The sequence below is a fragment of the Cupriavidus sp. HY129 genome (assembly GCF_059492215.1).
In genome coordinates, this window is record NZ_CP083255.1 from 402437 (window position 1) to 459825 (window position 57389).

The 57389-nt window shown below is 63.3% G+C and carries 50 protein-coding genes and 4 pseudogenes (2 of these 54 running past the window's edge); 20 read left to right on the forward strand and 34 right to left on the reverse strand.

Annotation, left to right across the window (positions count from 1 at the left end; genetic code table 11):
- On the forward strand, positions 1-1048 hold the 3' portion of the coding sequence (locus tag K6G35_RS18210; RefSeq protein WP_215242932.1) for an NAD(P)/FAD-dependent oxidoreductase. 248 nt of this gene lie to the left of the window's left edge; only the last 1048 of its 1296 coding nucleotides appear in the window; its start codon lies beyond the left edge, outside the window; it ends in the stop codon at positions 1046-1048.
- Entirely contained in the window at positions 1045-1899 is an 855-nt protein-coding gene (locus tag K6G35_RS18215) for a DUF1365 domain-containing protein (RefSeq protein ID WP_235697791.1), read from the forward strand. The genes K6G35_RS18210 and K6G35_RS18215 overlap by 4 nt, the downstream gene beginning before the upstream one ends.
- A gap of 85 nt (positions 1900-1984) precedes the next feature.
- On the opposite strand, the gene K6G35_RS18220 is transcribed toward K6G35_RS18215, so the two are convergent.
- Positions 1985-2491: a chalcone isomerase family protein gene (locus K6G35_RS18220; RefSeq protein WP_215242934.1), complete on the reverse strand. Its 507-nt coding sequence runs from the start codon at positions 2489-2491 to the stop codon at positions 1985-1987.
- A 55-nt stretch (positions 2492-2546) separates the two neighbouring features.
- Positions 2547-3095 carry a lipocalin family protein gene (locus K6G35_RS18225; RefSeq protein ID WP_328707028.1) on the reverse strand — a complete coding sequence of 183 codons (549 nt, stop codon included), beginning with the start codon at positions 3093-3095 and terminating at the stop codon, positions 2547-2549.
- A gap of 69 nt (positions 3096-3164) precedes the next feature.
- On the opposite strand from K6G35_RS18225, the gene K6G35_RS18230 reads away from it, so the two are divergent.
- Complete coding sequence (locus K6G35_RS18230; RefSeq protein ID WP_215242936.1) at positions 3165-3698, forward strand: DUF2878 domain-containing protein; 534 nt, start codon at positions 3165-3167, stop codon at positions 3696-3698.
- Positions 3699-3716: 18 nt separating this feature from the next.
- Here the strand turns inward: K6G35_RS18230 and K6G35_RS18235 are convergent, their stop codons facing one another.
- From K6G35_RS18235 to K6G35_RS18245, 3 genes are read right to left on the reverse strand one after another with little or no spacing between them, the layout of a single operon-like run.
- Positions 3717-4814, reverse strand: a complete 1098-nt coding sequence (locus K6G35_RS18235) for an SAM-dependent methyltransferase (RefSeq protein WP_215242937.1) — start codon at positions 4812-4814, stop codon at positions 3717-3719.
- Positions 4811-5587, reverse strand: a complete 777-nt coding sequence (locus K6G35_RS18240; protein ID WP_413227153.1) for a DUF1295 domain-containing protein — start codon at positions 5585-5587, stop codon at positions 4811-4813. Before K6G35_RS18240 ends, K6G35_RS18235 begins: the two co-directional genes overlap by 4 nt.
- Before the next feature lie 23 nt (positions 5588-5610).
- Positions 5611-6813 (reverse strand): class I SAM-dependent methyltransferase, encoded by a 1203-nt coding sequence (locus K6G35_RS18245; protein WP_495677147.1) that lies wholly within the window; start codon positions 6811-6813, stop codon positions 5611-5613.
- Positions 6814-7364: 551 nt separating this feature from the next.
- On the opposite strand from K6G35_RS18245, the gene K6G35_RS18250 reads away from it, so the two are divergent.
- Together K6G35_RS18250 and K6G35_RS18255 are read left to right on the forward strand one after the other, a co-directional pair.
- The gene (locus K6G35_RS18250) at positions 7365-8309 is read left to right on the forward strand and encodes a DNA-binding protein (protein ID WP_215242939.1); all 945 of its coding nucleotides are present in this window, start codon (positions 7365-7367) and stop codon (positions 8307-8309) included.
- Entirely contained in the window at positions 8306-9793 is a 1488-nt protein-coding gene (locus K6G35_RS18255; RefSeq protein WP_215242940.1) for a tyrosine-type recombinase/integrase, read from the forward strand. Before K6G35_RS18250 ends, K6G35_RS18255 begins: the two co-directional genes overlap by 4 nt.
- 222 nt (positions 9794-10015) lie before the next feature.
- Here the strand turns inward: K6G35_RS18255 and K6G35_RS18260 are convergent, their stop codons facing one another.
- Together K6G35_RS18260 and K6G35_RS18265 are read right to left on the reverse strand one after the other, a co-directional pair.
- A complete protein-coding gene (locus tag K6G35_RS18260) occupies positions 10016-10306 on the reverse strand; it encodes a DUF1272 domain-containing protein (protein WP_215242941.1) in 291 nt (96 codons plus the stop codon).
- Entirely contained in the window at positions 10299-10739 is a 441-nt protein-coding gene (locus K6G35_RS18265) for a rhodanese-like domain-containing protein (RefSeq protein WP_017514958.1), read from the reverse strand. Before K6G35_RS18265 ends, K6G35_RS18260 begins: the two co-directional genes overlap by 8 nt.
- A 100-nt stretch (positions 10740-10839) precedes the next feature.
- On the opposite strand from K6G35_RS18265, the gene ftrA reads away from it, so the two are divergent.
- Complete coding sequence (gene ftrA, locus K6G35_RS18270) at positions 10840-11835, forward strand: transcriptional regulator FtrA (protein ID WP_215242942.1); 996 nt, start codon at positions 10840-10842, stop codon at positions 11833-11835.
- Positions 11836-12358: 523 nt separating this feature from the next.
- Here the strand turns inward: ftrA and K6G35_RS18275 are convergent.
- The 5 genes from K6G35_RS18275 to K6G35_RS18295 all read right to left on the reverse strand — a co-directional run bounded on the left by K6G35_RS18275 (position 12359) and on the right by K6G35_RS18295 (position 18436).
- Positions 12359-13624, reverse strand: coding sequence for an MFS transporter (locus K6G35_RS18275; RefSeq protein WP_235697792.1), 1266 nt, complete (start codon positions 13622-13624; stop codon positions 12359-12361).
- Between the two features lie 89 nt (positions 13625-13713).
- Positions 13714-14814: a porin gene (locus tag K6G35_RS18280; RefSeq protein WP_215242943.1), complete on the reverse strand. Its 1101-nt coding sequence runs from the start codon at positions 14812-14814 to the stop codon at positions 13714-13716.
- Between the two features lie 54 nt (positions 14815-14868).
- Entirely contained in the window at positions 14869-16482 is a 1614-nt protein-coding gene (gene mhpA, locus K6G35_RS18285) for a bifunctional 3-(3-hydroxy-phenyl)propionate/3-hydroxycinnamic acid hydroxylase MhpA (RefSeq protein WP_215242944.1), read from the reverse strand.
- Positions 16483-16570: 88 nt separating this feature from the next.
- Entirely contained in the window at positions 16571-17539 is a 969-nt protein-coding gene (locus K6G35_RS18290; protein WP_215242945.1) for a VOC family protein, read from the reverse strand.
- Positions 17540-17593: 54 nt separating this feature from the next.
- Entirely contained in the window at positions 17594-18436 is an 843-nt protein-coding gene (locus tag K6G35_RS18295) for a fumarylacetoacetate hydrolase family protein (protein ID WP_215242946.1), read from the reverse strand.
- Between the two features lie 144 nt (positions 18437-18580).
- Between K6G35_RS18295 and K6G35_RS18300 the strand changes: the two genes are divergently transcribed.
- Positions 18581-19288, forward strand: a complete 708-nt coding sequence (locus K6G35_RS18300) for a TetR/AcrR family transcriptional regulator (RefSeq protein WP_215242947.1) — start codon at positions 18581-18583, stop codon at positions 19286-19288.
- 46 nt (positions 19289-19334) lie between these two features.
- Here K6G35_RS18300 and K6G35_RS18305 read toward each other — a convergent pair whose 3' ends face one another.
- Positions 19335-20246 carry a LysR substrate-binding domain-containing protein gene (locus K6G35_RS18305; protein ID WP_495676836.1) on the reverse strand — a complete coding sequence of 304 codons (912 nt, stop codon included), beginning with the start codon at positions 20244-20246 and terminating at the stop codon, positions 19335-19337.
- Between the two features lie 253 nt (positions 20247-20499).
- On the opposite strand from K6G35_RS18305, the gene K6G35_RS18310 reads away from it, so the two are divergent.
- The 4 genes from K6G35_RS18310 to K6G35_RS18325 all read left to right on the forward strand — a co-directional run bounded on the left by K6G35_RS18310 (position 20500) and on the right by K6G35_RS18325 (position 26501).
- Positions 20500-22155 (forward strand): FAD-dependent monooxygenase, encoded by a 1656-nt coding sequence (locus tag K6G35_RS18310; RefSeq protein ID WP_235697793.1) that lies wholly within the window; start codon positions 20500-20502, stop codon positions 22153-22155.
- A 71-nt stretch (positions 22156-22226) separates the two neighbouring features.
- The gene (locus tag K6G35_RS18315; protein WP_215242950.1) at positions 22227-23330 is read left to right on the forward strand and encodes a porin; all 1104 of its coding nucleotides are present in this window, start codon (positions 22227-22229) and stop codon (positions 23328-23330) included.
- 142 nt (positions 23331-23472) lie between these two features.
- Positions 23473-24813, forward strand: a complete 1341-nt coding sequence (locus K6G35_RS18320; RefSeq protein ID WP_215243237.1) for an MFS transporter — start codon at positions 23473-23475, stop codon at positions 24811-24813.
- Between the two features lie 95 nt (positions 24814-24908).
- Positions 24909-26501 carry a carboxylesterase/lipase family protein gene (locus K6G35_RS18325; RefSeq protein ID WP_215242951.1) on the forward strand — a complete coding sequence of 531 codons (1593 nt, stop codon included), beginning with the start codon at positions 24909-24911 and terminating at the stop codon, positions 26499-26501.
- A gap of 220 nt (positions 26502-26721) precedes the next feature.
- Here K6G35_RS18325 and K6G35_RS18330 read toward each other — a convergent pair whose 3' ends face one another.
- The 4 genes from K6G35_RS18330 to K6G35_RS18345 all read right to left on the reverse strand — a co-directional run bounded on the left by K6G35_RS18330 (position 26722) and on the right by K6G35_RS18345 (position 29477).
- Positions 26722-27348 (reverse strand): tyrosine-type recombinase/integrase, encoded by a 627-nt coding sequence (locus K6G35_RS18330; protein WP_215242952.1) that lies wholly within the window; start codon positions 27346-27348, stop codon positions 26722-26724.
- Positions 27349-27664: 316 nt separating this feature from the next.
- The gene (locus tag K6G35_RS18335) at positions 27665-28879 is read right to left on the reverse strand and encodes an SGNH/GDSL hydrolase family protein (protein ID WP_215242953.1); all 1215 of its coding nucleotides are present in this window, start codon (positions 28877-28879) and stop codon (positions 27665-27667) included.
- 41 nt (positions 28880-28920) lie between these two features.
- Positions 28921-29178, reverse strand: a complete 258-nt coding sequence (locus K6G35_RS18340) for a hypothetical protein (RefSeq protein WP_215242954.1) — start codon at positions 29176-29178, stop codon at positions 28921-28923.
- 80 nt (positions 29179-29258) lie between these two features.
- Positions 29259-29477 carry a TetR/AcrR family transcriptional regulator gene (locus tag K6G35_RS18345; protein WP_215242955.1) on the reverse strand — a complete coding sequence of 73 codons (219 nt, stop codon included), beginning with the start codon at positions 29475-29477 and terminating at the stop codon, positions 29259-29261.
- A 2-nt stretch (positions 29478-29479) separates the two neighbouring features.
- On the opposite strand from K6G35_RS18345, the gene K6G35_RS18350 reads away from it, so the two are divergent.
- A complete protein-coding gene (locus tag K6G35_RS18350) occupies positions 29480-30334 on the forward strand; it encodes a porin (RefSeq protein WP_268911911.1) in 855 nt (284 codons plus the stop codon).
- Between the two features lie 131 nt (positions 30335-30465).
- Positions 30466-30575, forward strand: a pseudogene (locus K6G35_RS18355) (IS6 family transposase); the annotation flags it as partial.
- Positions 30576-30592: 17 nt separating this feature from the next.
- On the opposite strand, the gene K6G35_RS18360 reads toward K6G35_RS18355, so the two are convergent.
- From K6G35_RS18360 to K6G35_RS18395, 8 genes and pseudogenes are all read right to left on the reverse strand, one after another.
- On the reverse strand, positions 30593-31159 hold the full coding sequence (locus K6G35_RS18360) for an Hsp20/alpha crystallin family protein (RefSeq protein ID WP_215242956.1): 567 nt from the start codon (positions 31157-31159) through the stop codon (positions 30593-30595).
- 167 nt (positions 31160-31326) lie between these two features.
- Positions 31327-31987: pseudogene (locus K6G35_RS18365) on the reverse strand (carbonic anhydrase).
- A gap of 346 nt (positions 31988-32333) precedes the next feature.
- Positions 32334-32606: a hypothetical protein gene (locus K6G35_RS18370; protein WP_215242957.1), complete on the reverse strand. Its 273-nt coding sequence runs from the start codon at positions 32604-32606 to the stop codon at positions 32334-32336.
- Between the two features lie 158 nt (positions 32607-32764).
- Entirely contained in the window at positions 32765-34702 is a 1938-nt protein-coding gene (gene dnaK, locus K6G35_RS18375; RefSeq protein WP_215242958.1) for a molecular chaperone DnaK, read from the reverse strand.
- Positions 34703-34845: 143 nt separating this feature from the next.
- Entirely contained in the window at positions 34846-35235 is a 390-nt protein-coding gene (locus K6G35_RS18380) for a hypothetical protein (RefSeq protein ID WP_111733821.1), read from the reverse strand.
- A 120-nt stretch (positions 35236-35355) separates the two neighbouring features.
- Positions 35356-35922 carry an Hsp20/alpha crystallin family protein gene (locus tag K6G35_RS18385; protein ID WP_111733823.1) on the reverse strand — a complete coding sequence of 189 codons (567 nt, stop codon included), beginning with the start codon at positions 35920-35922 and terminating at the stop codon, positions 35356-35358.
- Between the two features lie 195 nt (positions 35923-36117).
- Positions 36118-36525, reverse strand: a complete 408-nt coding sequence (locus tag K6G35_RS18390) for an Hsp20/alpha crystallin family protein (protein ID WP_215242959.1) — start codon at positions 36523-36525, stop codon at positions 36118-36120.
- 15 nt (positions 36526-36540) lie between these two features.
- A complete protein-coding gene (locus K6G35_RS18395) occupies positions 36541-36981 on the reverse strand; it encodes an Hsp20/alpha crystallin family protein (protein ID WP_111733825.1) in 441 nt (146 codons plus the stop codon).
- Between the two features lie 300 nt (positions 36982-37281).
- Here K6G35_RS18395 and K6G35_RS18400 point away from each other — a divergent pair.
- From K6G35_RS18400 to K6G35_RS18425, 6 genes and pseudogenes are all read left to right on the forward strand, one after another.
- A pseudogene (locus tag K6G35_RS18400) lies at positions 37282-38520 on the forward strand (site-specific integrase); the annotation flags it as partial.
- 69 nt (positions 38521-38589) lie between these two features.
- A pseudogene (locus K6G35_RS18405) lies at positions 38590-39096 on the forward strand (IS5 family transposase); the annotation flags it as partial.
- Positions 39097-39546: 450 nt separating this feature from the next.
- Positions 39547-41256, forward strand: a complete 1710-nt coding sequence (locus K6G35_RS18410; protein ID WP_215242961.1) for an NADH-ubiquinone oxidoreductase-F iron-sulfur binding region domain-containing protein — start codon at positions 39547-39549, stop codon at positions 41254-41256.
- Positions 41253-44006 (forward strand): formate dehydrogenase subunit alpha, encoded by a 2754-nt coding sequence (gene fdhF / locus K6G35_RS18415; RefSeq protein ID WP_495676837.1) that lies wholly within the window; start codon positions 41253-41255, stop codon positions 44004-44006. The genes K6G35_RS18410 and fdhF overlap by 4 nt, the downstream gene beginning before the upstream one ends.
- Before the next feature lie 402 nt (positions 44007-44408).
- A complete protein-coding gene (locus tag K6G35_RS18420) occupies positions 44409-44786 on the forward strand; it encodes a BON domain-containing protein (protein ID WP_024570576.1) in 378 nt (125 codons plus the stop codon).
- 116 nt (positions 44787-44902) lie between these two features.
- A complete protein-coding gene (locus tag K6G35_RS18425; protein ID WP_215242963.1) occupies positions 44903-45166 on the forward strand; it encodes a hypothetical protein in 264 nt (87 codons plus the stop codon).
- A 265-nt stretch (positions 45167-45431) separates the two neighbouring features.
- Here the strand turns inward: K6G35_RS18425 and K6G35_RS18430 are convergent, their stop codons facing one another.
- From K6G35_RS18430 to K6G35_RS18470, 9 genes are all read right to left on the reverse strand, one after another.
- Entirely contained in the window at positions 45432-47816 is a 2385-nt protein-coding gene (locus K6G35_RS18430; RefSeq protein WP_495676838.1) for a TnsB C-terminal domain-containing protein, read from the reverse strand.
- Positions 47813-48670 carry a hypothetical protein gene (locus K6G35_RS18435; RefSeq protein ID WP_024570575.1) on the reverse strand — a complete coding sequence of 286 codons (858 nt, stop codon included), beginning with the start codon at positions 48668-48670 and terminating at the stop codon, positions 47813-47815. Before K6G35_RS18435 ends, K6G35_RS18430 begins: the two co-directional genes overlap by 4 nt.
- Entirely contained in the window at positions 48657-50252 is a 1596-nt protein-coding gene (locus K6G35_RS18440; RefSeq protein ID WP_215242965.1) for a hypothetical protein, read from the reverse strand. Before K6G35_RS18440 ends, K6G35_RS18435 begins: the two co-directional genes overlap by 14 nt.
- On the reverse strand, positions 50249-51778 hold the full coding sequence (locus tag K6G35_RS18445) for a TnsD family Tn7-like transposition protein (RefSeq protein WP_215242966.1): 1530 nt from the start codon (positions 51776-51778) through the stop codon (positions 50249-50251). Before K6G35_RS18445 ends, K6G35_RS18440 begins: the two co-directional genes overlap by 4 nt.
- A gap of 5 nt (positions 51779-51783) precedes the next feature.
- Positions 51784-53100: a hypothetical protein gene (locus K6G35_RS18450; protein ID WP_215242967.1), complete on the reverse strand. Its 1317-nt coding sequence runs from the start codon at positions 53098-53100 to the stop codon at positions 51784-51786.
- Positions 53101-53248: 148 nt separating this feature from the next.
- The gene (locus tag K6G35_RS18455; RefSeq protein ID WP_017511009.1) at positions 53249-55213 is read right to left on the reverse strand and encodes a site-specific integrase; all 1965 of its coding nucleotides are present in this window, start codon (positions 55211-55213) and stop codon (positions 53249-53251) included.
- A gap of 388 nt (positions 55214-55601) precedes the next feature.
- Positions 55602-55982 carry a hypothetical protein gene (locus tag K6G35_RS18460; protein WP_215242968.1) on the reverse strand — a complete coding sequence of 127 codons (381 nt, stop codon included), beginning with the start codon at positions 55980-55982 and terminating at the stop codon, positions 55602-55604.
- A gap of 9 nt (positions 55983-55991) precedes the next feature.
- Positions 55992-56300: a hypothetical protein gene (locus K6G35_RS18465; protein ID WP_017511007.1), complete on the reverse strand. Its 309-nt coding sequence runs from the start codon at positions 56298-56300 to the stop codon at positions 55992-55994.
- Between the two features lie 516 nt (positions 56301-56816).
- Positions 56817-57050: a helix-turn-helix domain-containing protein gene (locus tag K6G35_RS18470; RefSeq protein WP_017511006.1), complete on the reverse strand. Its 234-nt coding sequence runs from the start codon at positions 57048-57050 to the stop codon at positions 56817-56819.
- 128 nt (positions 57051-57178) lie between these two features.
- Between K6G35_RS18470 and K6G35_RS18475 the strand changes: the two genes are divergently transcribed.
- Positions 57179-57389, forward strand: the 5' portion of a protein-coding gene (locus tag K6G35_RS18475) for a hypothetical protein (protein ID WP_017511005.1). The gene runs 236 nt beyond the window's last position; 211 of the gene's 447 nt are visible here — the first part of the coding sequence; it begins with the start codon at positions 57179-57181; its stop codon lies beyond the right edge, outside the window.

The following is a 57389-nucleotide window of genomic DNA, read 5'->3' on the forward strand; positions in this document are numbered from 1 at the left end:
CGAATTAGGGGTGCAGGCGCACGCCACGGACATGTCCTTCTCGGTGTCGCTCGATCAGGGACGGCTAGAGTGGGCAGGCACCAACCTAAACACCGTCTTCGCCCAGCGAAGCAACGCCTTCTCGCCCAGCTTTCTGGGTATGCTGCGCGACATCCTGCGCTTTAACCGCGCTGCCGAGCAGCACCTGGCGTCCAGCCTGTGCAGTGGCTCCTCGGTCGAGCAACTGTTGGTCGCCGGCAACTATGGCCAGCCGTTCCGCCAGCATTATCTGCTCCCGATGGCGGCCGCCATCTGGTCTAGCGCGCCGGCAGACATCCTGCGCTTCCCGGCTGCCACCTTCCTGCGCTTCTGCCTGAACCACGCCTTGCTGCAGGTCAACGGCCGGCCCCAATGGAAGACAGTGGCCGGCGGCGGGCGCGAGTATGTGCGACGCATCTCCGCCATGCTAGATGACGTACGTCTGAAGACGACGGTTCGGGCTGTGCGGCGTCACGCGGAGCACGTCGACGTTTGCACGGATGGGGGCATGGAGCGCTTCGATGCATTGGTGCTCGCCACTCACGCCCCCATCAGCGCCGGCTTGCTCCAGGACGCCGACGCGGCTGAGCGCGAGGTGCTTAGTGCCGTGCGCTACCAGCCCAATGTCGCCGTGCTGCACACCGACGCCTCGCTGCTACCGCGTCGGCGCCGCGCCTGGTCCGCCTGGAACTATGTTGGCGGCATAGACGTGGCGGGACAGCGGCCGGTCTGCGTCAGCTACCTGCTCAACCACCTCCAGCGCTTACCCTTTCGCCAGCCAGTGGTGGTGACACTAAATCCGATCGTGCCGCCCGCACCGGGCACCGAGCTGCGCCGCTTTGTCTACCAGCATCCACTACTCGACCTGGCCGCTGTTGCAGCGCAATCCCGGTTGCCGGCGCTACAGGGGAGACGCCGCACCTGGTTCGCCGGCGCCTGGACTGGCTACGGTTTCCACGAGGACGGTCTGCGCTCGGCGCTACGCGTGGCGGCCGATTTCGATGTTCTGCCGACATGGGGCAAACCATGAGCCGTGCATCGGCCGCAGATCCGATCGATGCGCAACTGCTGCGCGCCAACGTAATGCACGAGCGCCTTCGCCCCGTGCGCCATCGTTTCGTCTACCCGGTGTTCTGCCTGCGCCTGAACCTTGACGCCCTCCCACGCCTGCGGCGCTGGTGGTTCGGTGTCGACCGCTGGCGCCTGCTGAGCCTGCGGCGGCGCGACTATGGCCCGCGCGACGGCAGCGAGCTGGCTCCGTGGATGCGCGCCCGCTTGCGAGAGGCTGGCGTGCATGCGGACGGCGAAATCTGGTTGCAGACCTTCCCGCGCGTCTTCGGATACGCCTTCAACCCAGTCAGCTTCTGGTTGTGTCACGATCGCGCTGGCGACCTGCGCGCCCTGCTCGCAGAGGTCAACAATACCTTCGGTGAGCGTTATGCCTACCTGATGGCAGCATCGGACGGCGGCCCCATTCTTCCCGCCGCCACCCTGCACTGCCGCAAGGTGCTTCACGTCTCGCCCTTTTGCCGTGTTGAAGGCCACTACGAGTTTCGCGTACGCACTACCCCCGACACCGCCTTCGTTGGCATCACCTACCACGACGCTGACGGTCCGCTGATCCGCACAGCCATTGGCGGACGGATACTCCCCTTCGCTCGAGGCGCGGTGCTGGGGGCTCTGAGCCGCCAGCCCTGGATGGCGCTTGCGGTAGTCGTGCGCATCCACTGGCAGGCGCTACGGCTATGGCTTCGTCATGTGCCCTTTTACGGGCGTTGCCCGCCGGCGCCCAGCACGACAGCAACTCAGAGTTCTCGTGACGTCGCAGTAAAGGCAGATACGTCACCACACGGCGCGTTCAATGGACCTACCTCGACCTGAGGACTACAGCCGTGGCTGGAGCAACCAACTCTAACCAATGGCTGGTCGTCATCTGAGCCACGGCTCCATTATGCGGACAGTCTCTTCAATTTCCGCCAAGCAAGCGCTCTCGCAAAACCCCCGCTCGCGTGGAGGGAGAGAGCCAGATGTCGAAGAAGGCTCGCGCAAAGGCCGGATCGTCGATCTCCGCACTGACATTGCCGTTGATGTAGAAGCGCACCCCTCGACCTGGCAGGTAGACGCCGCAGATGGCATCACCTGGATGCGTATCGATGAAGGCCTGGGCCATGGCAGTCCGCCAGCGCCCAAGCGTGGCCTCCGGCGGCGGATCGTTGAGGCGTCGGATTTCGTCGATCGCGGTGTCGATCATGCGCGTACGAGGAATGCTGCGTCGGTAGACAATGTCCAGCGCAAAGGGGGCGTCATAGCTGAATCCGGGCCGAGCGGTCCAAAGCTGAGCGTCGTACAGGCAGAATCCCAGCAGGCAGAGCTGGCCCTGGCCCTGCAAGCGCAGCGGCGGGGGGCCATCCTCACATCGTCCCCAAGCCGTACTTAGCCACATTGCAGCCAGTCCGATGACGATCCACCGCATATCCGCCCCCTTCCTTGCCTTGCGTCGCGCGCGCCAGTACCAACCCGCCTCGCGCTCAATCCTTGTCGCCAGGCGACTGAAAGCCCTGCCGGCCTAGCTGCGCCGGGAACTGCGGGACGCGGCGGAAACGCGAGGTGTCATACCCCATCTCATCCAGTCGCTGCAGCAGCGCCCGGTAAGTGTCGTTGTCCATGTCCGGCCGGCGCGAAAATACCCAGCCCAGGCTCTTGTCCGGGTAACCGAGCAGCGTCACCTGGTAGTCGGGGTCCACGTACAGAGTGAGCTGTGCAACAGTAATTGGCCAAAACAGACGCACACGCCATTCGCCACCACCGGAGCCCGGCACCGGCGTATCGAGGAAGGTCATGCGCTTGTACGGGGCATCAAAATTGCCCGGCCGATAAACATAGTGATCGTCGATACGACCGTCGTCGCGCAGCACCCACTCGGCGTACGTGGCAACGTTGCCGCGCTCGCCGAAGTACGGGATGTTGGCGATGACGTACCACTTGCCCATGTAGCGCGGCAGGTCAACCGGGACTGTCTTCAGTGGCAGTTCTGCACGCGGATTTGGATTGGGCGGCGGCGCGCTGCAGGCTGCCATGAAAGGCAACACCATCGCGGCTACGCCCAATCGTATGACCACGCCGCAGCGCGCTAACCAGGATCTTGCATGCGCACTACACTGCCGCGGGCTCTTGTCTATGCCGTAGTTGGCCAAATCGGATGGCTTGCTGCGGTGCTCGGCGCCGCACACGATCTGGCTTGGCTTGGCCCGGTCTTCACGCTCGCGGCAATGATCTTCCACCTCTGGCAGGTGCCACAGCCCAGGCGCGAGGCGCGCCTGCTTGCCGGCGTGGGGCTGGGTGGCGCACTGTGGGAGACAGCCCTTGTGCGGATGGACCTGGTCCATTACGTGTACGGCACCACCCTGCCCGGCGGCGCACCGCTGTGGCTGGTCAGTTTGTGGATACTGTTCGCGTTGCAATTGAACGTCCTCTTTGCCTGGTTACGCAGCCGGCCATGGCTGGCTGCCCTGCTCGGTGCCGTGGCCGGGCCGCTGTCTTTCCGTGCCGGTGTCGCGCTGGGCGCGGCCGTCTTTCCCAATCCCTTCCGTGCCCTGGCCGTGCTGGCCGCCGGCTGGGCACTCGCGTTGCCGCTGCTGGTACGTGCCGCCGCCCGCTGTGATGGCACCCGCTCGCCCTGAGGCGTCCGAAGTAACCGCTCAGCGCTTGACGAAGCGGTAGTGAGACACTCCCCACTCGTTGCCACCTCCATAGCCAAACAACTCCGCCACTGCCATGTAGAACATTCGCCAGCGCTGAAACCAGAGCGGCGCCTCGGTCTCCCCGTGTGCCTGTGCGAGGATCGGCATCAGCTCTCCACGCGCCGCGTCGAGACGAGCCAGCCAGTGCTCGGCGGTGCGCGCATAGTGCTCCCCGCTCAGCCACCACTGACGCTCCACGCGCAGATCGTCCTGGAAATGCAATAGCAGCGCTTCCGAAGGCATGGTGCCGCCAGTGAAGAAATATCGACTCATCCAGTCGGTTTGGTCTCGCGCCTCAAAGTGGTAGCTCAGTGTGCGGTGAGCGAAGATGTGCACGAACAGCATGGCATGCGGCTTCATCCAGCCCGCCACCTTTGCAAGAAGACTGCCATAGCTCTTCATGTGCTCGAACATCTCGATCGACACGACACGATCAAAGCGCCCGCCCGGCGGCATGTCGGCAAAGTCGAAGTTCGCAATGTCGCCGGTATGCACAGTCAAGTTGGTGAGACCAAGCTCTGACGCACGAGCCTCAATCCACTGGCGCTGCCCGCGCGAGTTCGACAACGCGACAATGGTGGCCCGCGGGTAGCGCTCGGCCATCCATAGCGATAGTGAGCCCCACCCGCAACCCAAGTCGAGGATGGTTTGCCCATCAGCGAGCTTCGCACGCTCCGCATAACAGTGGAACATCGCCTCCTCAGCCTGAGGCAGCGATTCCACACCAGTCGGAAAAAAGCAGCACGAGTACTTGAGATGAGGCCCGAGATGCGCGGCAAAGAAATCTGGCGGCATCTCATAGTGCTGCTGGTTGGCCACGTCAGTTGCTACCGCAATCGGGCTCTGTCGCAACTCGTCGAGCAGCCGTCGCGCACGCGTAGAGCGGAACTCACCGTCGTCATGGCCTTCATCCAGCAGGCGCTGGCGCATGAGCTTGCGCATACCAAGCCGGATCAGCCAGTCAGGCAACCAGCCCCGCTCTGAGGCCTCAATGAGCCGGCTCCCGCGGGATTCAGGCGTAGCACGCGGGGACAAAGTCGGAGTCAAGATGCTCATGTATTCCTCTCTTGAGACGACTGACGCGGTGGCCAGGGAATCAGTACGCTGGTGGTACGCATGTAGTCTGCATAGCCTGGGCGGGTTGCCAGCAGGTGTGCTTCCAGCAATGGAATGCCGGACACATACCAGAGCAGCCCGGCCATCAGCACAGGCGCCAGCGCTGTCAGCCACCCCCACGGCACGCCCAGCGCGAGAGGAACATAGGCGACCCAGTGCAGGCACTCGAAGAAGTAATTGGGATGGCGCGAAAAGTGCCAGAGGCCGACTCGACACACTTCGCCGCGGTTTCCCGGCTGCGACGCGAAGAGCCGCAGTTGGCTGTCAGCCACACTTTCACCGACGACAGCAATCAGCCATATCGCGATAAACGCAAGAACAGCCACTGTCCCGGGCGACTGCTCACGCAGGCACGGAAAGAGGAACGCAACAGATAGCGCCAGGGAAATGACACCCTGAAGAAGAAACAGCCCCAGCATCTTCCCCTGCGTACTGTCACCCCAGTCCTCACGCAGCTTGCGGTAGCGGGCGTCCTCCGGCTTACCGGCGTTGCGCCGCCACAGGTACAGGCCGAGCCGGGCACCCCACAAGCCGCCACCTATGCCAACCAGCAGCCTGGCCGACGGCGCGCCGTCGGCCAGCGCGGCATACAGCGGAGCGAGCGCTCCCAGCGACAGGGCCCAGAGCGGATCGACCATGCCAGCATTACCGGTGCGCAACTGCCACAGCCAGGCACCGAGGAAGACCACGGCAAGCCATTCACTCGCCAGCATCAGCAAATCTACCAGCGCCATGATCAGCCCCGCTCCAACAGGAATTGCGACACGCCGATGCGTCCCTCGCTGAAGCCGGCTTCGCAGTAGCACAGGTAGAGGCGCCAGATTCGCAGAAAGGCCTCGTCGAACCCCTGTGCCAGCACCTGTTCCTTCGTGTCTTCGAACGCGGCGCGCCAGCGGCGCAGCGTCTCGGCGTAGTCGCGCCCGAAGTCGTGGCGCTCGGCGACACGCAGCCCGTGACGCTGCGCCGCGACGGCGAATCGTTCGCGGCTAGGCAACATGCCTCCCGGGAAGATGAACTGCTGGATGAAGTCAGAGCCGCTCCGGTAGCGCTCGAACTGCGCCTCCTCGATGGTGATCGACTGCACCAGCGCGCGCGCGCCGGGACGCAGGCAACGCCGCAGCGTGTCGAAATAGACCGGCCAGTAGGCCTCGCCGACCGCCTCGAACATCTCAATCGAGACGATGGCGTCATACTGGCCGGACACGTCCCGATAGTCACGCAGTACCACCTCGGCCTGCGGCCACACCTCAAGGCGCTCTCGCGCATACGCGTATTGCTGCTCGGAAAGCGTAATGCCGTGCACCGAAGCTCCAGCGCCGGCCGCCAGCTCCATAAAGCCGCCCCAGCCGCAGCCGATCTCCAGCACACGCATGCCTTCTCGCCCGCCCACACGCTCCCAAATGCGACGGTACTTGGCATGTTGGGCGGCATCCAGCGACATGCTGAAGTCCCCGTCAAACAGCGCACTGGAATAGGTCATGCCCGGGTCCAGCCAGAGACGGTAGAAGGCATTGCCGAGGTCGTAATGCGCCTGAATGTTTCGCCGGCTTCCGGTCCGGCTGTTGCGCCGCAGCAGATGACGCAGGCGCAGCCAAAGGCGCGCTAGGCCGTTGCCGAAAATGGCCCGCTCCAGCGCGGCGCCGTTAATGATGGCCAGACGCAGCAGACTCGTGAGGTCATGGCAGTCGACCCAACGGTCGCGCAGCGACTCGGCGAACCCAATGTCGCCGCTGGCCAGAATGCGGGCACAGGCGCGCCAGTCGTGGATGTGCAGCTCCGCGCTCGGCACGGCGCCCGCCTCGCCGAGACGAATGGTCTCGCCGCGAGGGGTCACCAGCACAAGGCTGCCAGCAACGATGCGCCGCAACAGGTTCAAAAGCAACCGCCCAGCCGAGGGCACTTGACGGAGGTCCAAGGGAAGCGAAGTGGTCAGTGTCATGGCTTCAGGTCGGTGTCGTTCGCAATTGAGCGCCTGGGTTTCGAGGGCTTTTTTGTCCACTTTCAATGATATGGCCGAGGCCCGAGAGAGCCTTTGCGGCGCCAAAGAATCGTCCGTAGATTGTTTGAATACCGCTCAGGAAGTAAAGCTACTACACAGTAGTAATATTTACCAACAAGTTTTTGCACACCCAAAGCAGATCGTCGAAGGAAAAACACGATGCGCTGGTCCACGCTTGGAGTCCTGATCGGGTCCCCTTGATTCCCGTGCAATTTAACGGGGTAGCCACCCCTAGCATCCGTGCGGGTTTCCGGGCCGCGCTCGCCTGATACCCCAGTCAAATCAGTCACTTGCTGACTGGTCCTTTGCCCCCCCTCCTGAACTGCTGATCGGCCCCTAGGCCCGAGTAGCGTCCCGATAACCCTTGCGATACCCTGTTTTCGCAAGATAATTAGATTTATCCCTCTTTGATTTTTACAACTGAATAAAAATAGCTTTCCTAACGTTAGCGGTGTACGTAAGATAGCCGGAAACATACCCCGGAAGCCGCCATGCCCCGCCTCGCCGCCACCCCCGATCAGATCCGCGCCACCGTGCTGGCCATGCTGACCGAGGCCGGCGACGCGGCGCCGCCCACGGCCGCACGCTTTCGCCGCGTGGTGTCGGTGCGCAAGCTGCGCGACCGCCTCGGCGGTGGGGACCCGGCGACCCTGTCGCGCACGCTCAATGCCATCGAGGCCGAAGTCGTGCGCGCGGGCCTGGCCGACCTGGCCCTGCCCGAGCTTCCCGCCGAGATCGCCGAAGCGATGCGCGCGCTCTGGCAGGCCGCCGTCGCGGTGCAGTTGGACGATGTGGTGCGCCTGCGGCGCGAGGCGCAGCAGACTGCGGAGGCCGCGCAGGCCGCCCGCGCCGAGGCCGAGCTGCGGGTCGAACTGCTGCGCGAGGAGCTCAGTGAGGTCCGCGCGCAGTTGGCCGCGCGCGATACGGCGCTGGCCGAAGCCAGCGCTGCCTTGGCGGCCGCCAGTGCGCGGGCCGACGCGCAGGCGGCACGTCGTGGCGAACTCGAAACGGCATTGGCGACCGCGCAGGATCGTGCTGGGGCGGACGAGCGCGCCCACATCGAGGCGATCGCTACCGCCCAGACGCGCTACGAGGCGCTGTCGAGGCAGCTCCTGCAGGAAACCGCCCATCAGCGCGAAGCGGTGCGCGCCGAGCGCACGCAACTGGCCTCGCAACTCAAATTCGCCGAGCACCGCATCGCGGCGCTGGAGGAGGAGCGTGGACGACTGGACGCCGCGCGCCAGACCGCCGTCGGCGAGGCCAGCGCCCTCAAGGCCGTCACCGCCAGCCAGCGCGCCCAGCTTGATGAGCTGCTGCGCGCGACGCTGGCCGCCGCACCGCCCTCGGCCAAGGTCGCCCGCGTGCCGCGGCCGGCCGGCAAGCCAGTCGGTAAGCTCGCCGGTAAGCCCGACAGCAAGCGCCGCGACAAATCATGAATCCAGCGGACTGGATCGATACCGGTGCGGTGCCGCCGCGCCCCTTGCCGGCCACCGTCGATGCGGCGCTCGCCTACCTCGCCGAGACGCTCGGGCATCCGGTCTACGCGCACTGGACCCTGACGCGCATCAAACGCTGCTACGGATCGCTCGCGGACGCCAAGGCCGCGCAGCCGACGGTCCTCAAGCTGCTGCTGGCCCACGACGGGGCGGTCGAGTACTGGGAGCGCGGGCGCCTGCGCACCGCGCCGGCGGACCGGGCGCCCAGCGCGGAGACGGTTCTCGCCCGGCTGCTGCACACGCACCGCCGCCGCTTCCGGTCCGCCGCCTCACCGGGAAGCCCGGCAGGGGTGCCGGCGGCCGCGGAGGCGGCACGGTTGGTCGCCGCGCCATGGCTCGGTGCCTTTGGTCATGCCGACCCCGCGTGGCTCGCCCGGGCCGGCCGCTTCGCCCAGCCACAGACGCCCGCCAACACGCTGGGCGCGGACAATGACGCGCAGGCGCTGGCGCTGTTTCTGCGCGATCGGACCGGCCGATCGGCCCACACGCTGCGCGCCTACGGTGCCGAGCTGCGTCGGCTGATGCGCTGGTGCGACTTGCATGGCTTAGGGCCTTTGTCGGACCTGACGCGCCAGCAACTGCTCGCCTACCGAGACACATTGGAGCACGGCACGCCCGGCACAGCGGGCGCCTCGCCGCCCCTGTCCGAAGCGACCCGCACGCGCGCTCTCGCGGTGGTGGCCAGCCTCTACGGCTACTGGTACGTCACCGGCTACCTGCATGCCAACCCGGCCGCCGGTCTGTCTGCGGGCAGTCGCGCGCGGAGCGGTTTTGTGCCGACGCGGCTGATTCCGCCGGCGCTGCTGGACGCGTGCGATGCCTGGCTTGACGCGAACCGTGCTGACGACGGGCTGCCGGCGCTTCGCCAGCGTGCGATCTGGGCGCTGTATCGCTACGCCGGCGTGCGTCTGGCGGAACTGGCCTGGTCGGCCGATACTGCACTGCCCCGGCTGGAGGCCGAGGCGCCCGGGCGGTGGACGCTCTATGTCTGCGGCAAGGGGCGCAAGGTACGCGCCATCCCGCTGCCGACACCGTGCGTGGTGGTGCTGCAGGCCTATCGGCGTGCCCGCGGCCTCCCACCCGAGCCGCCGGCGCACGAGACGTTGCCCGTGATCCACGGCAACAAGGGCGAAGCGCTGCAGCAGGCGGGCCTCTATCGGGAGGTCAAGGCGATCTTTGCAGCCGTGGCGGATGACCTGGAGGCGCGCGAGCCGGCACAGGCGTTGCTGCTGCGCGCCGCATCGCCGCACTGGCTGCGCCATGCCTATGCGCGCACGCTAGTGGTCGACCATCAGGTGCCGCTGCCCGCCGCCCAAGCGCTGCTCGGTCACGCTTCCGTGCAGACCACGGCGGCCTATGCCAGGACGGACCTGACGCAGTTGCGGGCCTTCGTCGACGCCACATTTGCCGACGATCTTCGTTAGCAATCTCTCAGGCCGGCTGGCGCCGCAGGCGAACCTGCGCCTTGTCGAGCCCAAGCCAGACGGCACAGATCGACCCACTGTTGCCGCTCGAGTCTCGACCGCCAACGTCTGCGTGGAGCCGGCTTCGGCCCTCGGCCTACCTCGGCACCTCCGACGCGGTGCCATCCTTGAAGGTGCAGCGAGGCGTATCTCGGACATCCAGATCAGCCCCTTCTACCTGACTTAGGTGTCTAGCGAACCGGTGTCATCGACTCCGTCAAAACCAGACTTCGCGCGTTGAGCGCACTCGGGATTGAACACCCGCTTGTTTGATGGCGAGTTGTTCGCCAGCTTGTTCGCCGGACGACGCGGCCGGGGCACGAGCTCGCCGTCACAGTTAGGGCACTTCCCCTTAAGCAACTCGGTCGCGCACTGCGCACAAAACGTGCACTCGAATGAACAGATGCGCGCGTCCGCGGAATTCGGCGGCAGATCCCTATCGCAACATTCGCAGCCAGGACGTAGTTCAAGCATTGTCTTCTCCCCGAATGCGGTCATCCGCCGCGACAAGCGTGAAACCTTCGTCAAGCCAACCCGTAACTCCGCCAGTCATCACCTTGACCGGTCGCCCCAGTTCGGCAAGCCGCGATGCGCCGCGGGTCGCCCCGTTGCAGTGCGGCCCCGCGCAATAGGTGACGAATAACGTATCGCAAGGATAGTGCGCCAACTTCGACTGGACGATCTTGCCATGCGGAAGATTGACCGCGCCCGGTACGTGTCCGCCCGCGAACAATGCCGGGCCTCGAACATCCAGCAAGATAAATCCAGGCGAGCCGCTAGCCAAGGCATCGTAGACATCCCAGCAGTCGGTTTCGAATCGAAATGCCGCGCTGAAGTGCGCATGTGCGGTGGCGCTGTCGGCGGCTGGAACGGCGGTGACGGCGTTCGTTGTTCCATTGTTTTGCATGTTTATAACCGATGAGGTGTGTTCAACTGGCCTTGATTTTGAGGCCAACCCACACAAAGGCACGAGTGGCGTAATTGCCAATATCCGGTAAGATCTCGCCATGAGCAAACATCTCGTGGTTGCGCTGGCTTATGACCGGCTTTGCACTTTTGAATTCGGCTGTGTCGCCGAAGTCTTCGCGCTCGATCGTCCGGAGCTGGGCGTCGATTGGTATCGGTTCGCGGTGTGCGCGGTTGACCGCGGGCCGTTACGCGCGGCGGGTGGTATCTCCGTGACGGCACCCTATACGCCCAAGTTGCTGGATCACGCGACTACGATTGTTGTGCCAGGTTGGCGCGATGCAAACGAGATTCCGCCCGAACCGTTGCTTCAGAAGTTGCGCGCAGCGCACCGGCGTGGGGTCCGTCTTTGTTCGATCTGTTCCGGCGTGTTCGTACTGGCCGCCGCTGGAGTGCTCGACGGCAAGAAAGTCACAACTCATTGGCGCTACGCGGAAGAGCTGCAGCGACGCTATCCGCAATTGCGTGTGCAGTCGGACGCGCTCTATATCGACGAAGGGCAGATCATTACTGCGGCGGGATCGGCGGCTGGACTTGATATGCTGCTGCATCTCGTGCGACGGGATTTCGGCGGCACCGTGGCGAATCGCGTTGCGCAGCGGCTCGTCGTTCAACCCCACCGCGACGGTGGTCAAGCGCAGTTCGTGCCACGTCCCATGCCATCGGACGAAAGCGGGCGTCTGGTGAAACTGATGGACTGGGTACGCCAGAATCCCGCTTTGCCGCATACGCTGCGCTCGCTCGCAGAACGGGCTGCGATGAGTCCGCGCACGCTGCAGCGGCAGTTTCATGACGCCACTGGCATGGCGCCGTACGCGTGGCTTGTGCATGAACGCGTTGCGGTAGCCCGAGAAATGCTTGAGTCGCAAGCGCCGTTGCCGGTAGGCCGCATTGCCGAGTTGGCAGGCTTCGGCTCGGAAGAGTCAATGCGCAGGCACTTCCGGCGTATCGCGCTTACGAGCCCGGCTGCTTACCGGGAGAAGTTTGGCTATGGCGCAAAGGCTCCGAAAGCGGCGTTGACACCCTGTGCTGAATAGGAGCGCTAGGAGCTAGCGCTGTAAGCTCAACGCGGTTGAGACACCAACGAGTAGCACGCCGCCGCCCAATGACCGCTATCGGGCAACGCCCCATTTGCGCGCTACTGGCCTGTCTCGGCCCGGCCGCCTATCCAGGCAAAGACTTTCTGACGCGGAAGGCGGCTACCGACCCTTAGCGGTCACCCGTACTAAGCCCTGGAAATGACTGAAATCAAACCACGTTCGGCCATTGCACCTTGCACCTGCAATGGCGTGCAGATCTGGGCAAGGCAGCGGCGCTTTGTATTGCTCCAATTCCGCGGTAATGGCAGGCGGTACATGTCTCCGACCGTCGGCAGCTAGCCATCCATGTGCGGCCTTCGGGTCGAATAGGAGACCGGACTGTCTGCGGTGACCAAGATAGGAAATGCGCACCGTGTTCGGCGTAGACAGGTGTCCACGCCGAACGGCGCGCGCTCGCTCCCGTCGATTCGGAAAGTGCTGGTATAGGGGCGGATTAGTATCGAGCTTGCTCTTTAGCGGACTACTGGACGATGAGTGATTCCATGCGCCGGCGGGCAGGCATCGTCTCCTTCAGGCACAAGGCAACCACGAGTCCCAGCCCGAGCGCGCCAAGGCCGAGATGAAGAATGTACTGGATGCCGAAATGCTTGGCGATATAGCCGGCAATCACCGGAGCCACGCCGCCGCCGAACACCTCGCCGATGCCCACCACTAGTCCCGATGCCGACGACATCAGCCGCGCCGGCACCGATTCCGCGCTGAGCGGGCCCACCGTCAGCGTGATCAGGCTGAAGACGAACAGCAGCGTCAACATCAGCCACTGGAACAGGCGAGCGGGTTCGGCACCCGTCCCCATGAGTTGATACAGGCAGATGCCCGCGCACAGCACCGACAGGATCATCACCGGCTTGCGCCCGATGCGGTCAGACAGCGCCGGCATCACCAGCGTGCCCAGCATGCCCCCGAATCCGATGGCCGACAGCACGTAGCCCATCTGCTCCATGCCGAGATGCAGATGATCGGTCAGGTAGCTCGGGAAGAGGGCGCTCAGTACGACGAGGCAGGTCAGCCAGCAGAGCATGCCGACGATGTTCAGCGGAATGTTGCGATAGCGAAAGACGTCGGTCCATTTGTGCGTGGCAGTGTCATGCACGGTGGTATGGGTGTCAGCGACCGTTGCGCGCGTATCTCGCAGCACCCTGGAAAGCAGTACGGCGATAATCAGCCCGGGGATCGAAACGATGGCGAAAATCCAGTGCCATGCCACCACCTTGAGCAGTTGCGTGACGAGGATCGGCGCGATGCCGAGCCCGAACAGCGGTAGCGCCATCTGCTGCAGTCCGACGTTCATGCCGTGCCGGCTTGGCTTGGAAGCGTCGATCGTTGCCACGATACTGGCTGGCGTGTAGGCGCCCTCGGCGAGACCCATCAGCGCCCGCAGGGCAACTAGGGAGCCGACGCCGGTAGCCAGGCCCGACAGCCCCGCCAGCAGCGAGAACACCACGACGGCCGGAATCAGCACCCTGCGGTGTCCGAGCCGGTCAGACAGATTGCCCATGAACATCGCCGAGAGTCCCCATGCGATGGACAGTGCACCGGTGATGTGGCCGAGATCCTGGTAATCGAGATGCAGGTCCAGCATCATCACCGGGAACAGCGGCATGATCATGAAGCGGTCGATGCCGACCAGGCCGAAGCCCAGCGACAACAGCAGGACCGCCTTCCATTCGTAAGTACGGTCCCAGCCGGCATTAGCCTGGCGGGAGGGCATGGGATGGTGTTGCATGGTATGTCTCCTGGAAATCGCCGGATCGGGCGGTGGACTTCCGGCGTGGAATTCAGTAGAAGCGGAGCGGATGGAAGGTGCCGCGGGAGTCAGAACATGTGCTGCAGGCCGACGCGGCCGATGATTTGCGTGGTGCTGCTGCTCGGCGCGGCGCCATTGATCCAGGCGTTGTGACCGCCAGCCACATCCCCGCCGGTCCACTGTCCGACTGCCTCGACATAGGCGGTAGTTCGTTTGGAGAAGGCGTACTGCACAACACCGGTGACCTGCTGCGCCCGGTTGTGGTCCAGCGTGGCATTGCCCTTCATGTACTGGTAGTTGGCGCCGAGGTGCCAGGCACCACCCAGCGCGTACAGCCCGCCGACTTGCGCGACCTGAATCGTGGCGCCCGTCAGCGTGTTACGTGTGTAGGTGTAGAGCGCGCTGGCGAAGAGGTTGCCGAATTGCTGGCCGACGCCAGCGCCGGCGTTGCGGATGCCATCGTGGCCGTTGTTGAGCTGCCCGTACTTCGTCTCGTTGTACGCCGCGCCGAAAGCGAACCCGCCGCGCAGGTAGTTCAGGCCGAAGCCCACCGTATTTCCGATCGAGGCCGATCCCGGTTGCTCGCCGAAGCCGTACAACGCCCCGACACGCAGACCGCCGAAGCTCTCGCTGGTCAGCTTGACTGCGTTGGACACACGCGACGTGCCTGCGGTCTGGTCGAAGTCGAACGCGCCGGTCGGATTGTTCGGGATGCCGAGCGCGGCGAACGGCCCGTGGCGCATGTTGTAGAGGCCGCCGTAGCCGAAGGTGCCGTCGAGCCGGGCTGGCGGAAAGAACAGGAAGTCGGCCATCAGGTTGTATTGCTGGCCAAACGTGAGCTTGCCGAGGCCGTCTTTTGACAGCCCCACGAAGGCCTGCCGGTTGAAGTCCGCCGACGGTCCGGGAATGCCTTTTCCGTCGTTGACGGAGAACTGGGAGGCCAGCTCGAACACAGCCTTGTAGCCTGCGCCCAGGTCCTCGGTGCCGCGCAGGCCCCAGATGCTTGGCGTCCAGACCGAATCGTCGGCCTTCAGGTTGTGATGGCCCGACTCGTTCGACACGTAGCTGACGCCAGCATCGAGCATGCCGAAGAGTGTGACGTTGCTCTGAGCATGGGCGCAAAGGGGCAGCGCCGCCGCCAGCGCGAGCGGTGCAAAGTGGTAACGCATGTTGTCTCCGTAGTTTTTCTTCTGTGAGGGCAGGCCGATGCCTGCCCCGTGGGCTCAGGCGGCCTGGCGCTGCACCGGATCGTTGGCGAGGGCGAGCTGGCTGCCCAGCTTCGCCAGCAGTGCCGGCAATTGCGCCGGATCGCTCACGCCGCCATAGACGTAGTAGTCGGGGCGCACCACGATCACGCGCGCACCGTGCTCGGCGAAGAAGCGCGCGTAGCGGCCGCTGACATCGCGCAGGACGCGCCCCGGGCTGACCTTCGACGGATCGGTCGTTACGCCGACGGTGCTGGCGCCCAGCCGGGTGAGCAAGGCGGATGAGTCGGCGTCGATGTAATGGCCGGGGTCGGTGTCGAGTGCGATCACCTGAAAGCCGTTGGCGACCATGTCGTCAAAACGTGCGGTGCGCCCGCTATCCTCCACCTGTCCGTGCACGCCGAGCAGGCCCGCCACACCGGTGATGCCAAAGTCTGTGCTGACCACGCCGCCGGTCAGGCCGGGGAAGGGCGGCAGCGGCGGCACTTGTCCGCTCAGGAACGCGGCGTCGCGGCGCGCCGCGGCTTCAGCGTCGGCGATGCAGACAACCTGGCCCATCTCAATCGATGCGTCGATCACGGCGCGAACCTGTGGCAGGCGCTCTGGCGTGTAAGTGTCGAGCACGTCGTCCGCGGCAATACCTCGCAGCAGCAGGTCCAGCCGCCACGCAAGGTTCCAGGCGTCGCGGATTCCGGAGCACATGCCCTGACCCATGAACGGCGGCATCAGGTGTGCAGCGTCGCCGGCCAGCAGCACTCGACCCTGGCGCCATTGTTGCGCCAGCAACGAGCGGAACTTGTAGACGGCGTAGCGCACCAGCGTCGCATTGTCGGGACTGACCCATGGCGACAGGAGCTCCCAGACCTTGTCGGCTTTCTGCAGATCCTCGATGGTCTCGTGCGGCAGCCGCATGAATTCCCAGCGGCGGTAGCCGGGCCCGCCGGGCACCATGGTCGTCGGCCGGGCGGGATTGCACCACTGGCCGATGTCGGGCACGTCGAGCTTCACGCCGGGATTCGGCTGGACGTCGATCACCAGCCAGTCCTCCTGGAAGCCGAGGTCGTCCTGGCCAATGTCAGACGCTCTGCGCACGAAGCTGTTGGCGCCGTCCGCTCCGATCACGTAACGGGCACGCACGGCGCGCGTCTGGCCGTCCGGCGTCCAATGACCGTCCTGTATCGTGCCGTGGCGAAGCTGTACCTCGCAGTGGTCGGCGTGCTGTACTAGCGCCGTCGCTTCCCAGCCCTGGTTAACCTCGACCGTCGGCAGCGAACGTGCCTTGCCGTCGAGCAGCTTTTCGAGCGTCGGCTGGTTGAACAGGTAGCCGACGGGACCATCGCTGATCGACTCGGCGGACCAGTCGATTTCGACCAGCGTCTTCCACTCTGCGTTGAACCACTGGTAGGTGGCCGACGGTTGCGAGATCGCGGCCACCTCCGCGCCGAGGCCCATCGCATGGAACACGCGGCGGATCTCATGGTCGTGGAACACCGCGCGCGGCAGCGGGTAGAGCGAAGGCCAGCGGTCGAACGCCGCCACGCGGTAGCCGCGGCTGCCGAGCAGGATGGACAGGGATTGGCCTACGGGGCCGTAGCCGACGATTGCGACGTCGAGGATCTGGGTATCAGTCATGATGGCTTCCTTGCTGCGGGCGCGAGTGTCTCCCTGGCGCTCGGCCGGGCCGACTGCCATCTGGTTGGCTCACGCGGGATTGCTGCGGTTAGTGCGCGGAGGTGTCCGGCGCTTCGGTGTTGTGGATGAAGTCCGGCGGAACGTCCGGGCCCCACTGGTAGAGCGAGTCCTCGGGAGAGAAGTCGCCGGCGGGCCACGGCTGGTCGGCAGCCACGAAGTCGATGTCGGCCGAGTACTCGTTGAACGAGCCCCACGGGTCCTGCACGTAGTGGAAGTAGTTCGAGCCGAGCACGTGGCGGCCCGTGCCCCAGCCACGCGTGTAGCCGGCGGCGGCCATCTGGGCGGCACCCTGGCCGACCATGTCGATGTCACGCACATCCCATGCTGCATGGTGCCAGCCGCGTGCGGCGCTCTTGGCGAAGGCCACCAGATGATGGTCGCTGCCGTGCGGGGCGTGCGTGAAGGCGATGATGTCGAGTGACTTGTCCGACAGGCGCAGGCCGATGGCTCGGTTGTAGAAGTCGATAGCGCGCAGCACCTCCTGCGTGAACAGCAGCACGTGCGACAACCGTTCCGGATGTACCGCCTGGACCTGCGAGCGCACCACCGCACCGCGCGCGTTGGCGCCGGCGCCTACCGTCACGTGTGGCGCCTTGGCGCTCGGGCTGGTTTTGGGGCCGACCTTTACCTGGAGCAGGTTGCCGTCCGGATCGTGGAACCAGACACCGCCCGCGTCGGCACCTTGGGGGGCGTCGGCCAGCGTGGCGCCAGAACGTTCGATCTGGCGCACCAGACGGTCAAAGTCGCGCTCGTAGCAGTTGAAGCTGAGGTACGCGAGCGACTTGCCCGATGCGGGCAGGATGCGCGCCCAGCGGTGGCCGTCGGCGGCGCGCAGTTCAAGTTCACCGCCGTCGCCAACTTCCTTCACGTCGAGCCCGAAGGCCCGATAGAAGCGGGCGGCGTCGGCGAGGGACGGCACGTTCAGCGCGAAGTGGTCGATGGAATGCACGGCGGCGTAGACGGCCGAGTGCGATCCTGCCACCTTGGTATTGGGCATGACTGTCTCCGGGGTTGCCGCCGGCTCACATTGCCGGCGGTCAGTTCTTTAAAGTTACTTCGCTTCGTCGACGATAGGGTTCGACAGCGTGCCGATCTTCTCGACCACCACCTCGCACACGTCGCCCTGCTTCATCAGCAGCTTCGGCTCGCGCGCCCAGCCAATGCCGGCCGGTGTGCCGGAGACGATGACATCGCCGGCTTCGAGCGTGATGGCCTCGGAAATGATCGAGATTAGCGTCTCGACGTCGAAGATCATGTCGTCCGTGCTGGCCGACTGCACCACTTGTCCGTTCAGCTTCGTCTGCAGCAGCAGGCCGCGTGCGCCGGCCGGCAGTTCGTCGGCAGTGACGAGGTCGGGGCCGAACGCGCCGGTGCCGTCGAAGTTCTTCCCGACCGTCCACTGCGGTGCCTTGAACTGGTACTCGCGCACCGAGCCGTCGTTGAACAGGGAGTACCCGGCCACGTGCGACAGCGCATCTTCCTTGCGGATATGGCGGCCACCCTTGCCTAGGATCACGGCCACTTCACCCTCGAAGTCCAGGCCGGCGCAGTCGTCCACGGCGGGGCGGACCAACGCCTGTCCGTGTGCGACCAGGCTCGTATGGACGCGGAAGAACAGCGTCGGATAGTTGGGCTGCTCGTACGGGCTTTCCTTGGTGTGGTCGGCGTAGTTGAGGCCAACGCAGATGATCTTGGGCGGGCGGGACAGCGGCGGCAGCAGGGTCACATCGGCTTCCGCGAGCAATTCGCCTTTGGCCGACTGGCCCAGCGCGGCGAGATCCGCGCCACGCGCCAGCAGGGATTCGAGCGATTCGTCGCCCACCACGCGGATTTGCGCCCCTTCGCGCACACCGACTGCCTGCCGGCCCTGGAATTCGAAACTGACGAAACGCATCTGCGGTCTCCTGAAATCTCATGTTGACGAACTTGTCAAAACGAATTCTATTCAAACTGACGAATTCATCAACATGAAATTGCCTAGGACAAACCCGAGGTGGGAAGCGCTGATAGAATCCGGAATAGTTACGGAATGACAAACATGTCAGACACAACAGTCGAGATTGAAGGCGCCGAAGACCACCGCACCCGTGTGGCGGCAATACGCAGGGAGAAGACGCGCAACCGGCTGATCGAGTCGGCGCTAGGGGTATTCGCGGAGAAGGGGCCGGACGGCGCCATGATCGACGACTTCATCGCCGCCGCTGGCGTGGCGCGGGGCACGTTCTACAACTATTTCCGCACGACGGGTGAACTGCTGTCGGCAGTGGCCGGCGAGGTGAGCGACGAGGTGCTGGCCGTGATCGACCCGGTCGTGCGCCAGTCCGATGATCCCGCCATGCGTATGGCCGTGGGCTGCCGGCTCTACATGCACATGGCGATCCGTTACCCGCTTTGGGGCGCTTTCATCACGCGCGTCGGCACGCGGCGCGGTTCGCGCGGACGGCGGCTCGATGCGTACATGACGCGCGACCTGGAGATCGGTATCGCCCAGGGCCGCTTTGTCGTACCGCACGTTGAAGTGGCGCGCGACCTGGCGCTGGGCGCGCTGGTCTATGGCATCGGCACCATGTTGCGCCCGGATGCACCGGCCGACTATCCAGAGCAGGTCATCCTGGCGGTGCTGCGGGCACTTGGGCTGTCCGAGATCGAGGCCAACTTGCTCGCGCATGCTTCGCTGCCGAATACGCAGGCGCCGCAAGGAATGATCTTCGAGAGGATTACGGCGACGCCTCCCACGGTGGAGTAATGCGGCTTCGGGGCGGGAAGTTGGCCGAGAGCGAGCCCGGCTACCTTCAGCCGCCTTCCCGTCGCGCGTAGTGCCCGGCTGCCCGCTCAAACAGCGTCGCCAAGTGTGATGCCGCCGGCGTCAGCGGCAGGCCGGCGCGGGCGATGCGGACGATGTCGGCACTGCCGATCCGCTCGGCAATAGGGATGACTTCGAGTACGCCCGCGAAAAGCGGCGAGTCGATCCACTGTCGCGGCAGTAGCGCCAACGCATCGGTCATTGAGAGCAGGGCCGCCACGCCAATCATCGAGTCGGTCTGCACCATCGAAACTGGCGGCACAAGACCGTAGCCCGCGAAGACCTCGGAGAATTCGCGCTCCAGCGGCTCCAGGGCACCGGTAAGGATCCACTCGGCGTCGATCAGTTCCGCCAGCCGCCTAGCCTTGCGGCGGGGATGCCCCGCGCGGCAGGCGACCAGGCGGTGATTTCCGAACAGCAGATCCACGCGGTAGCGGTCAGCGTCGATGCGTTCGGGACGGGGGCCGATATAGAAGTCGAGCGTGCCATCGGCCAGCCGCGCCTCCAGGGCTGGGAAAAATCCTTCCACCATGTGAAGCCGAACCCCGGGGTGCGACTTGCGGAAGACAGGAAAGACTTCGGGCACGAGGCCGAGCCAGGTACCACCCGAGAGACCCATCGCCACGGTTCCGGTCTGCCTGCCACGCAGTTGGGCCACTTCTTCTTCGGCCCGACGGATCTCCTCCATCGCCGCATGCGCGCGCCGCAGGAAGGCTTCGCCGATCGGGGTGGGCACCACGCCGCGCGCATGCCGTTCCAGCAGGGGGGTGCCGAGTTCGGCTTCGAGTTCGCGCAGGCTGCGGGTCAGCGCAGGCTGGGTCAGGCCAAGACGGCGGGAGGCGCCCCGGATGCTGCGCGTCTCCGCAATGGCGACAAAGTCACGCAAATGATGAAGTTTCATGGTGTTTTTCGCTAGTTGAGCGCGCGCATTCCGTTCGCGTCGATCGATAACTAATAGGCATCAATGAGGCAATTTTGCCATCTATTCGATGTCGGTGGTCATTCCTAAGATGTCGTCACACACAAGACAAAACGGAGACTGCTCATGACCCGCCCCCTGCTCTACAGCCCTCGCGCCTTTGTGGCGCGCCCCTCTGGTCCCACGACCACCAGCCACACGACAGTCAACTGAGCAGGTCAGCCGGATGTCTGTCGTGAATACCGTAGAAACTGAAGTCGTGATCCTGGGCGGCGGCCCGGCGGGGCTGATGCTCGCAAGTGAACTAGGCTGCCGGGGCATACGCTGCCTCGTCCTGGAAGAGGATGCGGACCCGCCCGATTTCCCCAAGGCCAACGCCACTTCAGCCCGCACCATGGAGCACTATCGTCGCCGTGGGTTCTCCGCCGACGTACGGGCGCTAGGTCTGCCGCCCGACTATCCGCAGGATCTGGTCTACTGCACGCGGCTCTCGCAGCCGGAGCTGACCCGCTTCCGCGTGCCGAGCCGCGCGCAGGCGGCAGCCCGCGAAGCGTTTGGCGACTATGGCGAAACGGCGTGGCCTACACCCGAACTGCCGCATCGCGCACAGCAGATGTACATCGAGCCGATCCTGCGGCGCGAGGCAGCCAGATATGCAAGTGTCGACCTCCGCTTCGGCCATCGCGGCGTGCGCGTGGCCGATCACGGCCACGAGGTCGAGGTCGACGCCATGCCGCAAGACGGCGGCGAGCCCTGGCGTGTGGTGGCGCGCTACGCGGTCGGATGCGACGGTCCGCGCAGTCTCGTGCGCAAGACGCTCGGCATCCAGTACGAAGGGCAAGGCAGCCAGAAGCGAGATTTCTTCGGTGGCCAGATGCTGTCGATCTACTTCAAGTCTGCCGACCTGTACGACGTGCTCGGCAAAGAGAAGGCGTGGCAGTACTGGGCCGTCAACGGCAGTCAGCGCGGGTTGCTGATCGCCATCGATGGTGACGAGTCGTTCCTGCTGGCCGTGCAACTGAAGGACGGAGAACAGCCGGCCGATATCGATCCCGTAGCGGCCGCCCTGGCGGTCGTCGGCGCGCCGCACGATTTTCGGCTGATCGCGATGATGCCGTGGGTGGCCGGCTACACCCTGGTTGCCACGCACATGAGCGCGGGGCGCTGCTTTCTAGCCGGCGATGCCGCGCACCTTTTTACGCCGACCGGCGGCATGGGCTACAACACGTCGATCGACGACGCGGTTAACCTTGGCTGGAAGCTAGCGGCCGTCCTTCGGGGCAGCGCGCCGCCCGCCCTGCTCGACAGCTACGACCGCGAACGCCGCCCGATGGCCGTGCGCAATACCGCCTTTGCCCGGCGCATGGCCGACAGCATCGGCAACGTACCGATTGCGGCCTGCATTGAGGCGCAAGACGAAGCGGGCGACGCTGCCCGAGCCGAACTCGGCAGCGCGTTGAGCGCGCACGTGGCCAGCGAATTCAACATCCCCGGGCTGCAGCTTGGCGTGCGCTATCTCGACAGCCCGATCGTCGCGCGCGAGGCTGGCACCCCTCCGCCGGACGATCCCAACCACTACGTCGCCAGCGGCTGGCCAGGCTCGCGTGCGCCCCATGCGATGGTGAATGGCGGGGTGCTGTTCGACTGCTTTGGGCGCGACTTCACACTGCTTTCGTTCGACGGTGCCGACTGTACCGCCTGGCAGGACGTGGCGCGCGCACGTGGCATCCGTCTCGACGTCCTGCCAATACACGACGAGAACGCCCGCGCACTGTACGGCGCCCCAGCCGTGCTCATCCGCCCTGACCACCACATCGCATGGCGCGGCGAACCATCCGCCGATGCCGCCGGCGTGCTGGCGATGGCGACTGGAGGTGCCGACGCCGCCTGATTCCCCGTAACGCCCCCAAACCAGCACCACCGGCACCGCCGGAAAAAACGAAAACAACGAGGAGGAGATCCATGAAGTTCCGAAAACTGGCGCTGGCCTGTGCCGCCGCCACGCCCGCGCTCGCCTGCGCGCAAGTTTCGCCATCGTCCGTCACGCTGTACGGCGTGGTCGACACCGGCATCGAATACGTCAATCACATCGGCACGGCCAGCAACAGCGTCGTGCGCATGAATACTCTCTCGGGGACGGTCCCGTCGCGCTGGGGCCTGCGCGGCACCGAAGACCTTGGTGGCGGCGTGAAAGCGAACTTCGCGCTCGAGTCGGGCTTCGCGCCGGATTCCGGCGCCATGAACCAGGGCGGCCGGCTGTTCGGGCGGCAGGCGTGGGTGGGACTGTCCGGCAACTGGGGGCAGGTGTCGCTCGGGCGTCAGTACACGATGCTGTTCTGGGCCATGCTCGACTCTGACATCCTCGGGCCCAACACATTCGGCTCCGGCTCGATCGACAGCTACATCCCCAATGCGCGCGCTGACAACGCCGTCGTCTACAAGGGAAAATTCGGCGACTTGACACTCGGTGCCACCTACAGTTTCGGCCGTGATGTCGCCAACGCCGGACCGAGTCCGGCCGGCACCAACTGCCCGGGCGAGAACCCAGCCGACCACGCCGCTTGCCGCGAGTGGTCGGCACTGGTCCAGTACGAGACGAAGCAGTTCGGTATGGCAGCGGCTTACGACTCCATCCGCGGCGCGCCCGGCGCGTTTGCCGGACTGAACACCAGCGGCAAGTCGGACGACCGACTGTCCGTGAGCGCCTATGCCCTGTTCGACCGCACTAAGCTCGGCGCGGGCTGGCTGCGGCGTGATAACGAGGGCAGCACCACGCGACTGAGTGATCTCTGGTACGCCGGCGCAGCCTGGGACATCGTGCCCGCGTTCAACCTGGCGGGACAGGTGTACTTCCAGCGCTTCCACGGCAGTGACAACAAGGCGATCCTCTACGCGCTGCGTGGCACGTATAGCTTCTCGAAGCGCACCTCGGTTTATGCCACGGCTGGCTACATCAACAATGACGGCCTGCTTGCGCTCTCAGTCAGCAACGGCTCAGCCGGCGCGAATCCGGCTCCGGGCGGCACGCAGCTCGGAGCGATGGCGGGCGTACGGCACGTGTTCTGAGGCGCGGGATCACGGGCCACCGCAGCATGCCCGGCGTCAGCCGTCGGAGATTCGGCAGATGACAACGCGGGCCCGACAGTATCTCTGCAAAACATCAATGAATAGTTTCGCCTTCAGGCGAACGAAGTTCTGGAGACAAGCCATGCACACGCAAACAGCCGCCCCCCCCGGCACATTAGAGGCGGGGCAGACGTCATTTCTGCAAATTCTTACGTTATTCCTTTGCTTTCTGGTGGTAGCTGCCGATGGATTCGACGTCGCATCGGTGGGATATGTCGCGCCGTTGCTAAGGAAAGCCTGGACGCTCAGTCCCGCGCAACTGGGACCGATCTTCGGAGCCGGGCTGTTCGGATTGACGGTTGGCAGCTTCTTGTCCGGACCGCTGGCTGATCGCATCGGTCGCAAGCGAATCATCACGATCTCCCTCGTGCTATTCGGTATAGGCAGCTTTGCATGCGCTTACGCGCCTTCGCCATTCTGGCTGGTGGTACTGCGATTCGCAACCGGCACTGGACTCGGCGGCGCAATGCCGAATGCAATCACGTTGTCGTCCGAATTCAGCCCGGCGCGCAACCGCGCGCTGATGGTGACGCTCATGTTCTGCGGCTTCACACTGGGCCTGGCGTTTGGTGGGGGCGTTGCCTCGCTCTTGATACCGTATTTCGGATGGCAAGGCGTTTTCGTCTTTGGCGGGGTCTTTCCGCTCGTGCTCACGCCAATTGTGTGGATCTGGATGCCGGAGTCGCTACGTTTCATGGCAGGCAAGGCACGATACGCACAGGAATTCCGGCGCGTCATGAAGCGATTGACTGGCGATGAGAACACCCCGCTGGCGCGCGTCATGCCTGAGGAGAGCAAAGCAGGCGGTACGCCTGAAGGCGCGATCGGGACGCTGTTTAGCCCTCGCTATCGCGTGGGAACGATGCTGCTCTGGCTCGCGTTCTTTTGCACGCTCTGGGTGTACTACCAAGTCAGCAGTTGGCTTCCCATGGTGATTACCAGCGCGGGTATCGATGCCTCGCATGCTGCACGCGTGGGAGCGATGCTGCCCCTTGGCGGAACAGTCGGCTCACTGCTTAACGCTCGCCTGATGGATCGGCTCAATCCGTTCTTCGTACTTGCAGGTTCCTATGCGATCGCAGCGATATCGACGGCGCTGATTGGCGCCTCCATCAACGAGCCGTTGTGGGTGTACGTATCGGTCTTCATGGCTGGCTTCGGGCTCTCCGGGGCCCAAACGGCGGCGAATGTATTGGTCGCCGGCTTCTACACCACTGCAGCACGTGCCACGGGTGTCAGTTGGGCTCTGGGCGTAGGCCGGATCGGTTCGATTATTGGCTCGATGACAGGCGGCATTTTGCTCGCATCATTTCAGACAGTCGAAGCTGCGTTCGGCGCTTTTGCCGCGCCGATGCTGATTGCCGGGGTGGCGATGCTGGCTAATGGCTGGATTTACCGTGGAAAGAGCAGTGCGGACGCATAACCAGGGGACCTCCGGGAACGGGCAGCGAGCCGATAAGACTGCCCGGCCAGAGTGAAATCTAGACAAAAAAAGAAACATCGCTTGAGGAGAATAACGTGGCAAAAAGCAGCTTGCGCAATACGTGGACGATCTTAGCCGGAGCGATTGGGATGTTGAGCGCCTGCGGAGGGAGTGACCAACTTTCATCCGCGCCAGATCTGACGACAAGTCAGGCGGTGGTCGAGTCGGGCGTGCTGGCGGGCAATGCACCCGACAGTTCGGGCATCATCAGCTTCAAAGGGATTCCCTACGCTGCGGCACCTGTCGGCGATCTGCGCTGGAAGGCGCCTCAGTCCGCTGCGCATTGGAGCGGTACACGTGCCGCCACAAAATACGGCAACACGTGCTGGCAAGGCACGGCGTTTGGGCCGGTCGATAACAGTAATGCCAGCGAAGACTGCCTGTTTCTCAACGTCTGGACCGGCGCAAAAACTTCGAGCGAACGGCGGCCCGTGATGGTCTGGATTCACGGCGGCGGATTCCAGTTCGGCACCTCTGGCGATCCGCGCTGGGAAGGCGAAAATCTTGCGAAGAAGGGCGTGGTCGTCGTCTCGCTGAATTACCGTCTCGGCGTGCTCGGCTTTCTCGCGCGCACGGATCTCGATGCGGAAGCCGATGGAAAGTCATCAGGCATGTACGGGCTCCTGGATCAGATAGCGGCGCTGCAATGGGTCAGGAACAATATCGCGTCGTTTGGAGGGGATCCGAACAATGTCACGGTATTCGGCGAGTCGGCAGGCGCGCACGCCATCGGCATGTTGCTGTCGTCGCCATTGGCAAAAGGGTTGTTCAGCAAAGCGATCGCAGAGAGCGGCGCATTTTGGGAGACGCCCAAGGGGGTGATGATCCCCCACGTCGTCGCGGCGCAGACCGGTACGCATCTTGGCGCGGCGCTCGGCGCGACGACGCTTGCCGCACTGCGCAGCCTTTCCGCATCGCAGTTGATGGCCGATCCCACCGAACCCGCCTATAGCCCCAGCGTCGACGGCTATGTGCTGCCTGCAGATCCAGCATCGCGCTTCGCCGCAGGGCTGCAGAACGACGTGCCGCTGCTCGAGGGCCAGAACGCCAATGAAGGCACAATCTTCGCTGCGGCAGCCGGCATCCCATCCGATACCGCAGCCCACTTCATCGCGGCGGCAACCGCAGCGTTCGGGGCGAGCAACATCAATACGTTCCTGCAGTTCTATCCGGCCAGCACGGACGCTGAAGCACAGCAATCCGAGACCCTGCTCGCAGGCGATCTCATCATCGCCTCGCAAACTTGGGAAATGGCCAATCTTCAAAAGAAGACCGGCAGCTCTCCGGTGTATTCGTACTACTTCAGCCAGACTTCGCCCTATAACCCGCTGCCAATTCACGTCTCCGAGGTGCCCTACGTCTTTCAGAATCTCGTGGCAAACGGACATGGGACACCGAATGCTGACGACCTTGCCGTAGCGGATGCCATGTCTTCATACTGGACGAACTTCGCGAAAACCGGGAATCCGAACGGAAGCGGGTTGCCGACCTGGCCCGCCTATACTGGGGCAGGTGGTCAGGTCATGGGGCTTGCGACACCGGTCGGGGCTAAGGCCGAATCGACTACCGCCAGGTTTCAGTTCTTGAACAGCTTCAGGGCACCGGGCAGCCTTGGATTTTCTTTCTAGAGGAGACTGGCTGTACAGAACTAACTCTGACGCAGCGGAGTCGTCAAATCCCAAGCTCTGGCAGGCCAGGGCTTGGGCTATCAATGCGGAGCGGGCGCGACAGCGGTCGTACAGGCCCACCGACCACTAATGACCGGGCTCAGCGTGAAGCGGTCAGCCGAGATAATGCACCGACTGACGGCTCATGGCCGGCAAGCGCCCGCTCGCCGGCCCGAGGCTTTTACACTTCAGTCTGCTCCGCCATCTCAAGCGCGTCGTCAACTTCGATGCCGAGGTAGCGAACCGTGCTCTCCAGCTTCGTATGGCCCAGCAGCAATTGCACGGCGCGGAGGTTCTTTGTTCTGCGATAAATGAGCGATGCCTTGGTCCGCCGCATAGTGTGCGTGCCGTACGCTGTGTCGTCTAGGCCAATGGAGGCGATCCAACGATGTACAAGCCGTGCGTACTGACGGGTGGACAGGTGGGCCGAGGCGTGAATCCGACTTGGAAACAGTGCATCCGACGAGCGCAATCCGCGATGGGCGATCCATGCCTCAAGACTGGAGTGCGTCTGCTCCGTAATCTCGAAATGGACTGGTCTATGCGTCTTCTGTTGAATCACCGTCGCTCGGGCACTAACGCGGCTACCCTGACAAACGTCGCGTACGTATAGCTTTGTGAGATCACATGCTCGAAGCTTGCTATCGATCGCAAGATTGAAAAGCGCGAGCTCACGAAAATTTGACGACATCTGCAGCCTTGTCCGGACTGCCCAGATCTCGCAGAGCTTCAGCGGCGGCTTTTGTCCGGTGAGCTTACCCTTATTCCACGGTGCCCGCGGGGCGGCGGGTGAATTGGACGTCTCCATGATCATCTCCTTTCCAACGAAGGAAGGAACAGTTTGCTCGCCCTGCAGATATTCGCTGATGACACTGTCAGCTTGGTCTGCCACACGTGCCGCGAACCCTGTGCCGCCGACGGTCGCTGACCGACCCCTCTGGGGCACTCGGAGCCTGAGGCAGTGTGACTGGACAGAACCAGTAAGCAGCCATCCATCGCCTGGCTCCGGAAGGATTGGAAGACTGCGGTCGGCAGCGCCGCCTAGACGTGGCCGAAGTCGCTGGCCACGCCTCCATCGCCAGTTTCGTGCGAATCTAGCTGGTCATGCAGAGCACACGCTGGTTTCAGTACCTTCCAGCGCCTGATGCGACGAGCCCCGCATCGTTAAACACGATCCGTGCGAATCGCTCGCCGATGCGCCGATGTGACGGCCCGTCCGGATGCAGTTGGTCAGGAAGAGGCAGATCGGCGAAATCCTCCGCGCCGTAGAGAACGCGTCCGTCGATGTAGTAAAGGTTGGGGTCACTGGCGGACCGCTGCTGCACGACGCGGTGCAGTTCGTCACGGATGACGGACAGCGTTAGCTTTCCCTCTTTCCGTGCGGACGGATCGCCGGTGGCGACGAACGAAAGCTTGCCCGCAGCCAATGCATTGGGATCGAATGCGCCCGGGCCGGGCGTGTCCTCGTGAATCGGGCAGTAAATCGGCGAGATGACAAGCAATGGCGTGTGCGGGTGGCCGTCGCGTATCGTATCGAGAAAACCGTGCACGGCGGGTACGAACGCGCGAACGCGCATCAGGTCCAGATTGACGAGATTGATGCCGATTTTCACGCTGATGAGGTCAGCGCGGGTATCGCGCATCGTGCGTGCCATGAAGGGGTCGAGCAAGGCGCTGCCGCCCAACCCAAGATTGATTAATTCCACCCCCCCGCGAAGCGCGGCAAGCGCGGGCCAGATCGCGGTGGGGCTTTCCGCATTGGAGCCATGGCTGATGGAACTTCCGTGATGAAGCCACACCTTGCGTCCGGTGTCGCCAATGGGTGATGCTGTCGGTTCGATGGGTGCCGTGGCGCGCAGTGCCACGAGCTCGGTGGTTTCGTTATGAGGCAGCCAAATTTCGATTGACTTGTCATAGTCGGGCAGACCCGCGAACTTGATCGTACTGACGGCCCCCGTCTGCTTTGACGCCGTGCCAGTGGACATGTCAATCGTCACGGTGTCGCCGCCGGTCGTACTGCACTGCCAGGCCAGGCGGCCGTTGACAAGCAAGTCGTACACGCCTGCCGGTCGGGGCGGTGCACCTAGGTAAACGCGCCGCGTGGGCATGACATCCAGTTCGATTTCCGTGGCCCGAGACCTGAACACTAGCCTGACGCCGGAAGGTTGGGATTCGGCCATCGCCAGTTGGGGATCGTTGCATTGCGCGCGCGCCCAGGCGGGCAGGCGATGCGGCATCACGCCGCGTCCGGTTTGCTCGATCTCGATGGCGCCGCGCAGAATTTGCTCGGTGATGGGGATGGTTACCCACGTGGCGACTGTGTTGGATGCATTGTTCATGTTAGAAAGCTTGATGTTCGTGCGCCTATTTGCGCGGCGGCTCAGTGCGATGCGTGCCCGAGCGCATCCATGGCAGACCGCACGATATGGTGCTGCCATTTGCGCTTCATGTCGGCCCGCACGGCTTGCATGGCCGCGATGCCGAGCCCACAAAACGCAGTAGTGACGCGCACGATCCGCTCGATATCGATGCGTTTGAGGTCGATGCCCAGGGCTCGGTAAAGAATCAGTCCGATCTCCACAAGTTGTGGATCGCCGTCGGGTTCGTTCTCGGCAATGCGGTTGGCCAGCGCGGACACGCCGGGCCATTCGTAAGTGAACTGCACGGCAGTCCTCGACGATCACCCTGTCGCGCTCGATGCCGACCGGCATGTCCTCCTCACACGTCAGTAGCGCCAACATGTGCGCGCGCTGTGTCGACCGCGGCCGAGTAGATCGCCATTTTGCTTGAAAAATGATGAAGCAACCCGGCTTTCGAATAGTTGACAGCATTGGCAATTTGCTGGAGCGACGCGTGATCGAACCCATGGCGGGCAAACAGGGTTGCAGCGCGGTCAATGATGTCGGCGTTGATTTCTGACTTGGTCGGCTCGAACATGGATTCAGTGGCAGGCCTACGTCGGGCTGCGCAGTAATAGTTTCGGCCAACTGACCTTTGGGCGACAGTACACGTCCCTTTTCTTGGGATTGGCCAACTTCATGCCTGCGAGCTACGCTGTTCAGTATGAACCGATCGCAGTCATAGCCGGTCCGAACTTCCGGGAGAACAATACAGTTCAGTACGCGGCCGCAACTGGGCCAGTGACAGCGATTGCTCATTGGTCCTTTGGTGTCGGCATAACTTTGCCTCCTACCAGTCCGTTTGCGCAGCAAGTCATGGTCGGCGGCAATGGCGAGACGCCGGGGCGGTTCCGCGATGACACTGGGTATGGTGCAGCACTGATCTATATGCCCGGAGCGTTCGGCTTCGCGATGGCCTACGATCAGTACAACCCATCGATCGCTCAGGGCAGTGGTACCAACAAGCGCGCAGCGGTCGCTGCGAGCTATACGTTCGATGACATAGCCAAGGTAATGGGCGGGTATCGTTGGGGGCAAAACAAGGATCAGAATGGCTCTACAGCCCTGCGCGATGATTATTACTGGTTGGGCGCGAATTACCAATTGACTCCAGTGGTCGAGCTGACGCTTGAGTATGACTATGAAAAGATCCACAGCCTGAACGGCAACGCTGCGGTCGCGAATGCATGGCAGCTGATCTTCATGACGAGATATAGCCTGAGCAAGAGGACAGATCTGTACTTGTCCACGGCGTATGCGCGGAACGCCGGATTGATGCTTGAATCAGCAGCGTCAGGCTTTGCCGCAAGCCTTTTTCTGAATAACAGTTATGCGCCAGCGGCCGGGCAGATGTCGATGTTCGGCGTTGCAGCAGGGATCCGTCATATTTTCTGAAGCGCCCCGTCTATGTGCTTGGAGTGGTCATCCCCAACTGCCAACGAGGAATTAGGACGGTCATTGGCTTTGTCATAGTAAGCCTCCGGTAAAATGGGCCGGCATGGGACTCAGCACTGCGGGTAACGGTCATGAATCCGGAAGTGGCGAAGGTATTGACGCGCTTGCGCTACCCGCTGGACGTGATGCTGCGTGCGTACGCTGGTACGTCGCCTATCTGTTGAGTCTGCGACATCTCGATGCCATCGACACTTGCCACTAACCGATAATATCGATCGTTTGGCCTGCAGATCGTGACGATTCCCCTTTCGGTACGGTCAATGTGAGCAAACCGTTATCGAGCTTCGCTAGGGTGTGATCAGGGTCGGCGCTTTCCGGCATCGGAATCGTGCGCACGAAGCTTCCATAGGCGCGCTCAAGCCGATAGCAGCCGTCCTCCTCGCTGCGCACGTCCTGTTTTTTCTCGCCACGCAACACGAGCGCCCCATCCTCCACAGTAACGTTCAGATCTTCCCGATCCATTCCGGGCAGTTCGGCCGTTACTCGCAGCACCCGCCCTTCATCGACCACGTCGATGCGCGGCTGGAAGTGCGATGAACTGAAGTCACCAAACCATCGCTCCAGGACCCCGCGCCCGGCGAACGGATCGTGAAAGAACTCTTCAACTGCACGCCACGGTTCGCGCGAGAAGAACCTGGGAATATCAGGCCACATGGCGTGCCACTGCTCGCTTGTCGGTGGGCCTTCCTGGCTGTCCGCATCGGACTCACGCCCCGCGCCACGAAGGAATCTGAAAGGACTCCACTTCTTCGGGTCAGTGTTCATCGTATCCTCCTCTACGGTCTGGCAGGAGAGTCGGATAGGGGCCATTTCACTGAAGTCGCGACTCCCCGCCTACTTACAATCAACGTGCTACATCCGGGGCACCTCAGTCGGGTGGTGGCCCCTGGCTTTGTCCCTCGCAAGTTCGGGCGCCGACACGCACGTCAGCCTCACAACTGTCCTCGGTTGCGCGAAGCCACCGCGACTGTGGTTGGTGATTCGGCGAGCGGCACGAAGCATCGTGTCGCACCGTCGAGCGCATCGATGCTGCCCGTCTCGATGTCGTAGACCCAGCCATGCAGATTCATGCGACTCTGTTCGAGCGCTAGTGCCACCGACGGATGTGTGCGGAGGTTCGCCAATTGAGCGATCACGTTTTCACGCACAAGGCCGTCGAGCTTGGCGCGAGGCGTATCGAACTGATGATCCGCGTTGAGCACATTAGCCGCGTCCGAATGGCGCAGCCAGTTCGCAACCGCCAGCAGACGATCGAGACACGTGCATCGCGAAATCGCCCCCATCGCGCCGTAGTCTGAATGGCCGCAGATTACAATGTCCTGCGCGCCCAACACCGCGACTGCATATTCGACGGTGGCCGACACGCCGCCAGGTTCTGGACCGTACGATGGCACGATGTTGCCCGCGTTGCGGATCACGAACAGTTCGCCCGGCTCACGCTGTGTGAGGAGTTCTGGCACGACGCGGCCATCCGAGCAGGTGACGAACAGCGCCTTTCGGGTTTTGCGTCGTCGCTAACTGCTTGAACAACTCGACGCGTTGGGGAACCACCTCGCGCTGAAAGCGCAGGAAGCCGTCGATGATGTCACGCATGGCGTCCTCCATTTTCGAATCCCAGATGTTGGCACGACCGCTCGATAGGCCGTCGTGCCGGTGCGACCGCTATTATTTCCGATATCGAGCGTTGGCTGACCATTGAGTAGTCCGTGGCTTGCGGAGCTATTCCGAAGCGGTACGGTATGCACCGTCGTTCGGAACAACTCCGGTCAATCTGAATCGAGATCGCACAGCAAACGGCACGCCAATATTGGCGCCGAGGCTAGCCGCGCCAGTTCGTCTATTGGCTGTGTCATCAACTCAGACTGGCAAAAAAGATCTCGTCGCCTGCATTGGACAGTCAGTATCATTGATACAGATAATCACACGAGCATCCTGGAATCTACCTTGGATTCTGGGGATGGCCAGATGAATCGAAATCGGGGAACTCGTCGTCAAGTATTTCGAATACTTCTGCCGCCTTTCCTCCCAGGTTTGACTCCTTGGTACGAAAATGGTATTCGTCGGCGCGCAGCCACTGGTACGCTCGCTGCACGTCCTCAATGGTCGGCTCGATTTCCAGAATCCGAACGATCGCTTCCTCGTCAATTGGACCAACGATTTCCCGGATCTCACTGGCACTCGCATTTCTCAAATCGACCTTGTGAGTGGGCATGGCCATATCTCCAATCCTCTTTGTCCCCGTGCCTTGCCGAATCCACCCTCATGCTGCCAGAGGCATCGCGTGGATTGCGACGCCTGCCTTGACCCTGCTGGTCTCGGCAAAGCTGATTAGCCAAGTTTGAAATTGCACTGCGTCACCGCATGACACGATTACCTCTTTGGGTTTCCTTCCTTGAACTCAACATCCGTCACGTCTTCGTCACTCTTCTCGCTGCCTGCCGCCTGGGCTTCCGCTGAGCGCCCCGGGTCGGAGCCTGCCTGCGTCTGCACGTCCGCGTAGATCTTTTCCCCGAGTTTTTGCGATGCCGCAGCGAGCGCTTGCCTCTTGTCCTCGATCACGGCCTTGTCGGAGGTCTTTAGCGCCGTCTCTAGTTCACTAATCGCAGATTCAATCTTCACCCCCTCACCCGCTTCCAGCTTCTCACCATACTCGGCCAGCGCCTTACGCGTGCTATGCACCAAAGCATCACCATGGTTGCGCGCATCGATCAACTCCCGCAGCCGCCGGTCCTCGGCGGCTTGTGCCTCTGCATCCCGCACCATCTTCTCGATTTCCCCTTCGGAAAGGCCGGAATTCGCTTTGATGGTGATCCTGTTCTCCTTGCCCGTAGCCTTGTCCTTGGCCGACACGTGCAGGATGCCATTGGCGTCGATGTCAAACGTCACCTCGATCTGCGGCGCGCCGCGCGGCGCCGGCGCAATGCCTTCGAGGTTGAATTCGCCCAGCAGCTTATTGCCGGAGGCCAACTCGCGCTCGCCTTGGAAGACCTTGATGGTCACCGCTGCTTGGTTGTCTTCGGCCGTGGAGAAGACCTGGGAGAACTTGGTCGGGATAGTTGTATTCTTGTTGATCATCTTGGTCATCACACCGCCCAGCGTCTCGATGCCGAGTGACAGCGGAGTGACATCGAGCAGCAGCACGTCCCTGCGGTCACCGGTGAGCACCGCACCCTGGATCGCTGCGCCCACTGCCACCGCCTCATCGGGATTGACGTCCTTGCGCGGCTCGCACCCAAAGAGCGCTTTGACCTTGTCTTGCACCTTCGGCATGCGTGTCATCCCGCCCACCAGGATCACGTCGTCGATCTTGTCCAGCGGCACCCCGGAGTCCTTGATGGCGATGTGACACGGCTCCATCGTGCGCTCGATCAGGTCTTCAACGAGAGCTTCGAGTTTGGCACGCGTGAGCTTCATGCTGAGATGCTTCGGCCCGCTGGCGTCGGCCGTGAGGTACGGCAGGCTGATCTCTGTCTGCTGGCTCGATGAGAGCTCGATCTTGGCCTTCTCCGCCGCCTCCTTCAGGCGTTGCAGCGCCAGGACGTCCTTCGACAAGTCAACAGCCTGATCCTTCTTGAATTCGCGGATGATGTAGTCGATGATGCGCTGGTCGAAGTCTTCGCCGCCGAGGAACGTGTCGCCGTTCGTCGAGAGCACTTCGAACTGCTTCTCGCCTTGCACATTGGCGATCTCGATGATGGAAATGTCGAAGGTGCCACCGCCAAGGTCGAACACGGCGATCTTGCGGTCTGTGCTGTCCTTCTTGTCGAGCCCGAACGCGAGAGCGGCCGCGGTCGGCTCATTGATGATGCGCTTGACTTCGAGACCGGCTATGCGGCCAGCGTCCTTCGTCGCTTGGCGCTGGCTATCGTTGAAATAAGCGGGAACCGTGATGACGGCCTCGGTGACGGGCTCGCCGAGATAGTCTTCGGCGGTCTTCTTCATCTTGCGCAGCACTTCCGCTGAGACTTGGGGCGGGGCGAGCTGCTTGTCTTTCACTTCGACCCACGCGTCGCCATTGCCAGCCTTGAAGATCGTGAAGGGAACCAGGCCAATGTCCTTCTGTACTTCCTTGTCCTCGTAGCGGCGGCCAATCAGTCGTTTGACGGCAAACAGCGTGTTCTTTGGATTCGTCACGGCCTGCCGCTTGGCGGGCGCGCCGACGAGGATTTCACCATCGTTCATATAGGCGACGATCGACGGCGTCGTGCGTGCGCCTTCGGAATTCTCGATGACTTTGGCCTGGGTGCCTTCCATCAAGGCCACGCACGAGTTCGTGGTGCCGAGATCGATTCCGATGATCTTACTCATGATGCTCAAGCGACTAGCGCTTCCCAACTCGGAAATTCCCTGTGAGTTTGACTGCGTTCACCACAGCCCGCACGCCTCGCACACCCTGTCAGTACTCCACCCCCAGTGACGCCAGAGCGGATTTGGCCGTATCCATTGGCTTCTCACTGAATGGGCAGCACGATGCCAAGCTTTTCTGCCAAACATCGTTCATACACACCAAAATGTGTATCCACTTCAGCCTGGCTAACGATTTCCACCTCCATATTGAGGTGGTCGGCCGGAATGCCTAGCATCGTGGCCAGCGCCAACTCAAGATGGGGGGCCGCTTCCCTGTCTTTCGCGAAGGTCGTGCCAACGGTGATGGTGTATGCGTTTTCCCCTGGTCCAGTAGCGGACACTTCAACTAGGCGAGCGGCTGCACTCAAGTTGTTTTCGATGGCGATCCTCGCCAGTTCTGCCACTGTCCGTGTTTTCTCGGTAGGAAATCCGCGGGCACACCTGAGCCTCACCCGATGTCGACCCAGCGTAAGCCAATCAGAATCAAATTCCATCGTTACCTCTTTAGCTTCATTCACCGATCTACTGGGACGCCTTGCCGTTGACAAACCGACCGTACGTCGCAGTCTATTACGCAAGACATTCCCTTCAGGTTCCTATACTTTTCGAGTCGCTTACTTGACCTCAATTTTCCTGACGGAAGGTGGCTGCGCGCCTGACTTGGATAGGCGCAGGGTCAGTAGGCCTCGTTCGAATCGGGCATCGACGTGGTCCAGATCGAGGCCATCCGGCAGCGGAATACTGCGCATGAACGCGCCATACGCCCGCTCCAAGCGGTAGCAGCCATTTTCCTCGCTCCGAATGTCCTGCTTTTTCTCGCCGCGCAACACCAGCGCGCCATCTTCGATGCTCGTCTGCACCTCCTCGCGCTCCATGCCCGGCAGCTCGGCCGTGATCCTCAGCGCCGTACCATCGTCGACCACGTCGATCCGCGGCTGGAAGCGAGCGGAGCTGAAGTCGCCGAACCAACGATCCAAACCGCCGAAGCTCGCGAGCGGCTCGTGCAGGAATTCACCCATCGCTCGCCAGGAATCGCCGGAAAGGAACCGCGACACATCCGGCCAGTCTGGCTGCCAGTGCCGGGGGGCCGGAACGTTGGAGGGTTCTGCCCCCTGTGGCTTGTCGGTGGACGTCCTGCGCAAGAATTTGAAGGGGTTCCATTTCCCCAGTTCCGTTTTCATGTTGTCCTCCTATCGACGCCTCTGCGTTTCGGTGCCGCCAAGAGAAGCCGGGGCGGACGCCTTCTCGGATCCGGCGCGGAGGGTTGTGGCACCGGACCTGCCAATGCTGTCCGCCGGCTCCACGCCGCTCGACGGTGGCATCCGAGCGGATGCCACCGTCGCCAGCTCCGCACCGTAGCCCCCCGCTGAGGGACATCACGCCACGGTGACTTCAATGCGGCGCGGACGGGCCTCGTCGCGACGTGGAATCGTCAGCTTCAATACCCCGTCCTGCAGGTTCGCCTCGATCTTCGCCGCATCGAGGTCCGGACTCAGCGAGAACGCCCGCGCGAAGTGCGGCTGGCGAATCTCCGCGTGTTGTACACGCAGCCCAGGCGGCATCGGCACGACCGCCTCTGCCTCAATCTTGAGGTTGCCGTCGTGGACATTCACCTCGAGCTTGTCCTTGGGCACGCCTGGCAAATCGGCCCAGAGGGTGACGCCGCTGCGGTCCTCGATGATGTCGACCGCGGGGTGCAGTGTCATGGTCGGCGTCGACCGGTCTTCCTCACGTTCTGCCAGCGCGTTCGGGTCGCGCTTGGCGACTTCGGTACTATCGTTCATGGCAGTCTCCTGGCATTACTGGATCGCGATTGCCCGCGGCTTTGACGACTCGCGCTTGCCCACACTGATGGACAAGCAGCCGTTGGCGTAGCGCGCCTGCACCTTGTCGGGATCGGCGCCCTGTGGCAACTCGACCACGCGCCGGAACGTGCCGGTAAACCGCTCTTGGGCGTATAGCCGTGCCTCCGAATCGTCCTCGGGATACGCCGCCTCGCGCTCGCCGCTGATGGTCAGCAAGCCTTTGTCGATCGACACCTCGAGCTTGTCTTGCTTGATGCCCGGTGCGAATGCGACGATTTCGATGGAGTCGTCCGTGGAGCCGATATTGACGGGTGGAAAGGCCCCGAAGCGTCCGGTACGAAGACTGGACGGGAAGCCGCCGAACAAACTCGCCATCTGCCTTTGCATGCGGTCGAGTTCGCTGAAGAGGTCGGTTCCCAAGAAAAGGTCACTCATGGTCATATCCTCCTTGGACGCAGCAAGGAGGCGAAGGGGCCTACGCGCTCCCATCCACCCGCCAAGCTGCTGGCAAACAAACAGAAACACGCAGCGCGCGCAACGACGCGACTGCCTGAGCGAAACTAAAATAGCAATTGGGCAGAATGATTTCAAGGGGGCTACGGTGCGGCCGCAAAGGCGAGCCATATCGATAACCGATGTTAGCGATATGGCGCCGTTTCTTGGCCAAACTGCTGTCTGTGAGATTGAGCCGGGTCCGGTCGGCGAGCCAACGTCTCATCACTTGCGGTGCGTCCCATGCGGAACTTCTTGATCACGGTCGACTTTCCCGACGCCGCCCCGCTGGCCGCCCTGCGCGCCTGGTACGCCGGAGCGTCGTCGCGGCAGGCGGTCGAGCGCTATTGCCCCGACGCGCTGGGGGCGGGTAGGTCAGCGCGTGGCGTGTTGGGAGCGATTCGCCGTCAGCTTGCCGAGTTCGCTCGGCAGCGCCGGCGCGAGGATTTGGCCACGCTGTTCCGTTGCGGCGAAACGGAGCGAGAGAAGCACAGCAAGGCGGTGACACGTGCGCTGGAGTCGTTGCGGTCGCTGCCCATCCCCGAGCCCCAGATCAGCGATCCGATCACCTGGTGGCTGCCCACTCGCGTGGCCGTCGCACTGCACGCCCATGGGATCGGCACGCTGGCCGACCTGACCGTGCGCGTGCCGCGCCGGCCGCGCTGGTGGGCCACCATTGCCGGACTGGGCGCTGGCAGCGCGCGCCGGGTCGAAGCCTTTTTTGCGGCGCACCCTGGGCTCACCGAACGGGCGCGCGCCCTGATCGCGGCGGCGCCACCAGTCCGAATCGTGCCGCAGGAGCAGATCCGCTTGCCACATGAACTCGACGGATCACACGGAAACTTCCGAGCACCGCGCCAGATGTGCACGCTCGATGCCGGCAACGACTACGAGGCCATCAGCGCCTGGCTGACCTTGCACGAGTCGGCCGAAACCACGCGCGCATACCGCCGGGAAGCCGAGCGCCTCCTCTTGTGGGCGCTCGTCGAGCGCGGCAAGGCGCTGTCGTCGCTAGCGACTGAGGACGCCATTGCCTACCGCGCGTTCCTGCGCCGGCCCACGCCGCACCAGCACTGGGTCGCGCGGGCACGGCCGCGCGCATCGTCGGAATGCCGCCCTTTCACCGGCGGCTTGTCCCCGCGCTCGATCGCCTATGCGCTGGCGGTGCTGGGCGCGATGTTCCGCTGGCTGATCGCGCAGCGCTACGTGCTGGCGAACCCGTTCGCCGGGGGGAAGGTGCGTGGCGCGCCGCGGGCGGCTTGGGTGGATGCCTCCCGGGCAATCACCGCGGGCGAGTGGGAGCTGATCCGTGCGATTGCTGACGGACTCGAGTGGTCGTACGGCTGGTCCGTGCCGGCGGCGCAGCGGCTGCGTTTCCTGCTCGATTTCGGCTACGCGACGGGCTTGCGAGCCGGCGAGCTGGTGGGCGTGACGCTCGGTGGCATCGAGATTGGCGCACGTGGTGAACGTTGGCTGTACCTAGGGATAGTCTGCACAAAAGGCCGTCAGATGTGCTTGCAATGAATCGTCGAGCCAGCGAGCATGTCGTGCATGAAACAAACTGACCTTGGACTGAACTTGTCGACCAAGCGCACCCGCAAGCGCGAATTCCTGGACGAGATGAACCGTGTTGTGTCGTGGGCTGATCTGGTGATGCTGATCGCTCCCTACGCCCCGGAAGGCAAGCGCGGCCGTCCCCCGTTCGCGGTCGAGGCAATGCTGCGTATCCACTTCCTTCAGCAATGGTTTGGCCTGTCGGACCCGGCGATGGAAGAGGCGCTGCATGACGTGCCGCTGTATCGGGAGTTCGCCGGGTTGGACAACTGGACGGTGCGACTTCCCGACGAGAGCACCATCTTGCGGTTCCGTCATCTGCTGGAGAAGCACAAGCTGGCGGCTCAGATCCTCGCGCTGGTCAACGACCACCTTCGCGACAAGGGATTGATGCTGCGCGCGGGTACGGTGGTGGACGCGACGCTGATCAGCGCACCGAGTTCGACCAAGAATGCCTCGGGCGAACGCGACCCGGAGATGCACCAGAGCAAGAAAGGAAACCAGTGATCCGCGAAGCACGCGGGAGGTACGTAATGCGGTCTTTCGCTACCTCTCTTGTCCGCCAACTTCAGAAGTTCGAGCAATGGAGGCCAATAGGGAGAGCCGCGATATGTTGGAATGAACGCAATCCGGCCGCGTGCCGCAGGCTAGAGGTCTGGTGTCTCGCCATGGGTGTATGGCGGTACTTCTGCATCATCATTCGTGGCGGCCACTTGTTATCTCTCCACTTCGGTGCAAGAGTACACATTCACGATGTCTCTCCGTGGCTGCTTATCGCCGGAATGAAATGTAGGTGCGCCTGATTGCAGCGCATTTGTATCCTGGCGGTCACTGAATACCAAGGGTTGTCACCCTGCGAGTAGCGCGCATGAATGCTCGTCGACGACGCCGAACCCCCGCGGCCACCTTGCTGAGGTGCCTTGCAGTGCATGTACACGTTCGGGGACATGAAACATGAGTCAGCACGAGCAAACGATCAGGATCTTTGACCATCCCGGCGCCGGAGGACGCAAAGCCAGGGCAACGCCGAAAGGTCGAGCGATCGATCCAAAGGCGGCCCTCGACATTGCGCTATTGCTTGGCGAAAAGTCGCGGCGACGGGATCTGCTTATCGAGCATCTGCATCTGATTCAGGACACGTACAAGCAGATCTCGGCCGCTCACCTGGCGGCGTTGGCAGACGAGATGAAGCTGGCGTTCTCCGAGGTGTTCGAAACAGCCACCTTCTACGCGCACTTCGACGTCGTCAAGGAAGGTGACCCGGCGATTCCCCCACTGACTATTCGCGTTTGCGACTCGCTTACCTGCGCAATGTTTGGAGCGGAGAAGTTGCTGGCGGAACTGCTCGTCGCATCTGGACCCGGCATTCGCATCGTTCGCGCACCATGTGTCGGTCGATGCGACACGGCTCCCATGGCAGAAGTCGGCCACAATTTCGTCGATCACGCGAACGTTCATGACGTGATGGAAACCGCCAGACGCAATGACGCGCACGTCCGCTTGCCAACGTATGTTGAGTACAAGGAGTATGTATCAGCAGGCGGATACCAACTGCTGAGCCGGCTGCGTTCGGGTGCGCTTGCGACGGAAGACCTGTTGAAAGTGCTCGACGATTCGAGTTTGCGCGGCCTGGGCGGCGCGGGCTTTCCTGCCGGCCGGAAATGGCGTTCGGTTCTGAGCGTCCAGGGCCCGCGCCACATGGTGATCAACGGCGACGAGAGCGAACCCGGTACCTTCAAGGATCGCTACTACCTGGAACGTGATCCTCACCGTTTCATTGAGGGCACACTAATCGGTGCCCATGCTGTCGAGGCAACCGAGGTGTACATCTACATCCGGGACGAGTATCCGGCGGTGCGTGAAATCCTCGCGTGTGAAATCGACAAACTCCCACCCGGTGGTCCAGTGCTGCATCTTCGACGCGGTGCGGGCGCCTACATCTGCGGTGAAGAATCATCGCTTCTGGAAAGCATTGAAGGCAGGCGGGGATATCCGCGCCACAAGCCCCCATACCCCTACCAGGTTGGCCTCTTTGGCCACCCCACGCTTATCAACAACGTCGAGACCCTGTTCTGGATACGCGACATTGTTGAAAAAGGTGCCGACTGGTGGAAAGCCCACGGTCGCAATGAGCGCCATGGGCTGCGCAGCTATTCAGTATCCGGACGCGTGAAGAATCCCGGGGTCAAACTGGCCCCCGCCGGCCTCACCATTCGCGAACTGATCGATGAATGTTGCGGCGGCATGGCGGACGGGCACACCTTGCGGGCCTATCTTCCCGGCGGAGCCTCCGGCGGCATCCTGCCCTCATCCATGGACGATATTCCGCTCGATTTCGGCACGCTGGAGAAGTACGGATGCTTCATCGGCTCTGCGGCGGTAATCGTTCTCTCCGAGCACGACGACATCAAGCAAGCCGCGCTCAATCTCATGCGGTTCTTCAAAGACGAGAGCTGTGGCCAGTGCACCCCTTGCCGGGCAGGTACGCAGAAAGCGGCACTACTCATGTCCGAAGACGTCTGGAATCAGGAGTTACTGGGCGAACTGAGCCAGGCGATGCGGGACGCATCCATTTGTGGATTGGGGCAAGCGGCCTCGAATCCACTAACGAGCATCATCAATTATTTCCCTGAGTTGTTTCCGGCCCGGGAGCGTGCGCCATGAAGGCCATCCAGTTTGAGCTCGACGGGAAGATGGTTGAAGCGGCGCCCGGTGAAACGATCTGGCAGGTCGCCAATCGACTTGGCACTGAAATCCCGCATTTGTGTTACTCGCAGGAGCCTAATTATCGTGCGGACGGCAACTGTCGCGTCTGTATGGTCGAGATTGAGGGCGAGCGCGTTCTGGCTGCTTCCTGCATGCGTGCCCCCGCGGTTGGCATGAAAGTGAAGTCCGCAAGCACGCGTGCGGTGTCTGCCCGGAATATGGTGATGGAACTGCTGCTCGCCGATCAGCCTGCGCGCGTCACGTCGCACGATCCGGACTCGAAGTTGTGGCAATGGGCGGACAAGATGGGCGTTGGCACGAGCCGGTTTCCGGGATCGAAACGCTGGGAAGGCGATGCCAGTCACCCCGCCATGCGCGTCAATCTTGATGCTTGCATCCAATGCGGCTTGTGCGTACGCGGCTGCCGCGAAGTTCAGGCAAACGATGTCATCGGCATGGCTTACAGAAGTAGTGGAGCAAAGGTCGCTTTCGACTTCGACGACCCCATGGGCGAGTCCACCTGTGTCGCCTGTGGCGAATGCGTCCAGGCCTGCCCTACCGGTGCATTGATGCCCTCCGCCCTGCTGGACGAGCATCAGACGCGCGTCAATTACCCGGACAGGCACGTCGATTCCTTGTGCCCTTTCTGCGGCGTTGGCTGTCAGGTGACGTACCAGGTGAAGGGCAACAGGATCCTATATGCCGAAGGCAAGGACGGCCCGGCCAACCACAATCGGCTATGCGTGAAAGGCCGCTTCGGATTCGACTATATCCATCATCCACATCGGCTGACGACGCCGCTGATCCGCTTGCCGAACGCGAGAAAAGACTGGACCGATCAGGTCGACCCCGCCAACCCGCATACCCACTTCCGCGAAGCGACGTGGGACGAAGCGCTCGACGTTGCCGCGCGTGGCCTCGCCAATATTCGCGATACGCAAGGCGCCAAGGCACTGGCCGGTTTCGGATCGGCGAAAGGTTCCAACGAAGAGGCCTACCTGTTCCAGAAGCTGGTACGCACCGGCTTCGGATCAAACAACGTCGATCACTGCACGCGACTGTGTCATGCGTCGTCGGTCGCAGCGTTGATGGAAGGATTGAACTCCGGCGCAGTGTCTGCGCCGTTCGAAGCGGCGCTCGACGCGGAAGTCATTATCGTTATCGGCGCCAACCCAACGGTGAACCACCCGGTTGCGGCGACGTTCATCATCAACGCCGTACGACGGGGCGCCAAACTGATCGTCATTGACCCGAGACGGCAAAGCCTGTCGCGGCATGCACATATGCACCTGGCGTTCAAGCCGGGGAGCGATGTGGCGCTGCTTAATGCAATGCTTTACACGATCATCACGGAGGGCCTGACCGATGACCGGTACATTGCCGACCACACTGAAGGCTATGAAGAGCTGAAAGAACGGATGCTTGCGTTCTCGCCGGAGAAAATGGAACCGATTTGCGGCGTTCCGGCCGAGTCACTGCGAGAAGTGGCGCGGCTCTACGCCAGGGCGAAGGCTTCCATCATCTTCTGGGGAATGGGCATCAGCCAACACGTGCACGGCACGGACAATGCACGATGTCTGATCGCACTGGCGCTGGTCACTGGTCAGATTGGGCGACCGGGAACAGGGCTGCATCCGCTGCGGGGACAGAACAATGTTCAGGGCGCATCCGATGCGGGGCTGATCCCGATGTTCCTGCCAGACTACCAGTCCGTTGGACGGGCGGATCTGCGAGCACCGTTCGAGCATGTCTGGCACCAGGAGATCGATCCCAAGCCAGGGTTGACCGTGGTGGAAATCATGGGCGCGATTCATGCGGGCACGATCACCGGAATGTACATCGAGGGAGAAAATCCGGCGATGTCAGATCCGGATCTGCAGCACGCACGGCAGGCCCTCGCAATGCTCCAGTTCCTTGTGGTGCAGGACCTGTTTGTGACCGAGACTGCGTTTCATGCAGACGTGATCCTGCCGGCCTCCGCGTTTGCCGAAAAGGTTGGCAGCTTTACCAGTACGGACCGCCGCGTTCAACTGGCGCGCCAGGTCCTCGAGCCGCCGGGCGATGCGCGCCAGGATCTCTGGATCATTCAGGAGATTGCGAAGCGCATGGGGTGCGAGTGGAAATATCGTGGACCTGCCGACGTATTCTCGGAAATGGCGCAGGTAATGCCCTCGTTGAAAAACATCACGTGGGAACGCCTTGAGCGCGAGGGTGGAGTGACGTACCCGGTAGAGGGACTGGCAGTGCCGGGAAACGACATCATTTTCACTGGCGGTTTCCCGACAGCTAACGGCCGGGCAAGAATCGTCCCAGCCCACATCCGGCCACCAGATGAAATCCCGGACGCCGAGTACCCCATGGTGCTATCCACAGGTCGCATTCTTGAGCATTGGCATACAGGTTCGATGACTCGCCGTTCGAACGTGCTCGATGGCATCGAGCCTGAAGCCGTCGCCCTGATCTCGCCAGATGATATGCGCCGCCTGAGACTGCAGCCTGGCGAGTTCGCCCGCCTGTGGACGCGCCGGGGCACCATCGAAGTCAAGGTTCGCGCCGACAGGGACGTACCGGAGAACATGATCTTCATGCCATTCTGCTATGCGGAAGCGGCCGCAAACCTGCTTACGAATCCGGCACTTGACCCCATTGGCAAGATTCCGGAGTTCAAGTTTTGTGCGGTCCGAGCTGAACGTGCCAATGCTACGTGAGCGAACCGCGAGCTTCTAGCGTTCTTGACGTTCGCTGACGGCTCGTGGATGAACTCATAAGCATACAAACACCCGCTGATGGGTCTAGGCCGCCTGTGCTGATTGCACGCGTCAGCCGACCCGTAGGGAATTGCAAATCTGCGGCAGTATGCCGTGTCGCTGCACTCGCACCGTCAGCCCATGCTGCGCTGCTGTCTATCACCATGTGGCAGGGAACCCATCAACCCCAGGCAAGGGTACCAGGGACGGCGGGATTTCTTGGGCAAGATGCTACGAGATCCACCGTCTTTAAAGTCACCGTGTCAAGATGACCTCGCCGGCCGAGCTTGTGCCACATCAAAGAGCTAGGTCGTACCGTTCTTATATTGGATGAAACGGTCGACCACACCAAAGGAGCAAGCAATGAGAGCGGACACTGAGTTCAAGAAGCTCGTGAGCGACGAGTTAGAGTGGGAGCATCGTGTCAGCGCCCCAAGCATCGGCGTGGAAGTTAATCAGGGAATCGTCAGCTTGTCAGGAAACGTCGAGAAGTATGTGGAGAAGCTTGCGGCTGAAAGCCCCGCCGAACGCGTCAGCAGAGTAAAGTGCGTCGTTCCGAAGGTTTCAGAAACGAGAGTGGTGGAACAGGTCGAAGCCGCCTTGCGTCCGCGGGCCGAGCGGGAGGCCCATCGTATCTCCGTTGAGGCCCCGTCTGGCGTCGTAACTTGGCGGGTACAGTCACGCCGCGTTGCGGCAGGCGCCGCGTGGTCCGGCCTCGGGCGTCGGCAATGTCATCAGTAACGTTCGGGTCCGATAGGTCTGCCGCTGCCGACTGGATGCGCGCCTGCGCATACTTCTATTGGTTTGAGTCGTATTTGGGTGCGCCGGAATTCCCTACCTCAGACGGCCTACTGCCTATGGAACCCAAGTTGCGTCAACGCGCAACTGCACATCAGTTGCGCTGCAAGGCGCGCTGGCTGGGCAACGCAAAGGCCCTCGGCGGTACAGAGGAAGACTTCAACAGCGCATGCATTGCTGTTCGTGGCGCATGGTACGGTCGCGACGACATCTTCATGCGCATTCGCGGAATGGCCTGCTCGATTTCGGAGCCAAACGTCGCAACCGTGATTGATGAATCACGAAGATCGGACGAGGAGGACAATTATGATCCCCTCTTTTGAGCCGGCTTGCGGAATTTCGCAAACTGGGGTCGGCAAGAGTGGCTTCCTACCGACATCATCACTGATGACAGAATCATCGGTAGGCGCCCGCTTCCCAGCCTTGATGGTCTACCGTTCCCCCGCAAAAGTCAGGCGCACGATGACCTGATCTACCTAGGTGCGCGCTCGTGCCCGGAGACGCGGGGGCAAATCTACCAGCTACGAATGTCAAGCAAAACTGGCACTTGTCTCCTTTCCTAAATTCTGCACGGCCTGCCCTCACCGCTCATCCATCGATCACATCCTTGATCACGCGGGGCCGAATCACGGCGTCCTTTAGCTCCATCTCGGTGTCCGCCGAGCCCGGCCTAGCGGCTTTCTCGGCCGGTGCGTCGGTGGGCAACCCAACCTTTCCCGCAACCTCGTTGAAGTGCGATACATCCTCTGCGTGCTGGGCATGCCGGCGCGCCGCCATCTTGACGGTAGCCGCCCCCGCCGTCGGGGGACTACCAACGGCTGCCAAGATCCGTTTACTGGCCTCCTGTGCCGCCCGGCCAGCCATGACAGGTGGCTTTGGATCGCCCTTGATTTCGTACGCCCGTTTCTCGCTGTTGAAATCGAGTTTCAGGAATTCGATGATCTCCAGATCGACGTCCTCGCCATAGCATTCCCTGGCCTGTCCACGCGCAGGTATCACCACGACCTCCTCGCCACGCACCCACAACGCACAATTCCCATAGGGCGGAATCAGGATCGGCGCCACCGTTGGCGATTGTAGGTCATTCGGATGCTCCAGTTGCCATTGCTTGGCGTACTCGGCGAGCGCGGCGGCCGCCTCGCACCCACAGTCGTCTTCGCGATTGCCACCATAGACGACATTGTCCTTGCGTATCACGCCGCGACGCAGCTTGCAGTGATAGTGCTTCGGCAGTGTGGCCCACAGCAGCGAGGTCTCGCTCCTGGGCGCACGGGCGTTGCCTCGCCTCGCCTCCTGCATGGCGGTGTGAATACCAACCCGTGTATTCGGAACCCGCCGCACCTGCATGCCCAATGTCAAGCCCGACCGGTCCGACTTCCACGCGGCGTTGATCTGCGCGATGGCGTCCACGACCATGCGCTCACAGCCACGCAGGGTCGCTTCGATTCTGTCGGGCGCCTTTCCGTGCCGTCTTTCCGTGCGATTGGCGATGAGTCGCTCCGTCGTAATGACACCGGTCGGGAACATCGCCGTCTTCGCTTTCACTGCCGCTCGCGTCTGTTGAATCAACCAGGTGTTTTCAAGGTCAGTCTCCTCGTCACGCACCCGCCGCTTGACCAGTCCGCCGGCCTCCTCCACATCCCCCTTGTCCTCCGGGACCCTCGTTCTGCCCCACGTCAAATCAATGTCCAGTTCATCTGCAGTCATCCTGACGAACTGATGGCCGCGTCCGGGCCCGCGGTCGATGAACGCTCCGTCGCAATCGCCAGAGACAATGCCTTGCGGTGTCTCCTCAAAGCCAAGCTGGCGCAGCCTCGGCCCTTTATCGGTCAACGCGTTATAGAGGGCATAGCAGTAACACAGGCTACTCTCCGGCCGGACCGTCAGGAACCACCCCACGATGCAGTTGCTGCGACGTTCGACCACGAGAATGAGCGTGGGCGGCCCCACAACGATCCGTTTTCCGTCTGCCTCCACGACGATATCAATAAACTCGAGCACGGTTGCGTCCATGTCCCAGATCACGAGACGCCCGTTGCACAGATCCGTCGCGTTGCCCCCCGTCGGTGAATGCGTCGCGGGCGGGAAGATCTCCTCGCGAAGATCTTTCAGCATCGCGCGCTTGTGCCGGTTGAGGATGTCCGCGGAGGGCAGCCGGATGGCGGCGATGCGCGGTGGGTCAGCGTCGTCGAGATGCCCCGGCACGTGACTGAAGCGACTGCGCATGTCGGCATAAAATCGCTTGCATTGCCGCAGCCTGATCCAGGCTTTTCCCCATGTGTCAGACTCGATGCGCGCCACCACAATAGCGGCCATGACTCGCGCTCGCCAGAACTCGTTGAACCGGCCCAGCGTGCATTGATGCAGGATCTCGTAGGCCGATCGTCGGCCCGGGCGCCGCTTTAAGCGGTCGTTCCTGGGAATCAACTTGCTGGCCTTCCGCTGTCCCGTACGGGGTATGATCGCCAGGTCGTCCGCGCCCTGACGGAGCCACTGCACAACCAGTCGCTTGACCCGGGCTGGGCGCTGCCTGAAACGATCGCTCACGAAGGCCACGGTGGCGGTGAATAGCGCGGGCTCAAAGAATAAGGCATTGGTATCGGGGATGCCCATCCGCCGGCTCTCGGCCTGCCCGATCTCCAGCAGCGCCGCAATCATCGCGCGACGCGTTGCCCAACGTTCGACATCGGCTGGTGCCAGTTTTGCGGCATGGCGTCGCGTGCAGGCCACCTCCTCCGTCTCGGGAATCTCGACGAGCCTTCCGCAGGCCATTTCCCGCGCGATCTGGTCGACCGGAAACGCGACCAGCGGAAAGCTGTCGTCTCGTGTCGCACCCTTCGCATCCAGCGGGTAAAAGGCCAGTCGGCCGCGGCGCGCGTCAAACGCCACCAAGCGATAGCGTCTGTCTTCGCCATTGCCGTCTGTCCATTGCAGCAGCCGATTGAGTTCGATCGGGCAAAGGGGCGTTTTCATGATGACACCTCCACCCTGACCAAATGCAACGCCCGGTGGGGCGCCAGTTCGTAGCGCGGGTCGATGCGGACAAGGCCCAGCGCAAGACTCGCTGCAAGCAGCTCGTAGGCGGCATCGAGACAGCACGGCAGCGCCGTTGCGATCCGCTGAAGGGTCTCCTCCAAGGTGCGGTGGTTGCGCGCGTCACGCAACCTCGCGGCGAACTGCACTGCATGGGGCCGCAGGGTATTGAGGTCACTGCGATGCAGCCACTGATAGCAGGTCATGGCGTTCTTGATTTCGATATTGGGCAGATCTTGTGGATGGAAGTACTCGAGCGTGACGTCGGTGTCGCGTAGCAGCGCTCGCGCCCGCAGCCATTCGCGGCGGTGGTAGCACAGTCCGTGCAGGTGCACGTGACCAGGCTTCGTCTTGAGTTCCACGCTGAGCATGCGGTGCACGACCGCGTAATCGTCGGCATACACGATCGATTGGCGCCCCTCACGCTGCAACCTCGCCACGTCGATCAGGGGATAACTGCAGCGGATTTCGCACACATACGGGCACATCTTGAGATGGAAATCGGCGCGCCACTGCGACGCGCTCTGAAAATAGAAGTGCTGTCCGCCGCGCAGATCGACACTGAAGCCCTGCAGGCCAATACCGACACGCTTGCCCTTGGCAAACAGATCGTGCTGGTAGGCGCTGCCCGTCAGCACGCCGAAGCGGTCGCGTTCTGGCATCTCGAGAATGGGATCGCACACACAGTACGTGGCAAGGTTCTGGTAACGCAGCGCCGGCACGTCCTCCCCACTTGGCCCGTCGCCGGTCCGGTCCTTGGCGCACGACCCGTCCCGCTGGTCATCGCCTGCCATGGCCAGCTCGCGCGGGCGATTTCTGGGATGGCGTGGCGGCGCCCTTCCTGGCTCCACGCTCGGTATTGGCCTCGCGGATCCGTCTCGTAATCCAGATGAGCTTGCTCTCCAGCTGGGTGGGGGTCAATGCATCAATCTCGCTGGACGAGAGATCCAACGCACCGGTGGCCAGCGCGGGATGGTCGGTCAGCTTGATCAGCAGATGGCGACGCTTCCACGCCTCTCCGGATTCCGCCTCGGCCTCCAGGGCTGCGACGAGTTTCGGCAGACGCGCCCGTTGCGTCGTATAGGTGGCGTAGCGAACGACCCCTTCGAGCAGCAGTTTCATGGTGATGGGCGGTGCATGCAAATCCCGATGCAGGGCCGCCGCCTTGTCATGTACGTGCTGTGCGTAACGCGCGTCGGTGACTTCCCAGCGTGCCTGCCGGCGCTCCGTACTGGAGAAATTCGCCGTCAGCCACGGCGACGCGAACAGGGTCAGGTACGTCAGCTCGTCGCGCCATGCGAGCTCGAGATCCGAAAGCCGCAGATGCGGGGCGCGCGCCTTGAGCGCCAGCGCCATGGCCTGATCCAGCGCCAGCCGCTCTGCGTCCGGGGTCAGCGTCTGCTGCAAGGCGGCTGCGGGCAACTTGCCCGGGTCGCTCGCCGCGCCGGCGACCGGCAGCAGGGCGAGCGCCGCTCTCGCCGAACCGAAAAGGGTGCGCAGCGCCATGATGTTGACAAGCGGGCTGCCCGACAAGCCATGCCCATGGACCACGCGGGCGCGGCTCGTCTCCCCCGCCCCCCGCAAGTGCAGGCTGTTGCCGGCCCCCAGATCTGCGTCGGGCTCGCGGTGGCACGAGCAATGGCCCGGGGCGGTGTCACACGACGCCAAGCTGCGCCCGTGCTGACAAATCAGGCTTTGCAGCGCCGGGCCGTTGACCCGCATCGGGTCGGCGGCCAGGACGGCCTGGAGATCCTTGGCCACCTCTAGCCACTCCGACTCGCGGGCCGCCACATGTCGGTCTACGCGCAGCGACTTGCCACATAGACAGCGTGCAGACGGTGCAAGGGGCAGACGGCGCGCGCGGTCGGTCCGCGCGCAGTCGGGGCACAAGCGCTGGATCGGCTCCTGATGGATCAGGCACATCTCCCACCCCAACAGCATGCCTTGGCGCAGCCAGATGCCCATCCCCAGGGACTGGAGCTGTTCGCGCAGGCACGACCGGCAGACGCCCGGCTTGAGGATGAAGGCATGCAGACTGGCCCGCAATAGCTTGACCGCCTGGTGGTCAGGCCCCAGGAGGGCATCGCGCAACAACAATTGTCCGACGTGGGGCGCTTCGAACGCCATCGCCAGGGGCAGAAAGCTATGCTGATAGGCCAGTTGGAGGGGCGGCTTTGCCTGTGCCTGCAAGATCGCGGACACCGCTTCGAGTTCCGTGCCGAACAGCGGCGCATCGGTACAATGCGCCAGCGTCGCAATCTGCGCCCGTCCGACCTGGCTCGAGGCGAGCAGGATTTTGGCGGCACGCGCCGCAAACGCGCTGCATAGCTCCTCCGGCTGGATGGGCAGCAAGGTCCCGAGCAGATGCTTGCTCATGGCGATCTCCGCGGCGGGTGATCGGGCACGTCACGCACACCAGTGCAACCGGCGGCATCGAGCAGGCGACGGACCCCCGGCCATCGCGTCATCCGCGCCAACGCGTACTCGTCGATGCCCATCAGCCGGCAAATCGCGCGCCGGGTGCACCGCCGCCGCAGGCCCGCGCGCACCTCGGCTTGCAGATGCGCCAGCGCCTGGCGCAGCCGTGCCGCTACGGCACGGCCCTGGCCCTTGGGTCCGGGATCCACCGTGCGGCACCGCCCGGCCGGCCAGGCCACGGGCCGCTGGGTGGCCAGCCACTGCGCGTCATGCGCGCGCAGCCACGCCAAGGCATTGGGCTCGTAGCGCTGCAGCTGATTCGTCGACATCCACGGATAGCGCCATTGCACGCTCAGCCAGGCCGCCCGTGCCCGCTGGCGCAACCGTTCGGCGAACCCCGCGTCGCACAGCCCGCGATAGCCCCGCTCCCGGACAATGCGGTGCACCGTGGCCTGGCTGGTCCGGATCAGCGTCGCAATCTCCGCGCAGGTGCAGCCCCGCCCCAGCAACGCGGGAATCTCCTCGCGCTCGTAGTGCCGGCGGCGGTCGACCGGACAGGGCCCCGGACCACTGGCCTGCTTGACCGCCCATCCCGCACGTGCGTGGCCCGGCGCACGCAGGCAGACCGGCGATCGGCCGGCCGCCATCGTCCCGGCCAGAAAGCCATCCAGGAGCACGATGTACAACGGGTGTAGGCGTCGCTCCTCATCGTCCAGCCAGGCGCATATCCTTGCGCACCGCGTGGGGAGTGTCGCCAAACGCGTCAAGGGCGGTGGCAGCGCCGCCTGCGCGACAAATGCCTCGAAGTCGCGGCGCAATGGCCTCGCATGGTAGCGACCGTCGGGTCGGCAGTAGCCGGCCTGCGCCATCCGGGCCCGAAAGACGCCACGGGCCTGCTTTGGGTCCATCTGGGCCACAACGAAGCTGGACCGGGCAAAGGCAATCTCGGACGCCGAGGCGTCACGTGGGCGGCGATCGAGAAACCCGGGGCCCATTTCGGTCGCCAAGTGTAACGCTGTCTCGTGCTGCCAGCACACGGTGACACCCGGTGCATAGTGCGGATAAAAATCGGCCTCGATCCCGAACGTGCGCCACGCTTCGCCGCTGCAGGTGCCGCAGAGTTTGCGGGCCACCAGACCGCCGGCAAACCACGCGGGCAACTGCCAGTGCCGCACCGGCCCGCCCCCATCCAGCACCCGACTGTTGAAGGCGTCCAGCTCCCGACGTGCCAGCCCGATCGCGCAGAAGGCGAACAAGGTCCGCGTGTCACGCAATTGCTCGCCGGATCCCACCAGCCCGGCATACAAGGCCGCCAGCAGGCGCAAGGGGCAGTCCACCGTGCCGAAGGCCAGCCGCGTCATGCCCTGCGTGCGGCCCACGCCGGCGGCCTGTGCCAGCGGCGCGCGCAGCGCCCGCGCCAGGCTACTGGCCGACTCGAACGCCGGGCGTGGGCCCAGGGGCACGAAGGTCTTCTGTGAGGCCATCTGCACTATCGCCCCTTCTTGCGCTTCGGCAATACGAAGGCCAACTCGGGATCCTTGGTCATCGCCACCGGAAACCAGTCCCGCAACTCGCGCGCCTGCAAGGACTGCAGGGGCCGTTCATGGGTCGCGGTGAAGTGGGTCCAGCAGGCGAAGGGAACGGCCGCCGCGCCCCGACAGTTCACGAGGTGCAAGTCGTGCAATGCCCGATCGGCGGCCGCTCGCGACTCATGATGCAGGAGGCTCAGGTACTCGGTGAGCGCCGCCTCGATCCAGTCCCGCTGGCCAAAGCACTGGCGGGCCACGTCGAGCATCTCGCCCGGCACTTCGCCGGCCAGCCCCAGGGCGGACCAAGCCTGCGCGATGGTCGCGCGGGCGTCGGCGGGACCGAGCCTGGGAATCTCGTAGCACGGCTCCGGGAAAAGATGGCAGTACGCAGCCGTGAGCGGGCTGTGCAAAATGGCCGACGTGACGAACACGGCGACGGGGACGCCCCAGTCGCGAATCTTCTCCAGCAACCCCCACACTGCCGTCAGGCCAGTCGACAGATGCTGGCTGTCGACGCCATAGACCGCCAGCAGGCCGACATGCAAGCCGGCCAACACCTGGCGCAGGTGGCCTTCCTGCGCGCGCAGGTTGGTAAAGCGCTCGCTGCGATAGAGTTGCGTGTCTTCGAGGTCGTCAATCGCGTCGCAGATGTTCAGGTAAAGATCGGCCGGGTACGGCCGCTCTGGCATACGCACCGGCAGCAGCCCAATCTGCTCGATACTGGCATCCGTCTCATGGATGGTGCCGTCGGCCAGTCGTTCGAACACATGCTTGTGTTCGAAAAAGGGACCAATCATGGCCTGCATGGCCCGCAACAGCTTCGCCACCTGCATGGTGCAGGGCGCGCTGACGAGGAGCGACTGGGGGATGGCATGCGTGGCGTTGCTGCGCGCCAGCTCCCGGTGGCCCCAGCCGTCCCAGCCCACCGCACGCAGATAGGTCCGGTTGATCTCCGCCAGCGATTCGCCGTAAGCCGCCGTGGCAAGCCAGATCATGGTCAGCATGCGCTCGGCCACCTCCTGCTCGGCCGCCGTGGGCACAAACACGCGGCCCAGGGCATAGCGCTGCCGCACCCATGGCGGCAGGCAGGCGCTGACGGCCTCGGGCGGCTCGACCTGCGCCGCGTCGATCAGGCGTGCCGCAAGCGTCTTGCGCGGCTGGTCCGGAGTCGGCAAGCGATCCAGCAAAAAGCTGCGCGGCGTGAGATCGGTGAAGAGCCGGGATGGCGGCAGCGGCGCGGCGGGTATCGCCACGTCGATGCGCCCGCGCGTGTTCATGGCCCTCCTCTGCCAGTCAAAAGCGCCGGCACGGTCTGGGAAGATCCTCGCTCCAGCTTAGTGCAGCCACGGCGCGAGGCCCGAATGGCACCACCACACAGGCGGGTAAGGCGGCTGTAGCGCATCGCTACCGGCGGCGTAGCTCCCGCTAGTGGGGCGCACTGGCCCACCAGCGCCGCATCGCCCCGTGTCGCCGAACGGCTTCCGCGCGCACGTAGCGCGATGTGGTGGCCAGCGACGCGTGGCCCACGTTCTGCTGCACCACTTCGATCGGGACGCCCCCTGCCAGGGCATGGCTCACATGGGTATGCCGCATCCAGTGCGTACTGGCGCGTTGCAGGCGGGCGGCCGCGGCGGCATCGGTGGGTGCAAGATGCGCGGCACACTGGGCGAAGAACCGCTTGATCTGGCGATGAAACGTGCTGGCGGCGATCGGCGCGGCCGGATCGAAGGCCCCCAGGCGCGCCCAGGGCGTGCGCTCCGCCCGGTCGGTCGCCGCCCCCAGCAGCGCGGCCCCTGCTGCTTGCTGGGGGTCGTCGGGCAGGCCGCGGGCGCGCAGATAGGCGCGGAGCTGGGCGATCCGGCAGGCCGCCACGGGCACCTCGCGCAGGCGCCCGCCCTTGCCGATCACGCTCAGCCACCACGCGTCACCGGCATCCGCGCTCCGCTCGCAGTGCAGGTCATCCGTGGTCGCCGCAACCAGTTCCGACAACCGCAGGCCCGTCTCGTACAGGAACGGCAGGGCGAACTGCAGCCGCTGATTGACCGAGGAGGCCGGCAAGGCCGCCAGCTCTCCCCGCACAAACACCCACTGGTCCGTGGCGAAGCTGCGCCCCGGATCCAGGTGCGGACGCACCGCGCGTGGCGCCCGCACCGCGCGCCACGGGTTGCCACTCAGATACCCCTGGTCGACCAGGAACGCATACAGGTTGCCGAGCACGGCGAGCGCATAGGCACACGAGGCGGGCGAGAGCGGTCCGGCCAGCGGCCGCCACCGCGCGCTCCAGCGGGGCTGGGCATGCGTGCTGCACCAGTCGGGCGGCGGTGCGAGCAGGAAGGCCCGATAGGCTACGGCGTCCTCGATCGTCACGGACGACAGCGCGCAGCGCCGCGCGAGCACCGCCCACAGCAGGAATCGCTCGGCCTCCTTGCGGTACGCCCGTTGCGTGCAGGTGAGCGAACCGCTCTGGCCGTCGCCCTTGCTGGCGAGCCACGCCAGCACCGCGTCCCGGTCGTTATCGGCCGCCAGCCGGCACTGCGCGCGCGGACAGCGGTAGGCCCCGGCGCGCCCGTCGAGGGTCACGGGCGGCGTGAACCGCTCGAGCGGCACGAATGGACTGCACGCGTGCTCCGCCAGCGGCGGCGCGGCGCCATCGGCCACGGGGTCGGGGTCCGGTACCTCGCCTAACGTGTCCGCGTGCGCGCGCAGGAACGCGGTGATCGCCCGGGCCTTGCGCGCGCCGATGCCGCGCAGCGGACGCCACCAGCCGGGTCCCCGGGTCCGCAGGCAATGCACCAGGTCCCCCAGGGTCGCGAGGCGCGCCCGGTGCAGCCGGGCGGCCACGGCGTCGACCAGCCACGCCTCGCAGCCATCGGCGGGCGACACCGGCTGGGCGACTTGCGCCTCGAGCGCGTGGATGGCGTCAAGCTGGCGCTGCAGCAGATGCAGGCGCCGCCGCTCGCGCGAGCGCATCGTGCCCCCGGGGGGTGCGGAGGGCGAATAGGCCGCCGCCCACGCCGCCAGCTGCTCGGCCTCGCCAAAACCGTCGAGCCCCTGCGCGGCCACGAAGGCGGCCAGGGTGGGGGGAGCATCCGGCGATGGCGGCGGTGCGAGCTCCAGGCGCAGCAGCCGGGCCCGGGCGAAGTCGCCGCCGCGCGCCGCCGCCGCGCCCAGTTCGGCACGCACCCAGGCTGCCATGCGGTGTACGCGCGGGCCGTCGTCGAAGGCGCCGGCGTCGCCCAAATAGCGCGCCCACATGGCACGCGGCGACAGGCCCTGCGCCACCGCACGCAGGAAGGCGAAGTGGCCGCGGTGCAGGCGCGGGCGCAGCACGCTGTAGGGACCACGCGGCGGTGCGGGCGCAGGCGAGTCAGGGGGCACAGACGCGGCCATGGCAACTCCAGGCGTCGGAACGAGCACGGCACGGGCGGAGCAACGCGCGTAGGCCGCAGGTGTCGGCCGATTTACGATAGCAGATAAGCAGAGTTATCCTGCAGTGGACCCGCGCATTTTGGGGGCCGCGTTGCACCCCAACCCGTTAGAGGTGATTTGAGAGTTTTTGCGGCAGAGTTTTTGAGCGCAGCAACCCTGCGCGAACTGTAGGTTGTTGCATTTATTTCGTCGCCGATGGCCTCACGTCGCGCTGTACGGTACGCGAGATTCTCTTCGTGAGAGCTGACGTCGGCGCAGCCTCCCGTCGCCGTTTAAGTCACCGCATCTTGGTGCTGACGGTGCTGACGAACCCGATAGCCATCGGGTACAGGGAACGACGCTGCCTACGTTAGCAATAAGGTTCAAAGCGCCTGGGTTCGCTCAGCACTGTGCCGCCGGTGACCGCTTGAACCGCAAGGTAGTACTCCGTCACCGCCAGCATTTGGAGTCCACCTGCTTCCTTTACGAAACCCTCAGGCACATCCGGATCAGACGTCAGACACCTCTTCTCCGCTTTCATTTCTTTCATGCCCCAGTTGACATAGAAGCGGAGTCGATCGGCCTCCTCCTTGAATCCGGTGAGTGCTGTGACCAATGCGTCCGAATCCAGCTCGAAAAGCGGTACCTCATCAATACGGTGAAGCGCCCGGCTGAATCGATCCGCATCGTAACTCTGGGCAAAGGCCACAAATCTAAAATCTGGTCTTTCGCCCTCGAACTCGACAGACACGTCCAGACACTACTGGTAGAGGGCGTCCGCGATCGCCTTGACGGACGACCAGCGTCGCTTGAGCCGATCGCCTTCCAGTTGCCCCGCCAGTCGTCTGCTTTCGTTCACTTGACGCATGGCGAAGTAGCTTGCACCCAGTATGGTGGCGACCGAGCCCACAGCCTGAAACCAGGCGGCGACGGTCTGGCCGTCTTGACTACCGGGAAAGAACGCGGCGAGTTGGAGCGAAATAAGCGTCAAGGCCATAACGGCAGAGATAGCCATGAAGGCGCTACGATTTGCAGACACCCAACGTTTAGCCCCTTCAAGTACGGACATCTGTGATCTCTCCTATTTGTTCGCGGCAGCCACGCTAGGCCCCTCCCGACGATGGCGATAGACCACACTCACGGCGACGGCCGATCATGAAATCTCGTCGGACGCCGCAAGTGCGCCGATACCGGGAATTATCCTGCAGTGAATCCGTGCATGTCGTCAGGCTGGTCACGCCCAATGCTAGATCTCTCGGAGCTGTCCGAAGTCCAAACTTTCGATGCGCTGCTTCGTTTCAGCTCAATAGTCAACGGTCAGGGATGGTTGCACGTCGGGCGAGAGCATATAAGCGACTTTATCGGCGCTCTCTTGCCGCTGGGCGCAAGTTGGCACGTCTTCTGCAGCGGAGCTACCGGTCAACGACTTCAAAACACCCTACAAGAATTCTGCGTGTCCCACCATCAGCTGCTTGCTCACGAAGCGAGCGGACCGACATCGCTCCACGTCATCACGCCTCCCGACTTGACCGCGTACAGGACTCCGAATCCATGATGACGGTAGCGGAGTAAGACAACGGCCGATTCACCACCAAGTGAACTCACGCAAAAACGACCCGGCGTCGACGCCTAACGCCTGCAGCCAGTCGTGGAGTTCGACGACATCTAGTCGACGCTCCAGTGACTCGACCTTTGAGACGAATGATTGCGGTCGACCTAGTGCATCCGCCATGGACTGCTGGGTGGTCCCTGTAGATTTCCGGAGTTCAATGAGTTTGCGAACTATCGCTTGATAACGATCGTCGTGGATGGTTTTCATCCCCGCGATGCCATCATCTAATTAGAAATATCCCAAAACGGGATAATGTTCGCAGATTCCGGTAGAATGCACACTCACCAATGGCTTAGAGCAACAAGCGCTCACAACAGTCCACGTACCAGAAAGATATGCTACTGCTAGATTCCACTTGGACTGATCGAACGCCGGCCCTGCGCACGATGGCGTACCCGTTCATTCCCTTTCGCTATGCTGCGCTGTGTGGCCGCCTGCCGTGCTTTCTCTTGAAGCTGCGAATCGGTCCCAAGCACGATTCTGTCATACAGGCTCTTTTGATTTCCGGCGTTTCTGATTTGTTTGTTGTGCTTGAAGACCCTGCGT

Bases quoted from the DNA above. Each gene is read 5' to 3' on its own strand.
- K6G35_RS18215 (WP_235697791.1), top strand. From the start codon at position 1,045: ATGAGCCGTGCATCGGCCGCAGATCCGATCGATGCGCAACTGCTGCGC.
- K6G35_RS18220 (WP_215242934.1), bottom strand. From the start codon at position 2,491: ATGCGGTGGATCGTCATCGGACTGGCTGCAATGTGGCTAAGTACGGCT.
- K6G35_RS18225 (WP_328707028.1), bottom strand. From the start codon at position 3,095: ATGGCAGCCTGCAGCGCGCCGCCGCCCAATCCAAATCCGCGTGCAGAA.
- K6G35_RS18230 (WP_215242936.1), top strand. From the start codon at position 3,165: ATGCGCACTACACTGCCGCGGGCTCTTGTCTATGCCGTAGTTGGCCAA.
- K6G35_RS18235 (WP_215242937.1), bottom strand. From the start codon at position 4,814: ATGAGCATCTTGACTCCGACTTTGTCCCCGCGTGCTACGCCTGAATCC.
- K6G35_RS18240 (WP_413227153.1), bottom strand. From the start codon at position 5,587: ATGCTGGCGAGTGAATGGCTTGCCGTGGTCTTCCTCGGTGCCTGGCTG.
- K6G35_RS18245 (WP_495677147.1), bottom strand. From the start codon at position 6,813: ATGACACTGACCACTTCGCTTCCCTTGGACCTCCGTCAAGTGCCCTCG.
- K6G35_RS18250 (WP_215242939.1), top strand. From the start codon at position 7,365: ATGCCCCGCCTCGCCGCCACCCCCGATCAGATCCGCGCCACCGTGCTG.
- K6G35_RS18255 (WP_215242940.1), top strand. From the start codon at position 8,306: ATGAATCCAGCGGACTGGATCGATACCGGTGCGGTGCCGCCGCGCCCC.
- K6G35_RS18260 (WP_215242941.1), bottom strand. From the start codon at position 10,306: ATGCTTGAACTACGTCCTGGCTGCGAATGTTGCGATAGGGATCTGCCG.
- K6G35_RS18265 (WP_017514958.1), bottom strand. From the start codon at position 10,739: ATGCAAAACAATGGAACAACGAACGCCGTCACCGCCGTTCCAGCCGCC.
- ftrA (WP_215242942.1), top strand. From the start codon at position 10,840: ATGAGCAAACATCTCGTGGTTGCGCTGGCTTATGACCGGCTTTGCACT.
- K6G35_RS18275 (WP_235697792.1), bottom strand. From the start codon at position 13,624: ATGCAACACCATCCCATGCCCTCCCGCCAGGCTAATGCCGGCTGGGAC.
- K6G35_RS18280 (WP_215242943.1), bottom strand. From the start codon at position 14,814: ATGCGTTACCACTTTGCACCGCTCGCGCTGGCGGCGGCGCTGCCCCTT.
- mhpA (WP_215242944.1), bottom strand. From the start codon at position 16,482: ATGACTGATACCCAGATCCTCGACGTCGCAATCGTCGGCTACGGCCCC.
- K6G35_RS18290 (WP_215242945.1), bottom strand. From the start codon at position 17,539: ATGCCCAATACCAAGGTGGCAGGATCGCACTCGGCCGTCTACGCCGCC.
- K6G35_RS18295 (WP_215242946.1), bottom strand. From the start codon at position 18,436: ATGCGTTTCGTCAGTTTCGAATTCCAGGGCCGGCAGGCAGTCGGTGTG.
- K6G35_RS18300 (WP_215242947.1), top strand. From the start codon at position 18,581: ATGTCAGACACAACAGTCGAGATTGAAGGCGCCGAAGACCACCGCACC.
- K6G35_RS18305 (WP_495676836.1), bottom strand. From the start codon at position 20,246: ATGAAACTTCATCATTTGCGTGACTTTGTCGCCATTGCGGAGACGCGC.
- K6G35_RS18315 (WP_215242950.1), top strand. From the start codon at position 22,227: ATGAAGTTCCGAAAACTGGCGCTGGCCTGTGCCGCCGCCACGCCCGCG.
- K6G35_RS18320 (WP_215243237.1), top strand. From the start codon at position 23,473: ATGCACACGCAAACAGCCGCCCCCCCCGGCACATTAGAGGCGGGGCAG.
- K6G35_RS18330 (WP_215242952.1), bottom strand. From the start codon at position 27,348: ATGGAGACGTCCAATTCACCCGCCGCCCCGCGGGCACCGTGGAATAAG.
- K6G35_RS18335 (WP_215242953.1), bottom strand. From the start codon at position 28,879: ATGAACAATGCATCCAACACAGTCGCCACGTGGGTAACCATCCCCATC.
- K6G35_RS18345 (WP_215242955.1), bottom strand. From the start codon at position 29,477: ATGTTCGAGCCGACCAAGTCAGAAATCAACGCCGACATCATTGACCGC.
- K6G35_RS18360 (WP_215242956.1), bottom strand. From the start codon at position 31,159: ATGAACACTGACCCGAAGAAGTGGAGTCCTTTCAGATTCCTTCGTGGC.
- K6G35_RS18370 (WP_215242957.1), bottom strand. From the start codon at position 32,606: ATGCCCACTCACAAGGTCGATTTGAGAAATGCGAGTGCCAGTGAGATC.
- dnaK (WP_215242958.1), bottom strand. From the start codon at position 34,702: ATGAGTAAGATCATCGGAATCGATCTCGGCACCACGAACTCGTGCGTG.
- K6G35_RS18380 (WP_111733821.1), bottom strand. From the start codon at position 35,235: ATGGAATTTGATTCTGATTGGCTTACGCTGGGTCGACATCGGGTGAGG.
- K6G35_RS18385 (WP_111733823.1), bottom strand. From the start codon at position 35,922: ATGAAAACGGAACTGGGGAAATGGAACCCCTTCAAATTCTTGCGCAGG.
- K6G35_RS18390 (WP_215242959.1), bottom strand. From the start codon at position 36,525: ATGAACGATAGTACCGAAGTCGCCAAGCGCGACCCGAACGCGCTGGCA.
- K6G35_RS18395 (WP_111733825.1), bottom strand. From the start codon at position 36,981: ATGAGTGACCTTTTCTTGGGAACCGACCTCTTCAGCGAACTCGACCGC.
- K6G35_RS18410 (WP_215242961.1), top strand. From the start codon at position 39,547: ATGAGTCAGCACGAGCAAACGATCAGGATCTTTGACCATCCCGGCGCC.
- fdhF (WP_495676837.1), top strand. From the start codon at position 41,253: ATGAAGGCCATCCAGTTTGAGCTCGACGGGAAGATGGTTGAAGCGGCG.
- K6G35_RS18420 (WP_024570576.1), top strand. From the start codon at position 44,409: ATGAGAGCGGACACTGAGTTCAAGAAGCTCGTGAGCGACGAGTTAGAG.
- K6G35_RS18425 (WP_215242963.1), top strand. From the start codon at position 44,903: ATGGAACCCAAGTTGCGTCAACGCGCAACTGCACATCAGTTGCGCTGC.
- K6G35_RS18430 (WP_495676838.1), bottom strand. From the start codon at position 47,816: ATGAAAACGCCCCTTTGCCCGATCGAACTCAATCGGCTGCTGCAATGG.
- K6G35_RS18435 (WP_024570575.1), bottom strand. From the start codon at position 48,670: ATGGCAGGCGATGACCAGCGGGACGGGTCGTGCGCCAAGGACCGGACC.
- K6G35_RS18440 (WP_215242965.1), bottom strand. From the start codon at position 50,252: ATGAGCAAGCATCTGCTCGGGACCTTGCTGCCCATCCAGCCGGAGGAG.
- K6G35_RS18445 (WP_215242966.1), bottom strand. From the start codon at position 51,778: ATGGCCTCACAGAAGACCTTCGTGCCCCTGGGCCCACGCCCGGCGTTC.
- K6G35_RS18450 (WP_215242967.1), bottom strand. From the start codon at position 53,100: ATGAACACGCGCGGGCGCATCGACGTGGCGATACCCGCCGCGCCGCTG.
- K6G35_RS18455 (WP_017511009.1), bottom strand. From the start codon at position 55,213: ATGGCCGCGTCTGTGCCCCCTGACTCGCCTGCGCCCGCACCGCCGCGT.
- K6G35_RS18465 (WP_017511007.1), bottom strand. From the start codon at position 56,300: ATGTCCGTACTTGAAGGGGCTAAACGTTGGGTGTCTGCAAATCGTAGC.
- K6G35_RS18470 (WP_017511006.1), bottom strand. From the start codon at position 57,050: ATGAAAACCATCCACGACGATCGTTATCAAGCGATAGTTCGCAAACTC.